The organism is Hymenobacter sp. BT559 (assembly GCF_017571525.1).
Classification (GTDB): domain Bacteria; phylum Bacteroidota; class Bacteroidia; order Cytophagales; family Hymenobacteraceae; genus Hymenobacter; species Hymenobacter ginsengisoli.
Genome location: NZ_JAGETY010000008.1, coordinates 230,687 through 276,234, shown reverse-complemented (window position 1 = coordinate 276,234; position 45,548 = coordinate 230,687). Strand labels below are relative to the sequence as shown.

36 protein-coding genes (1 of these 36 cut by a window edge) are annotated in these 45,548 nt (G+C 60.8%); 18 read left to right on the top strand and 18 right to left on the bottom strand.

Features of this window, described 5'->3' with window-relative positions; genetic code table 11:
- Positions 1–113 precede the first annotated feature (113 nt).
- The 4 genes from lolB1 to J4D99_RS13265 form a co-directional block, all read right to left on the bottom strand.
- Positions 114–905: a lipoprotein insertase outer membrane protein LolB1 gene (gene lolB1, locus J4D99_RS13280; protein ID WP_208132195.1), complete on the bottom strand. Its 792-nt coding sequence runs from the start codon at positions 903–905 to the stop codon at positions 114–116.
- Positions 906–1,067: 162 nt separating this feature from the next.
- A complete protein-coding gene (locus J4D99_RS13275; RefSeq protein ID WP_236018648.1) occupies positions 1,068–2,900 on the bottom strand; it encodes a tetratricopeptide repeat protein in 1,833 nt (610 codons plus the stop codon).
- Between the two features lie 114 nt (positions 2,901–3,014).
- Positions 3,015–4,025, bottom strand: a complete 1,011-nt coding sequence (locus J4D99_RS13270) for a sugar nucleotidyltransferase (protein WP_208132193.1) — start codon at positions 4,023–4,025, stop codon at positions 3,015–3,017.
- A gap of 130 nt (positions 4,026–4,155) precedes the next feature.
- On the bottom strand, positions 4,156–5,130 hold the full coding sequence (locus tag J4D99_RS13265; protein ID WP_208132192.1) for a threonine ammonia-lyase: 975 nt from the start codon (positions 5,128–5,130) through the stop codon (positions 4,156–4,158).
- Between the two features lie 118 nt (positions 5,131–5,248).
- On the opposite strand from J4D99_RS13265, the gene J4D99_RS13260 reads away from it, so the two are divergent.
- Complete coding sequence (locus tag J4D99_RS13260) at positions 5,249–5,632, top strand: hypothetical protein (RefSeq protein WP_208132191.1); 384 nt, start codon at positions 5,249–5,251, stop codon at positions 5,630–5,632.
- A gap of 151 nt (positions 5,633–5,783) precedes the next feature.
- Here the strand turns inward: J4D99_RS13260 and dut are convergent, their stop codons facing one another.
- From dut to J4D99_RS13245, 3 genes are all read right to left on the bottom strand, one after another.
- A complete protein-coding gene (gene dut, locus J4D99_RS13255; protein ID WP_208132211.1) occupies positions 5,784–6,218 on the bottom strand; it encodes a dUTP diphosphatase in 435 nt (144 codons plus the stop codon).
- A gap of 96 nt (positions 6,219–6,314) precedes the next feature.
- Entirely contained in the window at positions 6,315–8,063 is a 1,749-nt protein-coding gene (locus J4D99_RS13250) for a M3 family oligoendopeptidase (protein ID WP_208132190.1), read from the bottom strand.
- Positions 8,064–8,156: 93 nt separating this feature from the next.
- Positions 8,157–9,254 (bottom strand): ferredoxin--NADP reductase, encoded by a 1,098-nt coding sequence (locus J4D99_RS13245; protein WP_208132189.1) that lies wholly within the window; start codon positions 9,252–9,254, stop codon positions 8,157–8,159.
- A 111-nt stretch (positions 9,255–9,365) separates the two neighbouring features.
- Here J4D99_RS13245 and J4D99_RS13240 point away from each other — a divergent pair, with 111 nt between their 5' ends.
- Positions 9,366–10,046 carry a peptidoglycan DD-metalloendopeptidase family protein gene (locus tag J4D99_RS13240; RefSeq protein WP_236018647.1) on the top strand — a complete coding sequence of 227 codons (681 nt, stop codon included), beginning with the start codon at positions 9,366–9,368 and terminating at the stop codon, positions 10,044–10,046.
- Positions 10,047–10,053: 7 nt separating this feature from the next.
- On the opposite strand, the gene J4D99_RS13235 is transcribed toward J4D99_RS13240, so the two are convergent.
- Complete coding sequence (locus J4D99_RS13235) at positions 10,054–11,043, bottom strand: polyprenyl synthetase family protein (RefSeq protein ID WP_208132188.1); 990 nt, start codon at positions 11,041–11,043, stop codon at positions 10,054–10,056.
- 93 nt (positions 11,044–11,136) lie between these two features.
- Here J4D99_RS13235 and J4D99_RS13230 point away from each other — a divergent pair, with 93 nt between their 5' ends.
- Positions 11,137–11,991 (top strand): alpha/beta hydrolase family protein, encoded by an 855-nt coding sequence (locus tag J4D99_RS13230; protein ID WP_208132187.1) that lies wholly within the window; start codon positions 11,137–11,139, stop codon positions 11,989–11,991.
- On the top strand, positions 11,992–12,477 hold the full coding sequence (gene folK, locus J4D99_RS13225) for a 2-amino-4-hydroxy-6-hydroxymethyldihydropteridine diphosphokinase (protein WP_208132186.1): 486 nt from the start codon (positions 11,992–11,994) through the stop codon (positions 12,475–12,477).
- A 43-nt stretch (positions 12,478–12,520) separates the two neighbouring features.
- Here folK and fabD read toward each other — a convergent pair whose 3' ends face one another.
- Both fabD and J4D99_RS13215 read right to left on the bottom strand, forming a co-directional pair.
- On the bottom strand, positions 12,521–13,435 hold the full coding sequence (gene fabD, locus J4D99_RS13220) for an ACP S-malonyltransferase (protein WP_255555088.1): 915 nt from the start codon (positions 13,433–13,435) through the stop codon (positions 12,521–12,523).
- A gap of 159 nt (positions 13,436–13,594) precedes the next feature.
- Positions 13,595–16,423 (bottom strand): T9SS type B sorting domain-containing protein, encoded by a 2,829-nt coding sequence (locus tag J4D99_RS13215; RefSeq protein ID WP_208132185.1) that lies wholly within the window; start codon positions 16,421–16,423, stop codon positions 13,595–13,597.
- A gap of 285 nt (positions 16,424–16,708) precedes the next feature.
- On the opposite strand from J4D99_RS13215, the gene J4D99_RS13210 reads away from it, so the two are divergent.
- From J4D99_RS13210 to J4D99_RS13200, 3 genes are all read left to right on the top strand, one after another.
- The gene (locus tag J4D99_RS13210; protein ID WP_208132184.1) at positions 16,709–17,446 is read left to right on the top strand and encodes a succinate dehydrogenase cytochrome b subunit; all 738 of its coding nucleotides are present in this window, start codon (positions 16,709–16,711) and stop codon (positions 17,444–17,446) included.
- Positions 17,447–17,464: 18 nt separating this feature from the next.
- Entirely contained in the window at positions 17,465–19,399 is a 1,935-nt protein-coding gene (locus J4D99_RS13205; protein ID WP_208132183.1) for a fumarate reductase/succinate dehydrogenase flavoprotein subunit, read from the top strand.
- Positions 19,400–19,528: 129 nt separating this feature from the next.
- The gene (locus J4D99_RS13200; RefSeq protein WP_173118403.1) at positions 19,529–20,284 is read left to right on the top strand and encodes a succinate dehydrogenase/fumarate reductase iron-sulfur subunit; all 756 of its coding nucleotides are present in this window, start codon (positions 19,529–19,531) and stop codon (positions 20,282–20,284) included.
- 96 nt (positions 20,285–20,380) lie between these two features.
- Here the strand turns inward: J4D99_RS13200 and J4D99_RS13195 are convergent, their stop codons facing one another.
- The 4 genes from J4D99_RS13195 to J4D99_RS13180 all read right to left on the bottom strand — a co-directional run bounded on the left by J4D99_RS13195 (position 20,381) and on the right by J4D99_RS13180 (position 26,817).
- Positions 20,381–21,625, bottom strand: a complete 1,245-nt coding sequence (locus J4D99_RS13195; protein WP_208132182.1) for a serine hydrolase — start codon at positions 21,623–21,625, stop codon at positions 20,381–20,383.
- 125 nt (positions 21,626–21,750) lie between these two features.
- On the bottom strand, positions 21,751–22,983 hold the full coding sequence (locus J4D99_RS13190) for an NADP-dependent isocitrate dehydrogenase (protein WP_208132181.1): 1,233 nt from the start codon (positions 22,981–22,983) through the stop codon (positions 21,751–21,753).
- A 225-nt stretch (positions 22,984–23,208) separates the two neighbouring features.
- Complete coding sequence (locus tag J4D99_RS13185; RefSeq protein WP_208132180.1) at positions 23,209–24,150, bottom strand: cation diffusion facilitator family transporter; 942 nt, start codon at positions 24,148–24,150, stop codon at positions 23,209–23,211.
- A 177-nt stretch (positions 24,151–24,327) separates the two neighbouring features.
- Positions 24,328–26,817, bottom strand: a complete 2,490-nt coding sequence (locus J4D99_RS13180) for a glycoside hydrolase family 31 protein (protein ID WP_208132179.1) — start codon at positions 26,815–26,817, stop codon at positions 24,328–24,330.
- 242 nt (positions 26,818–27,059) lie between these two features.
- Here J4D99_RS13180 and J4D99_RS13175 point away from each other — a divergent pair, with 242 nt between their 5' ends.
- Complete coding sequence (locus tag J4D99_RS13175; protein ID WP_208132178.1) at positions 27,060–28,421, top strand: glycosyltransferase; 1,362 nt, start codon at positions 27,060–27,062, stop codon at positions 28,419–28,421.
- A gap of 11 nt (positions 28,422–28,432) precedes the next feature.
- Entirely contained in the window at positions 28,433–28,906 is a 474-nt protein-coding gene (locus tag J4D99_RS13170) for a YdeI/OmpD-associated family protein (protein ID WP_208132177.1), read from the top strand.
- Between the two features lie 10 nt (positions 28,907–28,916).
- Here J4D99_RS13170 and J4D99_RS13165 read toward each other — a convergent pair whose 3' ends face one another.
- Complete coding sequence (locus tag J4D99_RS13165; RefSeq protein WP_208132176.1) at positions 28,917–30,317, bottom strand: chloride channel protein; 1,401 nt, start codon at positions 30,315–30,317, stop codon at positions 28,917–28,919.
- Positions 30,318–30,452: 135 nt separating this feature from the next.
- Positions 30,453–32,516, bottom strand: a complete 2,064-nt coding sequence (locus J4D99_RS13160) for an alpha amylase C-terminal domain-containing protein (protein ID WP_208132175.1) — start codon at positions 32,514–32,516, stop codon at positions 30,453–30,455.
- Between the two features lie 72 nt (positions 32,517–32,588).
- Here J4D99_RS13160 and ggt point away from each other — a divergent pair, with 72 nt between their 5' ends.
- The 4 genes from ggt (at position 32,589) to infB (ending at position 39,847) form a co-directional block, all read left to right on the top strand.
- Entirely contained in the window at positions 32,589–34,343 is a 1,755-nt protein-coding gene (gene ggt / locus J4D99_RS13155) for a gamma-glutamyltransferase (RefSeq protein ID WP_208132174.1), read from the top strand.
- A 373-nt stretch (positions 34,344–34,716) separates the two neighbouring features.
- Positions 34,717–35,190 carry a ribosome maturation factor RimP gene (gene rimP, locus J4D99_RS13150; RefSeq protein ID WP_208132173.1) on the top strand — a complete coding sequence of 158 codons (474 nt, stop codon included), beginning with the start codon at positions 34,717–34,719 and terminating at the stop codon, positions 35,188–35,190.
- A 117-nt stretch (positions 35,191–35,307) separates the two neighbouring features.
- A complete protein-coding gene (gene nusA / locus J4D99_RS13145) occupies positions 35,308–36,645 on the top strand; it encodes a transcription termination factor NusA (protein WP_208132208.1) in 1,338 nt (445 codons plus the stop codon).
- 124 nt (positions 36,646–36,769) lie between these two features.
- The gene (gene infB / locus J4D99_RS13140; protein WP_208132172.1) at positions 36,770–39,847 is read left to right on the top strand and encodes a translation initiation factor IF-2; all 3,078 of its coding nucleotides are present in this window, start codon (positions 36,770–36,772) and stop codon (positions 39,845–39,847) included.
- Between the two features lie 177 nt (positions 39,848–40,024).
- On the opposite strand, the gene J4D99_RS13135 is transcribed toward infB, so the two are convergent.
- Positions 40,025–40,456 carry a hypothetical protein gene (locus J4D99_RS13135; protein WP_208132171.1) on the bottom strand — a complete coding sequence of 144 codons (432 nt, stop codon included), beginning with the start codon at positions 40,454–40,456 and terminating at the stop codon, positions 40,025–40,027.
- 87 nt (positions 40,457–40,543) lie between these two features.
- Entirely contained in the window at positions 40,544–40,969 is a 426-nt protein-coding gene (mscL, locus tag J4D99_RS13130) for a large conductance mechanosensitive channel protein MscL (RefSeq protein ID WP_208132170.1), read from the bottom strand.
- Between the two features lie 239 nt (positions 40,970–41,208).
- Between mscL and J4D99_RS13125 the strand changes: the two genes are divergently transcribed.
- The 5 genes from J4D99_RS13125 to gatA form a co-directional block, all read left to right on the top strand.
- On the top strand, positions 41,209–42,003 hold the full coding sequence (locus tag J4D99_RS13125) for an enoyl-CoA hydratase/isomerase family protein (RefSeq protein ID WP_208132169.1): 795 nt from the start codon (positions 41,209–41,211) through the stop codon (positions 42,001–42,003).
- 77 nt (positions 42,004–42,080) lie between these two features.
- Complete coding sequence (locus J4D99_RS13120; protein ID WP_208132168.1) at positions 42,081–43,586, top strand: lipopolysaccharide biosynthesis protein; 1,506 nt, start codon at positions 42,081–42,083, stop codon at positions 43,584–43,586.
- Positions 43,587–43,982: 396 nt separating this feature from the next.
- Positions 43,983–44,357 (top strand): twin-arginine translocase TatA/TatE family subunit, encoded by a 375-nt coding sequence (locus J4D99_RS22220; RefSeq protein ID WP_208132167.1) that lies wholly within the window; start codon positions 43,983–43,985, stop codon positions 44,355–44,357.
- Positions 44,358–44,398: 41 nt separating this feature from the next.
- Positions 44,399–44,893, top strand: a complete 495-nt coding sequence (locus tag J4D99_RS22215) for a twin-arginine translocase TatA/TatE family subunit (protein ID WP_208132166.1) — start codon at positions 44,399–44,401, stop codon at positions 44,891–44,893.
- A gap of 3 nt (positions 44,894–44,896) precedes the next feature.
- A protein-coding gene (gene gatA / locus J4D99_RS13105; RefSeq protein ID WP_208132165.1) for an Asp-tRNA(Asn)/Glu-tRNA(Gln) amidotransferase subunit GatA crosses the window boundary here: on the top strand, positions 44,897–45,548 show its beginning. Its footprint extends 785 nt past the window's final position; the window shows 652 of its 1,437 coding nt (coding positions 1–652); the start codon lies at positions 44,897–44,899; the stop codon falls past the right edge of the window.

Here is a 45,548-nt window from a genome sequence, read left to right as displayed (position 1 = left end):
CATCTCACCCACGCCGCTAGGGTGTCTTCGGTAGAGATGCTTCGGCAAGCGGACGCCAGATGAGCAGGACGTGCTTTTTCTGCGTGTATAGAGCCAGCGGGTTAACTAGCCCCCTACTTCTTAATCTTTGCTTGCTTAGAATAGCCCTTGGGAATACTAAACGGAAAATCGAGGTGGCCGCTACCTACTTCTACTTTCTGGTAGTTGAGGGTGGCCGAGGTGCTTTCGGTGCCACCCTGCTGTCCTAGCACGTTGGTGGTGAAGGCAAAGGGCAGGTCGGAGCCGCTAGGCTTCTGAAAATCGGCGTAGCCTACGGTAAGGCTGCGCTGGGCAGCGCTCTCGCTCACTTTCAATTGCTGGAGGCGACCGGTGGTGCTGCTCACCAGCTGCTCCAGGATGAGCGGCGCCACGGGGTAGGTCACGTTCTGGTTGTCGCCCTCCGTTTTCACTACCGGTATGGCGCCTTTGGGGGCGGCCTGGTAGTCGCCGAGCAGGATGTCCTGCATCTGCTTGTAGGTAACGGGCACGTTCAGCAGCTGGCTCAGGTAGGCGTAGTCGCCGGCAAAGTAGTTCTTCTGCAAGCGATTGACTACCCGCACCGAATCGGGCGTGAGCAGGGCGCGCACACCCTCAATGCCTAGCAGCGAGCCCGACAGCCAGATGGCCGAGTCGCGCTTGATGCGCAGCGCAAAGTTGGCCGACTGCTCATTGCCCTTAGCCTTAAAATGCACCTTGCCGTGGCCATTCAGGTACTGAAAATTGGTATTGGTAGCTTTCACACCAGCAGGCGTGGCCACTTTCACGGCTTCGGAAGTGCCCGCCGTGAGCGAACCCGACTTGGTAGAGACGGCGCGGTGGCAGCCCGCCAGGGCTAGTCCGGCGAGTAGGAATGCAGCTTTATTCATAATTCGCAATAACATGTTCTGAGGACATAAAACTCGTTTGTCATTGCGAGCGCAGCGCGGCAATCCTTCCTTGTCGTCCGCTTCATTAGGTTAGTACCCTAGCGAGAAGGAAAGATTGCCGCGCTGCGCTCGCAATGACAAACAAAATGCTTACGTCTTCTTTTAATTTTCAATCAGTTTCTGTTCTTTGATTTTGCGGTCGAGCAGCAGCGAGGTGCCGGGTCCGGCCTTGCGGGCACGCTGCCAGGCCGCCAGGGCCCCACTGTGCTCGCCCATCTGCCACAATACGTCGCCGTAGTGCTCCAGGATGCTGGCATCCTTGGTAGTGCGCAGCGCTTTCTCCAGATTTTGCTTGGCGCCGGCGTAGTCTTTTTGCTTGTACAGCACCCAAGCGTAGGTGTCGAGGTAGGTATCGTTGTCGGGAAACTTGGCCACCGTGCGGCCCGCCATTTCCTTGGCCTTATCGAGTTTTTCGCCCCGCAGGCTCAGGAAATAGCTGTAATTGTTGAGCACGCCATAGTTATTGGGGTCTACCGCTAGGGCGGCTTCGTAGGCTGCCTCCGACTTAGGATAATCTTTCAGCTCCTGATACGCATCACCGAGCTGCGCGTCGAACTGGCTCTGCTGCTCGGCGTTGCCGGCGGCTAGCCGGCGGCCGTGCTCCAGGGCCTGCACGGCCTGCTGGGGCTGCTTCTTCATCAGGTGGCCTGCACCGTTGTAAAACCACAGAGGAGCCTGATTAGGAAACAATTCGAGGGCGGCATCGCTGTGCACCAGTAGCGAATCGGTTTGGCTCAGCTCGGCGTCGAGCAGCACCACCTGCTGCCAGAGCTGGTATTTCGACTTGTCGTATTTCAGGGCCTGCAGGTAGCTATTGCGGGCTTCTTTTTTGTGGCCGCTCTGCATCTGCACGTCGCCGGCCACGCTGTGGGCTTTGGCGTCGCGCGGGTGGTTGCGCACCGTAGCAGAGGCCAGGTCGAGGGCTAGCGGGGCCACCTTCGGGTCGGGCAGCTGCTTCACGTAGTTTGCCAGGATACGCACCTCCTGGTCAACTTCCAGCGCGGGGCTGTCGAAGGCCAGCCGTAACTGCTTTTCTACCTCGGTGGGCTGGTTTTGCTGGCGATACACGTCGGCCAGTATCAGGCGGGCCTGGGGGTTGCCGGGGTCGAGGCGCAGGGCCTGCTCGGCCACCCGGATGGCGTCGGGCAGGCGGTTGTTGGCCGCGTACATCTCGGCCTGGGCCAGCACAAAGCGCGGCTCGGTGGGGTTGGCCGCAATCAGGTTTTCGCCTTCTTTAAGGGCTAGCGGCAGGTTGTTCTGGCGCAGGTATATCTGCTGCTTTTTGAAGGCAATCTCGTCGATGCTGCCAAACTGCGCCTGGGCTTTTTCCAAAGTCGCCAGGGCCTCGGGCAGCTTGTTTTGGGCCAGGTAGAGGTCGGCAAGCTGAAAGAGGTAGCTGCCCGAGTTAGGCACCTCTTTCACCAAGCTGGCGTAGGTGGCAGTGGCCGCCTCATACTGCTTCTGGCTGGCCTGGGCCTGAGCCAATATCAAGTAGTAATAGGGGTTTTTGGCGTCGAGCTTCACGGCGGCTTCGGCGTAGCCAGTGGCGTCGCGCAGGTTGCCGCTCAGCAGGTTAGCCTCGGCCAACTTGTAGTTAACGGCCGCGTTTTCAGGCATCAGCGTGTAGGCTTTCAGCAGCCGCTCCAAGGCCTTGGGGTAGTCTTCCAGAATGACGTATTTCACGCCATCGGTGTACAGCGCCTCGCTCAGCTCACGCTCCTTGGGCGAGAGCGGCGGGTGGGCCGCCGCCTTTTTGGCCTCTATTTCGAGTTGCTGCGCCAGCGCCTTCCGCTCCTTGCGGCTGAGCTTGGCGGGCTTGGTTTCGACGGCCTCGGGGGCCGTGCCACCAGGGCCGGGGCCAGTACCCAGCCCTTGGGCGCGGCTAGCCCCCGCCCACAAACTCAACACAACTGCACCAACCGTAAAGGGACGCATACGCATAAGAAGCAAACCGGAATCTTGTCCGGCGAATGTACGGGGCTTAACCAAGAACGGCGCAGCCCCCACCGGGAGCCACGCCGTTCACTAACGCACGAAGCGTCGAAAATATCACACTTGCAGGGCATTAAAATCGCCCACGCTCAGGTCGTTGGGGCGGCCGGTGAGGCTGGCGCTGTTGCCAATCATCGAATTGGCCACGTTGGCGTGGCGCACGGTGGCTGCACTCTGCACAATGGAGTTGGAGAGACGCGAGTCTTCAACCTTAGCCCCAGCGCTCAGCGACACGTGTGGGCCTACTACCGAGTTGGTAATCACGGCATCATCGCCAATATACACCGGCTCAATAATTACCGAGTTGGTGATTTTGGCCGAGTCCGATACGAGCTTTTCGCCGCGCTCCTTCAGGTATTCGAGGTAGCGCTGGTTGGTGAACACGGTGGCGTCTTTGTTGCCGCAGTCGAGCCACTCGGTTACCTGGCCAGGCACGAAGATGGTGCCCTTGTTCTTCATGTTTTCGAGGGCGTTGGTGAGCTGATACTCGCCTTTGTCCTTGATGTCGTTGTCGAGCAGGTATTGCAGCTCATCGCGCAGGTACTCGCCATCCTGGAAGTAGTAGATGCCGATAATGGCGAGGTCCGACACGAAGGTTTCGGGCTTCTCCACAAAGTCGGTAATCTGGCCTTGCTCATTGAGCTTCACTACGCCAAACGGGCGCGGGTCTTCTACTTTCTGCACCCAGATGGTGCCGGGCACCGAGCTGTCGAGCGTAAAATCGGCCTTGAACAAGGTATCGGCAAAGGCCACCACGAGCGGGCCGCTCAGCGAGGGCTTGGCGCACAAAATAGCGTGGGCGGTGCCTAGCGGCTCATCCTGATAATAAATGGTGCCCTTGGCGCCTACCGACTCGGCAATGGCAATCAGGCTTTTTTCGACGGTGCTGCCAAAGCGACCGATGATGAAGGCGACTTCCTCCACGGGCTCGCCGCACACGCGGGCAATATCTTCCACGAGGCGCTGCACAATGGGTTTGCCCGCAATGGGAATCAGGGGTTTAGGTACGGTGAGCGTGTGCGGACGCATCCGCTTGCCCATACCGGCCATCGGGACGATAATTTTCATCGGCGAAGTTGGGTGGAAGGTGTTTTCAGATTTGTTAAGGGCCTTACTGCATTTCGCCCGTTTCGGTTGGGCTAGTCCGGGCCACAAAGATGCGGCCGAACCCCGGCTCGCCTAATGTCGGGGTTATTTTTTAGCCTTGCAGCAGCTCGATAAGCGTGGCCGGGTCGGCATTGCCCCCAGTTAGCACCAGCACCGTGTGCTGGCTACGGGGCAGGCTGGCGCGGTGGCGCAGCAGCGCGGCCAGCGGGAGCGCGGCGGTGGGCTCTACTACCAGCCGGGCTTCGAGCAGCAGGCGACGGGCCGCAGCGCGCAGCTCGGCCTCGGTCACGGTCACGATGTCATCGGCGTACTGCTGAATGTGCGCAAACGTCAACTCACTCACGGCTAGGGTGCGCACGCCATCGGCCAGGGTACGATTGGTGTCGGCGGCGGCCCACTCTACCACCTTACCGGCCCGCAGCGAAGCCTGGGCATCGGCGGCCAACTCGGGCTCCACGCCGATAACTTTCACGCTAGGCTTCAACAGCTTGAGCGCGGCTGCTACCCCACCCAGCAAGCCGCCACCCCCTACCGGCGTCAGTACCAGCTCCACGCTAGGCAGGTCTTGAAAGATTTCGAGGCCTACGGTGCCCTGTCCGGCTATTACGTAGGCATCGTCGAAGGGCGGCACCAGCACGGGCGGCTCGGCGGCGCCGGCCAGCAGGCGCGCCGCTACAGCCTCGCGCTTTTCGTGGGCCGGGTCGTATAAAATAACTTCGGCCCCTAGCGCGCGGGTGGCTTCTATCTTCACCTGCGGCGCATTGGTGGGCATAATAATGGTGGCCTTGAGGCCTAGCTGCCGCGCCGCATAGGCCACGCCCTGGGCGTGGTTGCCACTGCTATAGGCCAGCACGCCACGCGCCCGCTCGCTATCCGTGAGGGCCATAATGCGGTTGCCGGCACCTCTAATTTTAAACGAGCCAATGGGTTGCAGGCTCTCAGGCTTGAGGTAAACCTGCTCGGTGCCGAGTTCGGGCAGGGCTAGCGGCAGCAGCGGCGTGTGCCGGGCCAGGCCTTGCAGCCGCTGCTGCGCCTGCTCTAGGTCGGCCAGGGTGGTGAGTTGCATACGAAGAAAGGTAGTCGGCTTAGGGGCGCAAAGGTGGGGCCGCGCCCGCCAACGCCCAAGCCCTGAATAACTGCCCGCCCAGCTTCTGCGTTAGGGGTGGTCGCCTTACTTTTGCAGTATGAACTTCATCTCCGAAATCGAATCCAGCATTCAAACGCTGTTTGCGGCTATCAACGCCGGCTTTGTTCAAGACACTAGCGTGGGTCAGCAGCATGTAGGCAACTGGCAGCAGGCGCTCAATGGCAGCGACAACCCCGCCGTGCGCCTCGTAGCCACCGAGCTAGAGGTGCTCAACGGTGCCATCCAGCGCAACGACGTGGCGGCCATGGGCGCTTCGTTTCAGAAGCTGGCTATTCTTACGTCGCAGTCGGCGCTGCCGCTACACGCCTTCGGCGGCGTGGGCGACAAGCTTCGCGAGCTGAGCCAGAAGCTGAACTCGGCTGGTGGCAACCTCCAAATTATTGCCCGCCAGCGCGCTGCCGGCACTGCTCCGGCTCACTAGGGCCCTGCTATAGCTCAGAAGAACGTCATACTAAGTGCAGCGAAGCATTTCGCTCGAATTGCTAGGGGTACTTTCCTAACGATTCGAGCGAGATGCTTCGCTGCACTTAGTATGACGTTCTAGTTTGCGGTATGCTTAGCGTTGCGCCGAGTTACTTCCCGGTGCTGCCGTAGCCGCCGGCGCCACGGGCAGTTTCACTCAACGTTTCGGCGGGCTGCCACACGATGGTTTCATGGCGAGCCACTACGAGCTGGGCAATACGCTCGCCGTCCTGCACCACAAACGGCACGTTTGACAGGTTGACCAGCAGCACTTTAATCTCACCCCGGTAATCGGCGTCAATGGTGCCGGGGCTGTTAACAATGCCAATGCCGTGCTTGTAGGCTAGCCCGCTGCGCGGGCGCACCTGGGCTTCGTAGCCCACCGGCAGGGCTATGCTGAGGCCCGTGGGCACCAGCACGCGTTCGAGGGGGCCTAGCGTGAGCGAGCCGTCGGGCAGGTCGGCGCGCAGGTCGAGGCCGGCGGCGTGCGCAGTTTGGTATTCAGGCAGCGCGTGCCTCGAAGAGTTGATAACAGGAATGGTCAGCATAATGGCCGCAAAGGTACTGGGCTCGGCCAGGGCCTGAGGCAAGAAAAAAGCCCGGCTGGCGGCCGGGCTTTTCCTTTTAGGTGGCTGAGCGCGCTACAGCGCCGCCATTTCTTCGCGCACAAAGTCGGCCAGCTGGCGCAGGTAGTCGGTACTGAAATCGAAGCGGATGCCGGCGGCGGCATATACCTCGCCGATGGGCACGGTGTAGCCCAGCGACAGCGCCCGCTGGTAGCCCGCTAGGGCCGCGGCGGGGTCTTGGCGGAAATTGCGCCACATGGCGATGGCTCCTAGTTGCGCCATGGCGTACTCGATGTAGTAGAACGGCACTTCGTAGAGGTGCAACTGCTTCTGCCACAGATAAGGCCGAAATTTTTCCAGCCCGTTCCAGCTCACGGTGCGCTGGTTGAAGTGTTGGAAAATCTCGGTCCAGCGCTGGTGGCGCTGGGCCTCAGTGTGCTCGGGGTTTTCGTATACCCAGTGCTGAAACTTGTCGATGGTGGCGACCCAGGGAAAGGTTTCGAGCACGCTTTCGAGGTGCGTTTTCTTGGCCCGACGCAGCTCGGCAGCATCCTGAAAGAATACGTCCCAGTGGTCCATACTCATGAGCTCCATGCTCATGCTGGCCAGCTCAGCTACCTCAGACGGCGGATGCTTATCGGCCGAAAGTGGCAGGCGGCGCGTAAGGAACGAGTGCACGGCGTGGCCGCCTTCGTGCAGCATCGTCACCACATCGCGGAGCGACGACGTGGCATTCATAAAAATGAAGGGCACGCCGGTTTCGTCGAGCGGGTAGTTGTAGCCGCCGGGGGCCTTGCCCTTGCGGCTTTCGAGGTCGAGGTGGCCCATTTGGCGCATGGTGCGCAGGCAGTCGCCTAGGAAGGGGTCTAGCCGCTGAAAAACCGTGATGGTCTTGTCGAGCAGCTCAGCGCCGGTGGCAAATGGGCGCAGCGGCGGCTGGCCGCTAGGGTCCACATCGAGGTCCCAGGGGCGCAGGGCCGTTAGTTTCAGCGCCTGGCGGCGGGCCTCGTCAAACTCGTTGATGAGCGGCACCACCGTGGCCCCGATGGCCGAATGGAAGTCGAAGCAGTCTTCGGCGGTGTAGTCGAAGCGCCCGAGGGCGGCAAACATATAGTCGCGGAAGTTGGGGAAGCCCGCGTTCAGCGCCATTTGGTGGCGCAGGCCCACCAGCTCGGTAAAGAGCTGGTCGAGCGGCTGGCTGTCTTGCAGGCGGCGCGCCTGAATGGCGCGCCAGGCCTGCTCACGCACCGGGCGGCTCAGGCTCTTGAGGCGGTCGGCGGCGCGGGGCAGGGTCAGCTCCTCGCCGTCGAGCGTCACGGTCATGGCGCCCACGGTGGCGGCGTATTGCTGCTGCTTGGTCGAAATCTCGGTTTTGAGCGGGATATTCTCTTCGCGATAAATCTCCGAAGCCCGACGCACCGAGCGCAGAAACACGCCGTAGCGGTCTTGGTCGAGTTCGGGCAGGTAGGGGCTGGCTAGCAGCTTCTCGTTGAGGGCGTGGTCGTAGGGCGCGGTGAGGGGCTCCACTTCCTGCACGAAGAACTGGAAGGCCTCGGCGCGGGCTTCGTCCTGGGTGTCGCAGGTCATGCGGATGTAGCGCCAGGCCAGGTCTTCGCTCAGCACCGACTCCAGCTCGGAGCGGTCGAGCAGCCAGCGCTCCAGCGCGGGCGCGTCGGCAATGTCGCGGTGCTGAAGCTCCTGAAAAAAGGGCTCCAGCGCGGCCCAGTCGGTCACGTGAAAATCTTCGGGCAGGTAGTGGCGGGGCGGGCGGGCGGTGTCAGTAGCCAGCGACGTGGCTAGGGTATCAAGCTCAGAAATCACCATAGAATACAAGTTACGTAAATAATTACCAGCAGTCCGAATAGTTTTTTAAGTAAGCTCGTAAACTCCGTTCACCCGCAATCGCATGGCTGATTATCAACCAATTTCAATTACCACATCGGCCGTCAATGGATGAGCTACGCAAGTGAGAATATAGCCCTTGGCCAGCTCGGCATCGGAAAGGCCCTCACGCTCATCAAGATGCACCTTGCCACTGAGGCACTTGCCTCGGCAAGCTGTGCACACGCCCGCCTGGCACGAATACGGCAGGTCAATATCCTGGTCGAGGGCCGCGTCGAGAATGGTTTGCTTGGCGGGCACTTCAAACACGTAGTCGCTACCCTCATACTGCACCGTCACGGTGCGGTTGACGACGGTGCCGTCGTTGTCGCCGGCTAGGGCATCGCCGTGAGCGTCCCCGGCTTCGGTAGCATCGGCTGCGGCCAGAAAGCTCTCGCGGCGAATACGGCTGCTTGGCACCATGAGCAGCTCCAGGGCCGCCTGGGTTTCGGCCATCAGGCCCTCGGGGCCGCAGATGTAGTACTCGGCCTGCGGCGCCGGAAATTGGTGGCGCTGCTCCAGAATACGCAAAATAGTAGTGCGGTTGAGGCGGCCGGTGTGCTGGTGCGGCGCCGCGGGGCCTAGCGGCTGGCTATACACGTGCTCAATTTGGAAGCGGCCGCGGCTACCGGCTTCGAGAGCGGCGAGCTGCTGCTTGAAAATAACGGTTTCCTCGTTGCGGTTGCCGTAGATGAGCAGCACGTGGCTCTGCGGCTCTTGGGCCAGAATAGCCTTGAGCATGCTCATGAGCGGCGTGATGCCCGAGCCAGCTCCGATGAGTACGAGCGAGCGAGCGGCCTTGGGGCTGGGCTGCACCACAAAGTTGCCGAGCGGCGGCAACACTTCGTACTGCTGGCCTACTTTCACATTATCAAGTAGATAATTGCTCACTAGGCCGCCCGTCACGCGCTTCACGGTCACGGACAGGCGCGGGGCCTCGGCGGGGGTGCTGCTGAGCGAGTAGGCACGGCGCTCGGGGCGGCTGCCGGCCGGGCCGCAGGGCACGAGCAGGGTCAGAAACTGGCCGGGCTTGCTGGGCACGGCCTGGCCATCGGGCCGCTGGAGGTGAATGGTGACGGTATCAGGGGTTTCCTGGGTGAGGGCAACGACGGTGAGCGTCAGGTACGACGACATTGGGCTGAGCTTGGATAAGAAAACAAAATTACGATAGCCGGGGCGGGTGAAGTTGCACGACGCGGCGCGGCTAGCTGGTATCGTCTACCAAGCAGGCGCTAGTTTCGCTCTATGATGCCTGACCTTGCTTCGCTGTTAGCCCGCCACCGTGGCCAATTTGCTTCTGTATTCAACTTTTCGGTGGCTAGCCCTCAGGTAGCCCACCTCGACTTCACGGCCGCCAACCCACGCCTCGCCCACCCGGAGCGCCTGCGCGACACCAACCTGTTTGACGTGCTGGTGGGCGAGATGCTGGCCGAGCAGCAGGCCACCATCGGCATCGGCGGCTACCTCGAAAACCGCGCTATCTACCGCCGCAGCCCCCATTTTGACGACGCCATCGAGCCGCGCTCGCTGCACCTGGGCGTCGATGTATGGGTGCCGGCTGGCACGGCCGTGGCGGCCCCCCTAGCCGGCGTAGTGCATAGCCTGGCCGACAATAATAATTTCGGCGACTACGGCCCCACCATCATTCTACAGCATGAGCTGGAAGGCATATCGTTTTTCAGCCTCTACGGCCACCTCACGCGCACTGACCTGGCGGGGCTGGCTCCCGGGCAGGCCGTAGCCGCCGGGCAAGTTATCGCCCACGTGGGCCCGCACCCCGAAAACGGCGACTGGCCGCCGCACCTGCACTTTCAGCTCATGGCCGATATGCAGGGCCGCTGGGGCGATTTTCCGGGCGTAGCGCCCCCTAGCGAGCGCGCTTACTGGGCCAGCCTCTGCCCCGACCCCATGCTGGTGCTGCAGTAGCAGCGCGCTATTTCTCCCGCTCTATGGTGTAGTTAATCAGTGCTTCTAGCGAAGTACGCGCTTCGGAAGCCGGGAAGGTGTGCAGAATGGCCAAGGCCTCGTCGCGGTAGCGCTTCATGGTGCGAATAGCATAGTCGAGGCCGCCCGACTGCTTCACGAAGTCGATGACTTGCTGCACGCGGTCGCGGTGGCCGGCGTTGTTTTTCACGTTGTAGATAACGCGGCGCTTATCGAGCCAGCTGGCCTGCTGCAAGGCGTAGATGAGCGGCAGCGTCATCTTTTTTTCCTTGATGTCGATGCCTACGGGCTTGCCAATTTCGGCCGTGCCGTAGTCAAATAAGTCATCTTTTATCTGGAACGCCATGCCGACTTTCTCGCCAAAAAGCCGGGCTTTTTCGATGGTGGCTTTATCGGCCCCGGCCGATGCCGCGCCCACGGCCGTGCACGAGGCAATGAGTGAGGCCGTTTTCTGCCGAATAATGTCGAAGTACACGTCCTCCGTAATGTCGAGGCGGCGGGCTTTCTCAATTTGCAGCAGCTCGCCCTCGCTTAACTCTTTCACCGCGTTGCTCACAATTTTGAGCAGGTCGAAATCGTCGTTTTCGAGCGAAAGCAGAAGGCCCCGGCTGAGCAGGTAATCGCCCACCAGCACCGCTATCTTGTTCTTCCACAGTGCATTAATGGAAAAGAAGCCACGACGGTAGTTGCTCTCGTCTACCACGTCGTCGTGCACGAGGGTGGCCGTGTGCAGCAGCTCGATGAGCGCCGCGCCCCGAAACACCGCCTCGGGCAGCGGCCCGCTAGGGTCGGCGCTGCTAGCGCGGGCCGTCAAGAACACGAACATGGGGCGCACCTGCTTGCCTTTGCGGCGCACGATGTAGCCCATAATCTTGTCGAGCAGCAGCACCCGCGTTTGCATCGACTGCCGAAATTTCACTTCAAACTCGGCCATCTCGGCCGCAATCGGCGCCTGAATTTGGTCGAGCGGATTTGCCATGCGGGCGCAATGATACGGCCAGTAGCGCGGACTTTGTAGTCCGCGCATCGAACACTCAAACGCGAACTACAAAGTCCGCGCTACCTTAGCCACATGCTCTGTACTGTCGAGTTCACGCTGACTGGCCGCGCCCACGGCCGCCCCTTTGCCGCCGACGCCACCTGGCTGCCCACCAACCAACCCCAGCCGGTGGTCGTCTTCGTGCACGGGTTCAAGGGGTTCAAGGATTGGGGTCACTTCGGGCTGCTAGCCCGGTTTTTTGCAGAAAAGGGCTTTGTATTCGTCAAGCTCAATCTCTCGCACAACGGTGTAGTGGTGGGCGGCACCGGCGATTTGGAAGACCTCGAAGCCTTCGGTCAAAATAATTTTAGCCTGGAGCTCGACGACCTCGGCCAGCTGCTCGATGCCCTGCACACGCCCGGCGCCACGCCCTTGCCCGCCGAAGCGCTCGACCTGCGCCGGCTCTACCTGATAGGCCACAGCCGGGGCGGCGCCCTGGTGCTGCTCAAGGCCGCCGAAGACCCGCGCGTGGCAGCAGTAGCCGCCTGGGCCGCCGTGGCCGACCTGCACCCGCGCTGGCCCGCCGAGGTGCTGGCCCAGTGGCAGCGAGACGGCGTGCTGCACGTGCCCAACCTGCGCACCGGCCAGCAGCTACCCATGTACTATCAAATTGCGGAGGACTTTTACGCCCACCGCGCCCGCCTCGACCTACCGGCCCTGATGCCGGGCCTGCGCCAGCCGGTACTGCTCATTCACGGCGACCAGGACGAAACCGTGCCCCTAGCGGCCGTGCACCAGCTGCACGCCGGCCAGCCCAAAGCTGAGGTACTCGTGGTGCCCGGTGCGGGCCACATGTTTGGCGGGGCTCACCCCTGGGCCGGTCCCGAATTGCCCGCGCAGGCGCAGCTCATCGCCGAGCGCACGGCCGCCTTCTTTGCCAGCCATTAAATGGCCATTACCCTAGCCTACCTGCTGCTGGGCAGTAACCTCGGCGACAGGGCCGCACGCCTGGCCCAAGCGCGCCACGACCTGGCCGCTACGGCGGGCCGCCTCGTGGCTACATCGGGCCTCTACGAAACCGCTGCTTGGGGCTTAGAGGACCAGCCGGCGTTTCTCAACCAGGTGCTCGCCCTCGAAACCGAGCTGGACGCTCCTACCCTACTAGCTGCCTGCCTGGCAGCCGAGCAGCAGCAGGGCCGTGAGCGCCTTGTGCGCTGGGCAGCCCGCACCCTCGACGTGGATATTCTACTCTTCGGCCAAGAAGTAATTGCCACCCCTACCCTAGTGGTGCCGCATCCGGCGGTGCCAGCCCGGCGCTTTGCCCTAACGCCCCTAGCCGAACTGGCACCGCAGCTTGCGCACCCGCAGCTGCACCGCACCATTTCGGAGCTGCTGGCTGCCTGCCCCGACCTACTGCCGGTGCATAGGTTATAGCAGCGCCTGTTTTAAGAAAGCACGTCCTGCCCAGCTACACGGGCTAGGCTACCGAGCCGGCCGTAGCCGTAGGCTCGATTTTGTTCACCAAGCCTTGCAGCACCTTGCCCGGGCCGCATTCTACGAAGTGCGTGGCGCCGTCGCGGAACATGGCCTGCACACTCTGCGTCCAGCGCACAGGAGCGGTGAGCTGGGCTAGCAAATTGGCTTTGATTTCGGCGGGGTCGGTGTGCGGGGCAGCATCTACGTTCTGATACACGGGGCAGCGGGCGGGGCTGAACGTGGTGCGCTCGATGGCCTCGGCTAAGGCAGCCTGCGCCGACTGCATGAGCGGCGAGTGGAAGGCGCCGCCCACCGGCAGCGGCAGCGCGCGCTTGGCACCAGTGGCCTTCAGCACCTCGCACGCCTTGGTGATGCCAGCCGTTGAGCCGGAAATAACGAGCTGGCCGGGGCAGTTATAATTGGCGGCTACTACCACATCGCCTCCGGCGGCCACCTGCTGGCAGCCTTGCTCCACGGCCTCATCGGCTAGGCCCAGAATGGCGGCCATTGTGCCGGGCTGCTCTTCGCAGGCGGCCTGCATGGCCTGGGCGCGACGTGCCACCAGCGGCAAGGCATCGGCGAAAGTGAGCACGCCAGCCGCCACCAAGGCCGAAAATTCGCCCAGCGAATGACCGGCCACCATAGCGGGCTGCAAGTCGGGCTGAGCTACGAACTGCGCTACTGAGTGCACAAACACGGCCGGCTGCGTCACGTCGGTGCGGCGCAGGTCTTCATCGGTGCCCTCAAACATGAGCTTGGTGAGGTTGAAGCCCAGAATGTCGTTGGCCTGGGTGAGCAGGGCGCGGGCGGCTTCACTCTGCTCAAACAGCTCGCGGGCCATGCCCGGAAACTGGGAGCCCTGGCCCGGGAATACTACGGCCACTGCAGCGGCATCGGTGGGGTGGGAAGGTGTCAAAGCAGGTAGGTTTAAAGTTCTTGGTTGGTGATTGTTGAAAAGTGCCGGGACTGGCAGACCGAATAAGACCGCCTGGCTGTTCAGCACAACTCGACAAAATAAACCTAAAAAAGCCGCCCCGGTCGGGGCGGCTTTCTCAATAGCAGGTCCAGGGAGGGCCTAGCGAATTAGCTCGACCCAGCCTTTGTAGGTACGCTTGGTCTGCGCGGCGTCGGCAAACTCTACCTCGGCCAGGTAGTAATAGATGCCGCCCGAAGCCAGACCGCTGGTCGAGCTTTCGCCGGCTACGCCGCCGCCCGTCCAGTTGATATAGGGGTCCTTATCGCTCTCGTACACCTTGCGGCCCCAGCGGTTGAAAATCTGGATGTGGGTACGCGTAATGGGGCTGCTCACCTTGGGCCGGAACACGTCGTTGGCATTGTCGCCGTTGGGCGTGAAGATGTTGGGCAGGATGAAGAACACGCAGTCGGTCTGGCAAGCCGAGTTGCTGAGGCCACTGCGCTGGCCCGAGGCGGCCACGGCCTGCACCTTATAGCAGTAGGTGGGCCGGGGCCGGTTGCGGTCAACGTAGCTCAGCTGCGTGGTCGAGTCAATCAGCGTGTAAGTACCCCCGTCAGTATCGGCCCGGAACACGCGGTAGTACACGGCGTTGGCCTGGCAACCGGCGGGCGTGTTGCCCACCGTCCAGCGCAGGTTGTTCTGGTACACCTGGTTCACGGGCAGGTACGAGGGCAGCGCCGCCAGGCTGTCGCAATTGATGACTTGCAAAGTGAGTACCGGTGTGCAGGGCACCGCTAGCAGCGTAGCACAGATTTGCTGGCTGTTGTTGAGCAGGTTGCTCAGGAAGCTGTAGTTGGCATACTGGCCAGTGGTCTGCACATAATAGCAGTATTCCTGGCCGGGCGTCAGGTTGCGGTCTACGTAGGTGCCGCTGCTGGCACCCGGCGTCACGGTGGCTACCTGGTTGTAGGTGGTGCTGCCGGGGTCTTTGCGGTAGATGCGGCTCGGCTGCTTGCTGTTGTCCCAGGGCACATTGTAGGCCCAGTTCACGGTCATCGTTTTGTTGATGCCATCGGGGATGAGGCTGGTACGCACGCTGGTAGCCGTGGGCGCCGTCTCCTGCACCGGCGTGGTGCTCGTGGGCACCGTGTTGAAGAATGTGAGCGAGTAGGTGTACTGGTTGGCCGTGGTGTTCAGGCCCCGGTCTACATAAGTGGTATCGGCCAGGTTGTTGATAGTAGCCACCAGCGTAGCCGGACCGCTACCGATGCTGCGGCTCAGCTCGTAGCGCGGCGATACAAACGCGCCAGCGTCAGCCTTCGGCTGGGTCCACTTCACCGTAATCTGGCCAGTGCTCGCATCCGTGGTGTTTACGTCCACGTTGGTGAGCATGGCCGAGCGGCCGTTGAAAGTGAGGCAGGCTTCGTTTGAAACGATACTGGCCCCACCCGCCGGCCGCGGAAACTTCGCATAGATGCGGTAGCTATAGGACTTGCCCCGCACCAAGCCTTGGTTGTCGGCATAGGTAGTAGCCGTAGGTGGCACCGAGCCTACCTGCACGTAGCCCGCGCCGGCTGGCACACCCGTATCGCAGGGGCCGGGGGTATAGCTGTAGCACCCTTCACGTCGGAAAATCAGTATCTCGCTGGCATTCTGACAGGTATACTTATCCCAGGTCAATACGCTCACTAGGCCCCCTGGCGTGCCCGAGGGCGTCGCCTTCAGGTTTTGGGGCGGCGGCCCTACCACGGTGATACGCACCGGCTTGATATCGACAAGGGCCGGCGTAGCTGTGTTGGGGGGCGTATCCTGGGCTTTGAACACTACGATGTAGGGCTGGTCGGCCACATTGCTGCAATCGGGCGTCCAGCGAAAGGTGCCGGTAACGGACGTGCCCGTGTTATTCTGGCGGAAGGTAGCCGGGGGCAGAATGCCGCTGTAAGCAAACAGCTGCACATTGGTAGCCGGGGCATTGGGCCCCGAGCCATCTATGGCCGATACCTGGAGGATAACCGGCGTGCCCGCTACCACGCACAAATCGGGCGGCACGGTGAGCGTGGGCGGCAGGTTATTAGTAGCCGTCACGATAATCTGCATGTCGCGGATGACCGTCCCAATCTTGCGGAAGCCGAAGGGCGTGCGCCGAAACTCATCCACCGTGAAGGCAATGTTGTAGATACCGGCCCTAGCCGGCGCGTTCCAGGTTATTTGCCCGGTGTATACATCTTGAGAAATAAAGGACTTAGCCCCCGGCACCCCGACCGGCACCCCGGCGTAAGCCACCTGCACTGCATTTGGAGCAATGCTAGGGTCGTCAGGGTACACGTAGTTTTGGACAACTGAGGGAACTGGCAGGTTGGTATTGTTGGCAGTAGTAGTGCCCCCGTTTACCTGCTGGCAGGTGCGCAGATGATAGGCCAGCGAATCGCCATCAGCGTCGTAGCCTGCCGGATTGTGCAAAAACACTTGGCCTACAGCAGCCTTATCCACAGCAGGTGCCCGCAATATTGGAGAGTTGTCGCGGCCATAGGCTGGGTTGATGGTAATAGTCGTACTAACGTAGAATGTCTGCGAAGCAGAATTCGCCATGTTCAGAATGCCCGCATTTCTGTTCTCACCCACAAAGCTGATGGGATAATTGCCAGGCCCTGGATACGTGTGGTCAACGCTATAAGTGAAAACATCCGTATCACCATTAATGCGAGGAGGGTTTGCATTCTTCGGAATACCATCCTGCCGAGTACCATCCCCAAAGTAGATAGTCACATTCGGCTGGTCGACCCCCGTAATGTCGCGGTAGAGCGTGAATTTAATGAAGAACCGGTTTGGGTTGCCAGTGGCCGTATCCACCTTCACCTGGATGTCGCCTGCCCGGATGTGGGAGGCAAGCGCCGCTTGTGGGCGCAGCCAGCCTAGCCCGAGCAGTAGTGCGGCCAGCAGCCAGGCACCCCACTTCCCATTCTTCCCAAAAGATAAAAGAGCCTGCATAATCTACCTGTGTTGAAAGACTGCTTACTACCGCAAAAATTGGACGTTGCACCTACTGGCTTGCACTACCCAACCTTTCTAGCAGGTGGTTAGTTATCCTAAAGTACGCAGCAAATCGGCTAACGGTATTTTAGGTAGATTGATTCACCTTGGCCGCTCCCGCAGCCAGCCCCTGGGTTTAACCTTTCTAAATAACGCCTATGTTACACCTGCACCTTGGGCTGAGGCCGCCCCCGGCCCTACCTTTGGGCGTTCCAAACGGTCATTTTCTCGACTGAAATCTCTATGAACTGGTTTACAAAAACCTTTACCAGCAGCATCGGGCGCAAGATTATCATGTCCCTTACGGGTCTGTTTCTCTGCACGTTCCTGGTGGTGCACCTCATCGGCAACCTCCAGCTTTTCAAACACGACGACGGGGTAGCGTTCAACACGTACTCCCACTTCATGGGCACTAACCCGGTTATCCGCACCATCGAGTGGGGCCTGGTGCTGGGCTTTGGCTTCCACATCTATGAGGCCCTGATGCTGACGATGCGTAATAAAGGAGCCCGCTCGCACGGCTACGCTCAGTGGCAAGCCAAGCAAAACTCGGAGTGGACCTCGCGCAACATGGGTATTCTGGGTTCTATTATTCTGGTGTTCTTGATTGTGCACCTCTATAATTTCTTCTGGCGTGCCCGCTTCGGCACCCTCGATGCCGACATCAACCACAACGATGATTTGTACAAAGTCGTGGTCACCTCGTTTCACCAGTGGTGGTACGTGGTGCTCTACGTGGCTGCGCAGGCTAGCCTGGGCTACCACCTGTGGCACGGCTTCCGCTCGGGTTTTCAAACCCTGGGCCTGAACCACCGCAAATACATGCCGCTGATTAAGAACTTTGGCTACGCTTTCGCGGTCATAGTGTCGGCTGGCTTCGCTTCGATGCCGCTCTACTTCCTGTTCTTCACCAACGAGAACGGGGCTCTTCTTACCAGCGCGCCTGCCGTGCTGCACCAGCTTGCGCTGGCGTTCAACTAATTTCAGTTTCTACCCCTTATGAACCTGACTTCCAAAGCGCCCGAAGGCCCCCTGGCCGAAAAATGGGACAAGCATAAGTTCAACGTCAAGCTCGTCAACCCTGCTAACAAGCGGAAGTATGACGTGATTGTGGTGGGCACGGGCCTGGCTGGTGCTTCGGCCGCCGCCTCGCTGGCCGAGCTGGGCTACAACGTAAAAGCCTTTACTTACCACGACTCGCCGCGCCGGGCGCACTCCATAGCGGCCCAGGGCGGCGTTAACGCAGCCAAAAACTATCAGAACGACGGCGACTCGGTATTCCGTCTGTTCTACGATACCATCAAGGGTGGCGACTACCGCGCCCGCGAAGCCAACGTGTACCGGCTAGCCCAGGTATCGGTGAATATCATAGACCAGTGCGTGGCACAGGGCGTGCCCTTCGCCCGCGAGTATGGCGGACTGCTGGCCAACCGCTCCTTTGGCGGTGCGCAGGTGAGTCGCACGTTTTACGCCCGTGGCCAAACCGGGCAGCAGCTGCTGCTAGGGGCTTACTCGGCCCTGAGCCGGCAGGTAGCCTACGGCAAGGTGAAGCTTTACACCCGCTCGGAGCTGCTCGATATAGTGGTGGTGGATGGCCAGGCCCGCGGCATCGTGACGCGCAACCTCATCACCGGCGAAACCCAGACCCACGCGGCCCACGCCGTGGTGCTGGCTACCGGCGGCTATGGTAATGTGTTTTACCTGAGCACTAATGCCAAGTATTGCAACGTGACGGCCGCCTGGCGGGCGCACAAGAAGGGTGCCTACTTCGCCAACCCGTGCTTCACGCAGATTCACCCGACCTGTATTCCGGTATCGGGCGACTACCAGTCGAAGCTGACGCTGATGTCGGAGTCGCTGCGCAACGATGGCCGCGTGTGGGTGCCCAAGACGGTAGAGATGGCCGAGCGCGTGCGCAAAGGCGAAATCAAGCCGCAGGACATCCAGGAAGATGACCGCGACTACTTCCTCGAGCGCAAGTACCCGGCTTTCGGTAACCTCGTGCCGCGCGATGTGGCCTCGCGCAACGCCAAGATGATGTGCGACGAAGGCCGTGGCGTAGGCTCGTCGGGCCTGGCCGTGTACCTTGACTTCGCCGACGTTATCAAGCGCACCAGCGCCGAGGCGGTGAGCCAGAAGTATGGTAACCTCTTCGAGATGTACGAGAAGATTACCGACGAAAACCCCTACCAGATGCCCATGCGCATCTACCCGGCGGTGCACTACACGATGGGCGGCCTGTGGGTTGACTACAACCTGCAAACCACCATTCCGGGCCTTTATGCCGCTGGCGAGTGCAACTTCTCGGACCACGGCGCCAACCGCTTGGGGGCTTCGGCCCTGATGCAGGGTCTAGCCGACGGCTACTTCGTAATCCCCTATACCATTGGCGATTACCTGGCCCAAACGGCGCCTAAGCCCGTAACGACCGACCATCCGGCCTTCGCCGAAGCCAAGGCGGGCGTGCAAGCCCGCGTGGAGCAAATGCTCGCCATCAAGGGCAATAAAACGCCCGACGAGTTCCACAAGGAGCTAGGCCATATCATGTGGGAGTATTGCGGCATGGCCCGCAACGCTGAGGGCCTGAAGCACGCCAAAGCCGAAATTCAGCGCATTCGTAAGGAGTTCTGGCAGAACGTGAAAGTGGTGGGCAGCGGCGAGGAAATGAACCAGGCGCTGGAGAAAGCCGGCCGCGTAGCCGATTTCCTGGAGCTGGGCGAGCTCATGGTAGACGACGCCCTCAACCGCAACGAAAGCTGTGGTGGCCACTTCCGCGAGGAGTACCAGACGCCTGAGGGTGAAGCCCTGCGCGACGACGACCACTACGCCTACGTGGCGGCTTGGGAGTACACGGCCGACAATCAGCCCGAAGTGCTGCACAAGGAGGAGCTGGTGTTCGAAAATGTGAAGCTCACGCAGCGCAGCTACAAATAATTTATATTGAGCTGTTAGCTATTAGCTGTCAGTTGCTAGCCTTCGCGCTGGTAATTGACAGCTATAGGCTAGCAACTGACAGCTAATAGCTAACAAAAGATGGCCGGCTCTAATCCCAACGCTAAACCCATGAACCTGACGCTGAAAGTTTGGCGTCAGCCGAACCGCCAGACCGAAGGCCAAATGGTTGACTATCAGGTGAAGGATATTTCACCTGATATGTCGTTTCTGGAAATGCTCGACGTGCTCAACGAGGACCTGCTCCACCAGGGGCAAGACCCGGTGGCCTTTGACCACGACTGCCGCGAGGGCATTTGTGGCTCATGCGACTTGTTTATCAACGGCCGCTCGCACGGACCGGAGAAGGGCACCACTACGTGCCAGCTGCACATGCGTAAGTTCTCGGATGGCGACACCATTACCATCGAGCCGTGGCGTGCTAATGCCTTCCCGGTAAACAAGGACTTGAGCGTAGACCGCTCTGCCTTCGACCGTATCATTCAGGCTGGTGGCTACGTGAGCGTGAATACCGGCGGCGCCCCCGACGGCAACGAGATTCCAATTCCGAAGGACATTGCCGACCGCGCCTTCGAGGCCGCTACCTGCATCGGCTGCGGCGCTTGCGTGGCAGCCTGCAAAAATGCCTCGGCCATGCTCTTCGTATCGGCCAAGGTATCGCAGCTAGCACTGCTGCCCCAGGGCCAGGTGGAGCGCCAGACCCGCGTGGAGAATATGGTAGCCCAGATGGACATCGAAGGCTTCGGTGCTTGCTCCAACATTGGGTCGTGCGCGGCCGAATGCCCGGTGGGCATCTCGCTCGAAAACATCGCCATCCTGAACCGCGAGTTCTTGACGGCCAAAGCTGCCTCCAACAACCTGGCGTAAGCCGAAAGCGCTACTTCCTAAAAGCCCCCTAGCTTACCTGGCTAGGGGGCTTTTTTAGGTAATAAGCAAGCTAAAGCTTCGACCTTGCGCTGCGTATTAGTACTTCGTTGCGCGCCGCAGCTCGGCTTCATACACTCGCCGCCCCAGCTCGCGCAAGAAAGGCAGGCCTATGCTCTCGTAATCGTACTGGTCGTCGTTGAGCACACCGTCGGCGTTCACATACAGTACGGCGGCCAGCAAAAACTCGACGCCGTGGGCCGCATCGACCACGTAGGCGTTGTCAACAAGGAAGCCATAGGCTTGGCCGATTTTGTTATATATCCGCACGCCGGGCGGCAGGCGCACCTCGCCCCCACCCCCTAGCAAAAACTTGGCATACGTGCTAGGGTACGCCAGCGAGTCGTAGTGCGGCGAAAGGCTCTGGGGCGGCAATTGGCTCAAGGCTTCGCACAGGCGGGCATAGCTGGCGGGTGTGAGGCGCGGACGTTGCCCGCTAGGTACCGTTTCGGGCAGCACTACGGCTTGCAGCAGGCGCTGCAAATCGGGCAGGCTGAATACGTTCTTTTGGCTAAGGTCGAGCGGCTGGGCTAGGAGCTGCCCCGCCCCGTCGAGGTGCGCGTTACCAACAAACATGCTGCCCGGCTGCACCCTGGCCGGAGGCATAGGCGCCGCCCAGTAAGCGGCGGGCTGGGCTAGCAGCAGCTGCGTCTCGGCCGTGTCGGCGAAGAAGCGGACGGGGTTGGTATGGCGCCAGCCGGGTTCGCCATCGCCTACACTGAGGCGATGCACCAGGCGGGCACGCCGCAGTCCCAGCCGATGCAGGCCCCCATTTAATTCCTGCGGGCCCACAAACTCGTAGAGCCGGTTGAAAGCATCGTTGTCGCTCACCAAAAGCATCTTGCGCAGGTAGTGGCCCAGACTGGGCCGCCCGTTGGCAGCGCTAGGGTCGCGCACGGCGCACGTCTGGCCGATAAAGGCCGAGTCGGTACGCATCGGAGAGTCGGCGCTGAGGCCGGATGTGGTGGCCTGTAGGCGCTCCAGCTTTTCGAGAGCAAGCGTGGCGGCGGCCAGCTTCACGGTGCTGGCGGGATAGAAATACTCGCGCGGGCGCACCCGGTAGCGCACCGGCCGGGCCAGGTGCGCTAGGCCCTGCGCATCGCGCCGAATACGCACCAGGCTGATTTGCAAGTGGTAATACTCGGGCCGTGCCAGCACCCGCCCCAGACCCACCGTATCGGCCGGAGCCAATAGGCTACGAGGCAGCCGGGGCTGAGCTGAGGCTAGCTGGGTAGTAATCAATAAGCCACTCAACGCAACCAACTGTAGTAAGCCGTGTTTCATGAAAGCAAAATAGTGGTGACTAACCACCGGGACCACACAGCTTAAATAACCTAGTTGCCCCCTAGCCACAAAAAAGCCCCGACAGCCAGGCTGCCGGGGCTTTTTTGCTAAAAAGAGCGCCGAGCTTATTGGCCGAGCTTCTTTTTCAGATTTTCGTCGAGCGCTTCCAGGAACTCCTCGGTGTAGAGGAAGTCGCGGCCGTGCTGAACTTTGTTGCCGTGGATGCAGACGGCCAGGTCCTTGGTCATCTTGCCGCTTTCTACAGTTTCGATGCACACGGCTTCAAGGGCTTTGCAGAAGTCAATCAGCTCCTGGTTGCCGTCGAGGATGCCGCGGAACTCCAGGCCGCGCGTCCAGGCGAAGATGCTGGCGATGGGGTTGGTGCTGGTGGGCTTGCCCTGCTGGTGGTCGCGGTAGTGGCGCGTTACGGTGCCGTGGGCAGCTTCGGCCTCCATCGTTTTGCCGTCGGGCGTCACGAGCGTCGAGGTCATGAGGCCGAGCGAGCCGAAGCCCTGGGCCACGGTGTCGCTCTGCACGTCGCCGTCGTAGTTTTTGCAGGCCCACACAAAGTTGCCGTTCCACTTCAGGGCCGAGGCCACCATGTCGTCGATGAGGCGGTGCTCGTAGGTGATGCCGGCGGCCTTGAACTTGTCCTGGTAGTCCTGTTCGTAAATCTCCTGGAAGATGTCCTTGAAGCGGCCATCGTACTTCTTCAGGATGGTGTTTTTGGTGCTCAGGTACAGCGGCCAGCCCTTCATCAGGGCCTGGTTGAAGCAGGCGTGGGCAAAGCCCCGGATGCTTTCGTCGGTGTTGTACATGGCTAGGGCCACGCCGTCGTTCTTGAAGTTAAACACCTCAAACGACTGCACTTCGCCGCCGTCTTCGGGCGTGAAGGTGATGGTGAGCTTGCCTTTGCCTTTGGTAACGAAGTCGGTGGCGCGGTATTGGTCGCCGAAGGCGTGGCGGCCGATGCAGATGGGCGCAGTCCAGTTGGGCACCAGGCGCGGCACATTGCTGGTCACGATAGGCTCGCGGAACACGGTGCCATCGAGGATGTTGCGGATAGTGCCGTTGGGCGACTTCCACATCTGCTTGAGGTTGAACTCCTTCACGCGGTCCTCGTCGGGCGTGATGGTGGCGCACTTGATGCCTACGCCGTACTGCCGGATGGCATTGGCCGCGTCGATGGTCACCTGGTCGTTGGTTTCGTCGCGGTACTCGATGCCGAGGTCGTAGTACTTGATATCAACGTCGATGTAGGGCGTAATGAGCTTGTCCTTGATAAACTTCCAGATGATGCGCGTCATTTCGTCGCCATCCAGCTCCACTACGGGGTTTGCTACTTTGATTTTGGCCATTTCAGCGGTGGGATTGTGTGAGGTTCGGTTTTTGCACTAGCCGAGGCCGTGCGGGGTAAAAACTTGGAGATGGCTAACACGCCGCGCTGCCGCGTTGTTGTTAGAAGCGTCAATATTAAGCACGGTTTATTGCCCGGCGGCAGGCTATCCCCGTCGCAAACGTTTGCGATAAAAATGAGGCTGCATAATTTATGCGGTGGAGTTTTCCGCCTCCATTTTGGGGGGCTAAAAAGACTTCGGGTCGCCTTCGCCAAGGGCGGCGGGCTGAATGAAAACGTGCCGCACATCGGGGTGCTTGGCCCTGATGGCAGCGCAGAGCTGCCCGATGGTGGCCGTGAGCCGGCCGGCCGGCAGCTCGGGCGCAAACTCGACCGGCACCACTACCAGTATCTCGTGCGGACTGAGGTAGGACGAAAGTGGTGCCAGCGCACGCACGGTAGCTGGCTCGGCCTCCACCAGGGCGGTGATGCTGGCCAGCAGCTTCTCATCGGCGGGCTCGCCCAGCAGCAAGCTCTTGGTTTCGCGCAGCAGTAGGCCGGCCACCAGCAGCAGCAGCAGGCCAATGAGCAGCGAGGCCACCCCGTCGAGCTCGGGCCGGTTGAGCCAATGGCTGAGAAAAACGCCCAGAAACGCAATAAACAGCCCTAGCAAATCGGAGGCATCCTCGAAGAGCACCACAAAAACCGACGGGTCTTTGCTAGCCCGGAAAGCCGACCAAAACGGCTGCTTGCCGCGCTGAGCATTGAAGGTGCGCCGCGCCACCAGAAACGAGCTGCCATCGAGCGCAAAGGCCACGGCCAGCACCACGTAGTTCCAGGTGGGGCTGCTGAGCGGCGCGGGGTGGCGCAGGTGCTCGTAGCCCTCATACAGCGATAGCCCCCCGCCAATGGCAAAGATGAACACCGCCACCATAAAGGCCCAGAAATACAGCTCTCGCCCGTAGCCAAACGGCCGGTGGGGGCTAGCTGGCTGCTGGCTGCTGCGCAGCCCTAGCAGCAGCAGCCACTCATTAGCCGTGTCGACCAGCGAGTGAATGCCCTCGGAAAGCATGGCCGACGAGCCCGTGAACCACGCCGCCACAAACTTGATGACGGCAATTCCCAGGTTGGCCGCCAGGGCCGCCACAATGGCGGTTTTGGACTGAGGATGGTCGGGGGCATCGGGCATAGGTAGTTGAGAAGGGCGCTTCTGAAAGCAGGGCGGTGCGTAGCCACAAGCCGCAGCCTCCTGCGGGCCTTTTTGCTTACGTGCTTCCGGCTACCAGGCTACTTAAGCTGGCTAAATCTTCCTAAAAAAGCGCCCTGGCTTTTGCCAAGGCGCTTTTTTTGCTAGTCAAGGACTTTACTATTTTGCAGGCACCTCGGCGGCGGGTGGGGCTAGCGAGATTATTACCTCCCTAAAGCTTACCTCTACCACAATGGCTGGGGCGGCTGCGGTGATTTCGGTGGCTGCGTACTCCCCTAGCGACAACGCTTGGGCATCGGCCGTAGCGGTGGCGATGGCGGTGGGCAGACCGTGCAGTACCACGCGATAAGTCGAGTACGGTGTCTGGTATTCGCCCTCGCTGGCCTGGGCTAGCGTGAGCGACTGGGCATCGCCCGTCACGCGGAAGCGGCGGGTAGTTTGCTGACCTTCGTGGTAAGCGTAGCCCTCGCCGCCATCGTCGTAGAGCACGCTGTCGGCGGTGCCGTTTTTGTAGTACACGTGCAGGGTCAGCTGCTCCACCACTTTCTCACCTACATACTGCATCACGGGCTGCATGGGCACTACGGCGCCGGCTTTCACGAAGAGCGGGATGCGGGTGAGGTCGGCGCTGGCCCACACTTCCTGGCCGCCGTCTTTCAGCTCATCGGTCCAGTAGTAGTACCACTCCCCTTTCGGCAGGTACATCCAGCGGCCATCGGCGCCGGCTTGCGTGATGGGGCACACCAGCAGGTTGTCGCCGAGGCTGAACTCCGCCATGCGCAGGTACGTCTCGGGGTCGTTCTGGTCGAGGAACGTGAGCGGGCGCAGCATGGGCGTGCCCTGCGTGGTGTACTGCCAGAAGGTGGTGTACACATAGGGCAGCAGCTGGTAGCGCAGCTCGATGAAGTGGCGCGCCAAGCTGGTATAAGGCTCGCCAAAGCTCCAGGGCTCCTGGTCGCCGTGGTCGCCCGAGCTGTGGGTGCGGAAGAACGGGTGGAAGGCCCCTAGCGCAATCCAGCGGGCATAGAGCTCGCCATCGGGCGTGTCGATAAAGCCGCCGATATCGGAGCCGATGAAGCTGAAGCCGCTGATGCTGAGGCGCTGGCACTGAATGTTGGCTAGCCAGAGGTGGTCCCAGCTGGCGATGTTGTCGCCGGTCCAGCCCGAGGAATACCGCTGGCCGCCCGCGTAGGTGCTGCGCGTGATGGTAAACGGCCGGTTGGGGTAGCTAAACTGCTTTACGCCAGCGGCAGTGGCCCTAGCCATCTGCATACCGTAGATGTTGTGGGCCTTCTTGTGCGAGCACGGGTTGCCGTCGTAGTCGAAGCGCACATCGTCCGGGAAAGTACCTTTCTCGAACACGGCGGGCTCGTTCATGTCGTTCCACACGCCGCGCACACCAGTGTCCTTTATCAGACCCTCGAACAGGCTGGCCCACCACTCGCGCACCTGCGGCCGGGTGTAGTCGGGGAAGTTGCACTGCCCCGGCCACACCGAGCCGCGCATGAGCGGGCCATCGGCGCGGCGGCAGAAAAAGTCATTCTTCAAGCCCTCCTGGTACACCGGGTAGCTAGGGTCGATTTTGATGCCGGGGTCTATGATAACCACCGTTTTAAAGCCATCTTGGGCCAGCTCATCCACCATGCGCTTGGGCTCGGGGAAGTGCTGCGGGCTCCAGGTAAAGCAGCGGTAGCCATCCATGTAGTCGATGTCGAGGTAAATGGCATCACACGGAATGCGGCGGTCGCGCAGACCCTTCGTGATTTCCTTCACGTTGCTCTCCGGAAAGTAGCTCCACTTGCACTGGTGGTAGCCCAGCGTCCAGAGCGGTGGCAGCTCGGGCGGGCAGGTCAGGCGCGTGTATTCCTCGGTTACTTCGAGCAAGGTGGGGCCGTAGAGGAAATAGTAGTTCATCTCGCCCCCCTCAGCCCAGAAACTGGTAACGTCGGCGCGCTCGGCCGCGAAGTCGAAGAAGGCCTTGAAGGTATTGTCGAAGAAAATGCCGTGCGCAATGCGCTGCTGCAGCACCTGAAAGAACGGAATGTTCTTATACAGCGGGTCCGAGCCCTTCACGTAGCCGTAGGTATCAGAGCCCCAGTTGAGGAAGCGCTGGCCGCGCAGGTTCATGTTGGCGGGCTTGTCGCCGAGGCCGTAGTAGCACACGCCGCTGGGCACGGCGTGGCTCATCTTCACGATGTCGTTGCCGGTATCGTCGTCGTGGTGCCAGTGAAAGCCCTTTTCGTCGGCGCTCAGGATGTTGCCCGAGCGGTCGAGCACCCGCGTACGCAGCGAGTCTTTCCACACAATGCAGATGAGGCGGCCGGTGGTGAGGCGGTAGTGGTCGCTTTTCTCCTTGAATTCCAGAAAGCTCGGCACGCCGGGGCGCATGGTGCGCTCGGCGGCGGGGTCGGGCACGGCGTAGCTGAAATCGGGCTCGCTAGGCGAGCCCGGCGTGAGGTAGCGAAAGCGCAGAATCTTGTCGCTGAGCGCGTGCAGCAGCAGACGGGTGCCGTTTTCGGTGGTGAAGGTGAAGAGGTGGTCGTCGGTTTGCTCGACGCGCTGCACGGCGCCGGGCAGGTGCTCCTGGCGGGCTTGCAGCGCCAGGTCGTTGAGCATGTAGTTATTTTCCTGAACGGAATTGCTAGGCATATAAAAGGAGCGAAAAGACAAAGAAGGCCGGCCCAAAAGCCACAGCTGCAATCAGCAACTGCGGAGCTTTAAGCTTGCAAGTTATCGGTTGGCACCGGCATGCACTCGGGGCGAAGTGCCAGAAACGCAGGGCTGCCAGCGCGCGTTGCGATTATTTTTTTAAGCTCCGCGGTTAACTTGGCCTCGGTAGCCACGTTATTCGCAGTGCCAATACCTGCCTGATGTCACTGCCCGCTGCCGATTTGCCTGCCCCCCTTGCCGTGCTTGTACTGGCTTGGGATGAGGCGGCGCCGGCCGTGCGGGCGCTGGTAGCAGCCACGCAAGTTCCCGCCCCTGCCGTCGATTCCATCTTGGTGATGGTGCCCCAGGCCGACGCCCCCAACCACCTCAGCGCCGAAGAATACCTGCCGCTAGCCCTGCCAGAACCCGCTGCGCAGGCTCCGGAGGCAGTACATCCCAGCGAGTTGGCTCCAGCCTTAGTAGAAACTCCGCCCCCTGCCCCGGCGGCTACCGCGCTACTTCGCGCCGAGGCACTGGAAGAAGATGCCGAGCCGGCTGCCGACGAGCTGCTACTACCCAGCCCGGCCGTAGCGCTAGCCCCCGCTGCTGCGCCAGACCTGGGCTGGGCCACGGTGCGCGTGCTGCGCCTGGGCAGCCACAGCCTGCCGCAGCTGGCCCGGCTGGCGGGCCGGCCCCTGCCCGCCCCTATCTGGCTAGGGGCAGCACTTCCTGCCGCTCCTTATGTAGGCGCCACGCCGCATATTGCTTCCGCAGCTGAGCCCCTAGCGGCGCCAGGGTCTTCGTTGGCCACTCAGTGGCCCGCAGCGCCACTGAGCAGCATAGCTAGCGAACAATTTCTACCCACAATAACTGCGCTTGCGGCCCCCGAAATAGCCGCCGGGCAGTTGCCTGCTGCCACCACCTCGGCCGAGCCAATGCTCCAGGCTGCCGCCCTGGAAACCGACCTGCCGCCCAGCACTGCCGACGAGCCGGAAGTGGTTGAGCTGGTCAGCCCTGACCTCGCGCCGCCGGAAGAGGCTCCGCTCCTGCCCGAGCAGGCTAGCTGGCCCGAGGCACTAGCTGCACTGCGCCAGCCTGTTGCGCCCTCAGCGCCAGCACCGACAGCCCCTAGCGAGCCCGCACCCGACGGCGCGGCCACCGCTAGCCCTGCGCATGCTGCCTTGCTGCCGGCTGCCCAGCACTATCCCGCGCCCGACTTAAACTTTCAAATTATTCAGTATGCCCGCTTTGCGGTGCCGGTGGCACTGGCCGAGCCTACTTACGAAGTTATTTATGCGCCGGCCTGGCCTACCTGGTTAGCCGCGCAGGAGCTGCGCCAGCGCACCGGCCGGCTGCTGGTGCTGCACGTGGCCGCCCTAGCCGCGCCGGCCGATGAGTCGGCCGAAACGGCCACAGGCTGGGTAGCTGAGTTGCAACGCCAGGCCCTACGCCGCGCCGACCTGGTACTGACCGAAACTACCACCCTGGCCGAGCGCCTGCACCACGAACTGGGGCTAGCGGCCGGCGCCGTACGGGTGGTGCCCGCCACCGCTACCGAGGCAATTGCGCAGGCCCTGCACGAAGCCCGCCCGCGCCCGGCGTAATTTTGCGGGTGATGACGGACTTTGAACAAGAATTTGACGCGGCCCTCGAAGCCGACCCGCGCACCGGCGACGTATTTGTGGTAGCCCCGTTTTCGGTGGCCGAGGTATATGGCACCAAGGACGAGCTGCCTGTGCAGACAGCCATCGACGGCTTTCCCTACCAAGGCGAGCTAGCCCCTATTGGCGATGGCTACCATGCCCTGGTGGTGCCGCGCGAGGTGCGCCGGGCCGTGGGCAAAACCGTGGGCGACGTGCTGCACGTGGCCCTGCGCCACGACCTGAGCGAGCGCGTCGTAAATATGCCCGAGGACTTGGCCGCGGCCCTGGCCGAAAACGAAGCCGCGCTGGTTTTCTTCAAAAAGCTCGAAAAGCCCGAGCAGCGCGCCTACGTGCGCTACCTCAAGGGCGCCAAAAACCCCACCGCCCGCGCCAAGCGCCTCACCGAAACGGTATATCGGCTCAGCATTGGGCGCAAGCGCGAGTAGCGCCAGGGGCTCATTCTTCGTGAGCTGGCGCAGGGGCAGCCGTGGGCTGCGCATTAAAATTCAGCGCTTCCCGGATGAAGCCCTGCTTGAGGTGCTCGTAGAGCGAGTGGCGGTCGAGCAGGGTGGCTGCACTTTGGGCCAGCAGGCCGCTAATCAGCAGCTGAAAAATGGCTGAGTGGCGGTCCGTCATTTCCAGCACCAAGATGGCAGCCGTGAACGGCGAGCGCACCACGCCCGTGAGAAAACTTACCATGCTGACCAGAATGAGCAGGTTGCGGTCGGCCACCGCCACGCCAGTCAGGCGGGCCACCCCATCGCCCAGAATAGCTCCGGCGCTGAGCGAGGTAGCAAACACGCCGCCCGCGCCACCACTGCTGTAGCTGAGTGCCATACCTACAAACCGCACCGGAAATAAGTACCAGGGCGTCAGGCCGTTATTTTGGAAAAGCAGGCGATTAATAATGGGCTTGCCGGTGCCTACACTTTCCGTCCCAAACGCAAAAGCTACGGCCGCCATCAGCAGGCCGCAGCCTAGCACCCAGCCGGCCTGGGCCCCTAGCGATGTGAAGCGCTTGCGGTAATTGCCTAGCCAGAGCAGGGTTTTGGCAAAGGCTGCCCCCGCGATGCCGCACACCACGGCCACCAGGAAAACAACCAGCTGCACCCGGCCCGTAGCGGCTATCACCTTGGGGTAGCCCAGGTAGAGGTAGGGACCCAGAAAGGTTTGGGCGGTGAGGCCGGCAATGATAACGGCCGTAAACACGGCCATGCGGAAGCGCGCCATGTGCATCTGGGTCAGCTCTTCTACCACAAACACGATGCCACCTAGCGGCGTGTTGAAAGCCGCGGCTAGCCCGGCGGCGCCACCCGTTACCAGCGCAATCTGGCGCGAAAGCTGCGGCCAGCCGACCGGCTGCAAGCGGTTGATGGCCCTAAAAATAGCCGCCGATACCTGAATGGTGGGTCCCTCGCGCCCGATAACCCCGCCGCCCAATAGTAGCACCACGCTGCTGAGCACTTTGGTTACGGCCACGCGCAGGCTCAGCAGGTAGTTGGTGTGCTGATGATGGGCGGGGTTGGAGAGCTCAATGCCCGCCATTACCTGCGGAATACCGCTGCCCCGGGCCGCCGGGGCTAGCTCGCGCACCAGCAGCCACGACGCGCCAAATGCCACCGGCGTGAGCACAAACGCCAGCCAGGGCGTCTGCCGCAACCAGGTGAAGCTCAGCTCTTCGGCCCAGCCAAACATTTTTTCGTACCCAACTGCCACCAGTCCGGTCAGGATGGACGCCATCCAAAACGGGAAGCTTTGCAGAATAAGGCGCCGCACCCGGTCGGTATACAGAGGGCGAATAAGGTACCGGTCGAACCAGGAAAGCACCCGTTCGTAGCGGGTAGATGAATCGGACATAAGGGAACAGACATCTAAAGCACGCGGCCTTATAACGCCCCCGGCGGCTATTGGATGGCCCCGAAGTAAAAAATAAAACGCAGCCCTGGCGCAACAAGCCAAGCCCGCGCCTTTCGGCTAGCCTGGCGCGGCAGCCTATGCGCGGGCCAGTACCAGCGCGGTGCGGCTGGGCACGTAGAGCCGCAGGCGCGGCGCCTCGGCCGTGCCCCCACCCCCTAGCGTGTCGTAAATCACGTGCTCATCGAGCCGGTCGAAGCCGCCAAACTCGGGCCGGTCGGAGCTGAGCAGCAAGCGGTAGCGGCCCACGGCGGGCACTGGCAGGCCATAATCGAAAAAGCTCTCGCTTACGTGAAAGCTGAATACGAACACCAGCCCGGCCCGCTCGAAGGCGATGACTTTGTTGCTGTGGTCAAGGTTGAGCAGGCTAGCGGGGCCTTTGACAAGCAGCTGGCGCTCGCGGGCCAGCCGAAGCATAGCCTGGTCGAAGGCCAGCAGCTGGCTGAAGCGCAGGTCTTTATTGTCGGCCAGGCTCCACTGGCGGCGGGCGTAATGGTAGCTCCAGTCGTTGCCGGCCCGTGGGAAGTCTACCCACTCGGGGTGGCCAAACTCGTTGCCCATAAAGTTGAGGTAGGCCTCGCCGCCCGCACTCAGCGTGATGAGCCGGATGAGCTTGTGCAACGCCGTGGCCCTGGCCGCGCGCGGGTCGCTATCGAGCACACCCATGTTGGTATAGATGGCCGCATCGTAGAGCCAGTGGCTGAGCGTTTTATCGCCCACCAAAGCTTGGTCGTGGCTTTCGGCGTAGGCCACCGTTTTTTCGCCCTGGCGGCGGTTCACGAGTTGGTGCCACAGCTCGCCGAGGTCCCAGTCTTCGTCGCGCTTATGCTTGAGGGTTTTAATCCAGAAATCGGGCAGGCCCATGCCCAGACGGTAGTCGAAGCCCACACCGCCGTCGGCAAGGGGCCGGCACAGGCCGGGCAGGCCGCTCATGTCTTCGGCAATAAGCAGGGCCGATTTCTTCAACTCGCGCACCAGCGTAGTGGCTAGCATCAGGTACAGAATGGCGTCATCGTCGGCGTCGGGCCCAAAGTAGCTGTCGTAGCCCCCGAACGCGTGGCCTTCGCCGTGGTGATGGTAAAGCATCGACGTGACGCCATCGAACCGGAAGCCATCGAAGTGAAACTCTTCGAGCCAGTAGCGCAGGTTGCTGAGCAAAAACTGCTGCACCTCGGGCCGGCCGTAGTCGAAAAGCTTGGAATCCCAGCCGGGGTGGTTGCCGCGCTCACCCTTGTGAAAGTAGAGGTTGCCCGAGCCGTCGAAGTCGGCTAGCCCCTCGGCCTCGTTCTTCACGGCGTGCGAGTGCACCAGGTCGAGCAGCACCACGATGCCCCGCCGGTGCGCCTCATTCACCAGATACTTTAGGTCTTCGGGCGTGCCAAAGCGCGAGCTGGGCGCGAAGAAATTGGCCACGTGGTAGCCAAACGAGCCATAGTACGGGTGCTCCAGAATGGCCATCAGCTGCACCGTATTGTAGCCCTCCACCTGAATGCGCGGCAGAATATGGTCGGCAAACTCGCGGTAGGTGCCCACGCGGCCCTCTTCCTGAGCCATGCCCACGTGCGCCTCGTAGATAAGCGGCTGGCCCTTGGTGGCATTCTGAATGCGGAAGGTAGAGTCGGCCCACTTAAACGGTGTTTCGGGCACCCACAGCTGGGCCGAAAAGTCATTGGTTTCGGGGTCTTGCACGGCGCGGCGCAGGTAGGCGGGCAGGCGGTCCTTGCCCTGGCCGTGCGCTACCACGTGCAGCTTGTAGCGCGAGCCGGCGGCCAGGCGGCGGCCAGCTTCGTCGTCGGCAATAAAGCCTTCCCACACGCCGCTAGCCTCGTCTTTTTGCAGCGGGTCGGCCTGGCGGTTCCAGAAGTTGAAGTCGCCGACCAGGCTCACCGCCTCGGCGCTGGGGGCCCACTCGCGCACCACGTAGCCGCGGCGGCGGGCATCGTAGTGCAGCCCAAGCCGCTGATGAGCCGTGGCAAACTTGCTCAGCGAGCCATATTCCTGCTTGATACTGGCTAGCCGCTCGGCCAGTCGCTGCTGGCGGGCCAGCAACACGGGTTCGTAGGGTTGCAGCCAGGAATCTTCCTGGGTGAGCGGCAGCGCGGCGACGGGTGCGGCGGGAGAATCCTGGATTTCGGCGGACATAAGCAAGGAAAAATTGGCTTTTCAAAGGTAGGCAACTACCCGGTTGGGCGGCCTTTGTGCCTACTTTGCGGCATGCATACGTTTTCTCGCCTTTCGTCGGCTGCTCTGCTGGCCGCTACGCTCGCCGGCCCGGCGCTAGGGCAAAAAGCCGCACCGCACCGCATCGCTAGCTCTACCGTGGCCGACCAGCTGCCGCCGGCCGCCGCGCCTGTGGTGGCTCGCCACGCGCTGGTAGTATCGGCCCACCCCGAGGCCTCAAAAGTGGGCCGCGACATTATGCAGCAGGGTGGCAATGCGTATGATGCGGCTGTGGCAGTGCAGTTTGCGCTGGCTGTGGTGCTGCCGGTGGCTGGCAACGTGGGCGGCGGTGGCTTTATCGTGTATCGCGACCACGCGGGCCCCGCGGGCACCCTCGACTTCCGCGAAACGGCCCCGGTGGGGGCTAGCCGCGATATGTATCTCGACGCGCAGGGCAATGTGGTGCCCGGCCGCAGCACCTACGGCCCGCTTTCGACGGGCACGCCCGGCACCGTAGCAGGCATGGTGGCGCTGCATCAAAAGATGGGCAAGCTGCCCTGGGCCAAGCTCGTGGCGCCGGCCGTGCGCCTGGCCAGCCACGGCGTGGCCCTTACCGAGAAAGAAGCAGCCGGCCTCAACCGCACGCAAGCCGACTTTACGAAGTATAACCCCGGCTCACCGCCCGCTTTTGTGCGGGCTGCCGCGTGGCAGAAAGGCGATACCCTAAAGCAGCCCGAGCTAGCCGCCGTGCTGCTACGCATTCAGAACCAAGGCCGTGCCGGCTTCTACCAGGGCCGCACCGCCGAATTGCTACTGGCCGAAATGAAAAAGGGCGGCGGCCTCATCACCCAGCAAGACCTCGACGGCTACCAACCCAAGTGGCGCGCCGCCTTGCGCGGCACCTACCGCGGCTACGATGTCATCACGATGCCACCCCCGAGCAGCGGCGGCGTGGCCTTGCTCCAGATTTTGCAAATGCTGGAGCCTAGCAACTTAGGCAAGCTGGGCTACCACACGCCCGCCGCTGTGGCCCTCATCACCGAGGCCGAGCGCCGGGCCTATGCCGACCGCGCCACCTACCTCGGCGACCCCGATTTTGGAAAGGTACCCGTGGCGCAACTACTCGAAAAAAATTATAATAAACAGCGCTTCAGCACCCTGCGCGCCGATGGGCTAGCCACCCCTAGCGCGCAAATCACGGCTGGCCCCGGCCTGCCACGCTACGAGAGCGACCAAACCACGCACTACGATGTAGTCGATGCCCAGGGCAACGCCGTGAGCTGCACCACTACCCTCAACGGCGCCTACGGCAGCAAGGTAGTGGTAGCCGGCGCTGGCTTTCTGCTTAATAATGAGATGGATGATTTTAGCTCGAAAGCCGGCGTACCCAACATGTACGGCCTGGTAGGTGGGACCGCCAATGCCATTGCGCCCGGCAAGCGCATGCTCAGCAGCATGACGCCCACTATCCTGACCAAAAACGGCAATCTGGCCCTTGTCACGGGTTCACCAGGTGGCAGTACCATCATTACCACAGTGTTGCAATCAATTCTGAATGTAGTCGACTACGGCGCCAACGCCGAGGAGGCCGTGGCCGCACCGCGCATGCACCACCAGTGGCTGCCCGACCAGCTCGATGTAGAAGCCGGCGCCCTCACGCCCGCCGCCGAAAAGATCTTACAGGAGCGCGGCTTTAACCCTAAGCCCCGCACGCCCTGGGGCCGCCTCGATGCCATTCGGGTGCTGCCCGACGGCCGCCTCGAAGGCGGCGCCGACCCTAGGGGCGACGACGCAGCCGTGGGGTATTGATGGCTGATTGTTCTTCCGCTTGATGAGAAATCGCCTTATAGGCTACCTAGCCGCTTTTCTGATTATAGCTAGCGCCCTAGAAGGGTGCGCCGTTGTTAATACGATGGTATGCCTGAAGTACGAAACCGGCCAGAAGGCTGCCAAGAATAACTGCATCAGCGACGTAACGGGCAATGACTTATGCGATGAGCTAAAGTGGCATAAAGAACTCGCAGTTGGATGCCTTTCGGCTTGGTTGGCTTTGCCCTTCTAGAGAAAAGGCCTGGCGCATAGAATCACGAAAAAGTTTGTATCTTTGCACCAGAAATTGGTATTCAATCTGAAAAGAGGGGACGCGCAGTCCCCTCTTTTTTTGCCCTATCCCCCGCCTGTCATGGCTCAATTTGACCGCCACCGCATTCAGCAACTGCTCGCCGACGCCCTCGGCGACAGCGGGTTGTATGTAGTTGACCTCACCGTGTCGGACTCGGTGATGCCTAAAATCACCGCCACCCTCGATGGCCCCAACGGCCTCGGCATTCAGGAGTGCGCCCAGGTGACGCGCCGCCTCAACCGCGGCCTCGAAGAGGCCTACGGGGAGGATGCCGCGTATTCGCTCGAAGTGACCTCGCCCGGCGCTGACCAGCCTCTTACCGACCCGCGCCAGTATCAGCGCCACGTGGGTCGCAGCCTGGCTTTGAAGCTGGCCGACGGTGCCGAAAAGACTGGCCCGCTGACCGCCGTCACCCCCGAAGGCATTGAACTGGAGGAGGTTGTAAAAGTAAAAACCAAGAAAACTACGCTGCCCGCCGTCTTTATTCCTTTCGGGGACATTAAGGAAGCGAAAGTTGTTATCTCCTTTAAGTAAGCCTTACTGGCTAGCCCTGCCCCGCAGCTAGGTTAGCCGGCCCGGTTAAAACCCTTTTTTCTCATGGCTAAAAAAGCAACCCCTAGCCCCCAGGAAGTCGCCGCTGCGCAAGCTGACCTGAACGCCCGGATGCTCATCGAGAACTTCCAGGAGTTCGCCAAAAGCCGCAACATCGACCGGCCCACGATGATGTCGATTCTCGACGACGTATTCCGGACGATGATTCGCAAAAAGTTTGAGGATGACTCGAACTTCGACGTGATTATCAACCCCGACAACGGCGACCTCGAAATCTGGCGCAACCGCGAAATCGTGGACGATGACTCCGAGGATATCTGGGACCTCGACAAGATTCCGCTGGCCGAAGCCCAAAAGATTGAGCCCGACTTCGAGATTGGCGAATCGGTGGCCGAGCGCATCAAGATTGATGACTTTGGCCGCCGCGCCGTGCTGCTAGCCCGCCAAACGCTGATTCAGCGCGTGAAGGACATGGAGCGCGACAACCTGTACCAGAAATACAAGGACCTGGTGGGCGAAATCATCACCGGCGAAGTGTATCAGGTATGGAGCCGCGAGGCCCTCATTCTGGACAAGGACGAGAATGAGCTCGTGCTGCCCAAGAGCGAGCAGATACCCAAGGACCGCTACCGCAAGGGCGACACCGTGCGCGCTGTGGTGCACCGCGTCGATGTAGTAAACGGCACGCCCAAGGTTATCCTGAGTCGCGCCGCGCCGGCCTTCCTCGAGCGCTTGTTTGAGCAGGAAGTACCCGAGATTTACGACGGTCTTATCAGCATCAAAAACGTGGTGCGTGAGCCCGGCGAGCGTGCCAAAGTGGCCGTAGAAAGCTACGACGAGCGCATCGACCCGGTGGGCGCCTGCGTGGGTATGAAAGGCAGCCGCATCCACCCGGTGGTGCGCGAGCTGATGAACGAGAACATCGACATCATCAACTACACCGACAACCTGGAGCTATTTATCTCGCGGGCCCTGTCGCCGGCCAAGGTTGGCTCGATGAAAATCAGTGAACAAACCGGCCGGGTTTCCGTGTTCATGAAGCCCGACCAGGTGAGCCTGGCTATCGGCCGGGGCGGTGCCAACATTAAGCTGGCAAGCCGCCTGGTAGGTATGGAAATCGACGTATTCCGCGAGGCTACCGACTACGAAGAAGATATCGCACTCGACGAGTTTACCGACGAAATCGAGCCCTGGGTTATCGCCGAGCTCAAGAAAATCGGCCTCGACACTGGCCGTGCGGTGCTGGCGGTGAAGAAGGATGACATTGTGCGCCGCACCGAACTGGAGGAAGAAACGGTAGACGATGTATACCGCGTAATCCGCCAGGAATTTGCCGACGACGACGACCTGCCGACTGAGGCTGGTGCTGCGGCACCCAGCCCGGCAACTACACCAGCTGCCAACGACGACACCGACAGCGCTCCGGCCGCCCAATGAGGGCCGGGGCCAACCGCCAGCGGGTAAGTTATTAAATCGAGCCAGTAGGCTTGGTTTATAGCCTGCTGGCCAGATTTAATCTTTACCTTTGCACTCTGAACGTATTCGTTCGCGACTTATTAGAATGGCGGAAGCAACCCCGAAACGGCTACTACAGGCAGCCAAAGACCTGAACATTGGCATCGACCGGGCCGTCGAGGCCCTTTCCCGCAAAGGGATTGCGGTAGAGAATAAGCCTACTACCAAGCTCACGGGTGAGCAGGTAAGCTTATTGGAAAAAGAATTTGCGGCTTCGGCCCAAGACAAGCAGGAGGCACAGCGCCACACCCAGGCGCGCCGGCAGAGCGAGCTGAATGCCCAGGCTCAGGCCGCCGTGGCTAAGCCTGCGCCGACGCCAGCCCCTGCTCCCAAGCCTGCGCCGGCCACAACGCCTGTAGCGGCTCCGGTAGCGGCGGCACCAGTTGCTCCGGCACCAGTAGCTGCTACGGCACCCGCCGCACAGCCAGCGGCAGCCCCGGTAGAAGCCCCTAAAACGCCTGGCCTCAAGGTACTAGGCAAGATTGAGCTGGACAGCAAAGGTCGTGTTATTCCGGCTCGTCCGGCAGCGCCCGCTGCGCCGGCCGCCGAAGCAAAGCCAGCCCCGGTAGCCCCGGCGGCTGCCCCGGCTCCGGTAGCTGAGGCTAAACCAGCCCCGGCCGCTACGCCCGTAGCGCCGGCCCCGGCTCGTCCTGCTACGCCTACTTATACGGCCGCGCCGGTGGCTGCTGCCCCGGTAACGGCTGTGCCTGCCCCTCCAACGCCGCCTGTCGCGACAGAAGCAGTTGCTGCCCCAGCCCCTGCGCCGGCCGCCCCGGCAGCTACTACACCTGCCGCCCCCGAGGCCCCAGCCCCTGCGGCGGAAGAAGGTACCATCACGGCCAAGGCCGACCAGCTGAAAGGCCTGACGGTATTAGGCAAGATTCAACTCCCGGTTGATTCGAGTCGCCGTGGGCCTGGAGGCCGTGGGCCGCGCCCCGTGGCCTCGTCCGACGTGCGCAAGAGCGGCGTTGGCAATGCTAACCAGAAAAAGCGCCAGCGCCTACCGGCGCCCGGTCAGCCGGGCGGTGGAGCAAACACTGGCACTACTACCGGACAAGGTGGGGGCTACCAAGGCAACCGCCCCGCCGGTGGTCAGGGACAAGGTGGCAATCGCCCCAGCGGCCCCGGTCAGGGCAACCGCCCGGGTCAAGGCAACCGCCCCGGCCAAGGCAACAACCGTCCTGCTACGCCTCAAGTACCGCTCACGCCCGAGCAGAACGACAAGCAGATTCAGGAGCAAATCAAGGCTACGCTCGCTAAGCTCAGCGGCGGCAAAACCAATGCCGCAGCCAACCGCGCCAAGTATCGCCGCGACAAGCGGGGCATGGCCGCTGAAGAGCGCGAAGCGTTGCGTGCCCAGAACGAGCTTGACGCCAAAACACTGAAGCTAACCGAGTTCATTTCGGCCAACGACCTCGCGTCGCTGATGGATGTGAACGTGAACGAGGTAATCAAGGTGTGCCTGGGTATGGGCATGTTCGTGTCAATCAACCAGCGCCTCGACGCCGAAGCCATCACAGTTATCGCCGACGAGTTTGGCTACGATGTCGAGTTCTTGTCGGCTGAAGAAGACGAGGAAGCCATCGACCTCACCGACGCTCCCGAGGACTTGCAGCCCCGCGCGCCCATCGTGACTATCATGGGTCACGTCGACCACGGTAAAACGTCGCTGCTCGACTACATCCGCGAAGCGAATGTGGCCAAAGGTGAGGCTGGCGGTATTACCCAGCACATCGGTGCCTATGAGGTAAAAACTAAATCGGGCTCGCCGATTACGTTTCTTGATACGCCTGGCCACGAAGCCTTTACGGCTATGCGTGCCCGCGGTGCGAAAGTGACAGACATTGCCATTATTGTAATCGCGGCCGACGACTCGGTGATGCCCCAGACCAAGGAGGCCATCAACCACGCCCAGGCGGCTGGTGTACCGATTATCATCGCGCTCAACAAGGTCGATAAACCCACGGCCAACCCGGAGAAAATCCGCGAAGAGCTTTCGCAGATGAATATTCTGGTGGAAGAGTGGGGCGGCAAGTACCAAAGCCAGGAAGTATCGGCCAAGTCGGGTCTCGGCGTGGACGACCTGTTGGAGAAAGTATTGCTCGAAGCCGAGCTGCTCGAACTCACAGCCAACCCCGACCGCAACGCAGTAGGCACGGTTATCGAAGCTGAGCTGGACAAAGGCCGCGGCTACGTAACCACCGTGCTCGTGCAAACCGGTACGCTTAATGTCGGCGATATCGTGCTGGCTGGCCCGCACTACGGCCGCGTAAAGGCCATGACCGACTACCGCGGCAAGAAGAAAAAGGTGGCCGGGCCCGCTACACCGGTGCAGGTGCTAGGCCTCACGGGAGCCCCGCAGGCCGGCGACCGCATCCAAGTAATGGAAACGGAGCGCGAAGCCCGCGAACTGGCCACCCAGCGCCAGCAGCTGGCCCGCGAGCAGAGCATCCGCACCAAGAAACACATCACCCTCGACGAGATTGGTCGCCGTCTGGCTATCGGCTCGTTTAAGGAGCTCAACATCTTGGTGAAAGGTGACGTGGACGGCTCGGTAGAAGCACTCTCCGACTCGCTGCTGAAGCTGAGTACACCCGAAGTGAAGGTGAACATCCTAAGCAAAGGCGTAGGTGCTATCTCGGAAAGCGACGTGCTGCTAGCTTCGGCCTCCGATGCCATCATCATCGGTTTCCAGGTGCGGCCTTCGCAAAGCGCCCGCAAACTGGCTGAGCAAGAGCAGATTGACGTACGCCTGTACTCTATCATCTACAATGCCATCAACGAAGTGAAGGACGCCATGGAGGGCATGCTAGCCCCCACCCTGCACGAAGTAGTGGTAGCCAACGCCGAAGTACGCCAGGTATTCAACATCACCAAAGTGGGCACCATCGGTGGTTGCATGGTGACGGATGGTACCTTCACCCGCAAAACCAAGGTGCGCGTGGTGCGCAATGGCATCGTGCAGTATACCGGCGACATTCAAGACCTCAAGCGCTTCAAAGACGATGTGTCGGAGGTGCGCCAGGGTTACGAGTGCGGTATTTCGGTGAAGAACTTCAACGACCTGCAAGAGGGCGACAATATTGAGGGCTTCGAAGAGCAGGAAATCAAGCGCAAGCTGTAATTCCAGCCTACGAATTCGGCCGGATTACGCGGATTCTGTGGACGAACGAAAAAGGCTGCCTGCTAGGGCAGCCTTTTTTGTTTACTGAGGAGCGAGCCCATAAAAATGGCTCCCAACTTATGCTGGGAACCATCTACCAAAATCACGTAAGCCGAAAAATCACCCGGAATCCGTGGCTTAGAATAACAAGAACTTCTTTTTACGGCCGTGTTCGTGCACGAGGGGCTTGCCCTTCGTGCGTCCACCCATTATTACGCGGCGCGACACGCCGCGCTCCTGCTCCTGGCCGGGCAGCGCCCGAAACTTGCGCAGGGTGAAAGAGCTGCCAGCTTTATCCATCTGGCGGTAGGGGCCACCACGCTCGGCGCCAAGGCTCGTATTACCAGTGCGCGCCTCTAAGAGCTGCAGTTGCTGGTCACGGGCCGCATCTTCGGGGCTCATTTGCTGCTGGCGGCGAGTGCGGGCATTGTCGGGCGCGCTAGGGGCAGCAGGCTGCTTTGAGCTGCCAAGCATCGGAAAATTGGGGGCCGTGGTCTGCGCCTGGGCAGCAGGAGCAGCAAGCAGCGACGCCGCAAAGGCTACCGGAGCAAGAAAGGTCAGTTTTTTCACAGGTCGAAGCTACGAATAAGCGAAGAGCAGTACCCCAGAAATGCCGGTGCAGCAGCAGAAGTTCCGGCTAGTTTAGCCAAGCGCTTTTTAGGAGCGCGCGCGCAAGGAATCGCGGATTTCGGCAAGCAGCTCTTGCTCGCGGGTAATAGTGGGAGCCACCGGCGCAACTACCACAACTGGTTTTTTGAAGCGGTTGGCCAACTTCACTACCCAAAAAATGACGAATGCGATGATAAGAAAGTAAATAATAGCATTGAGAAAGTTGCCGTAGGCCACGGCCGCGGCGCCCGCCTTTTTGGCTTCCTCAAGCGTTTTGTAGTGCTGCCCGTTGAGCGTAAAGAATAAGTCTTTGAAATCAACGCCATTGGTTAGCACCCCTAGCACAGGCATAATGATATCGTCGGTCAGGGACGAGACAATCTTGCCAAAGGCCCCACCGATGATGACACCTACTGCCAAGTCGAGCACATTGCCTTTTGAAATAAACTCTTTGAATTCGGAAACAAAGCTCATAAGGAGAAAAGAGAAAATGATAGAGGGAGAAGGAGGCACTTTGCTCAGACAATAACATTGTCTACTAGCCGATGTGGCTGACCGACACAAAGTTTAGCGCAATATGCACGCGATTAACCGATAGTTCGCCCAGCCAAGGTATTTACGCGGCCAATGGACTACTTCCGCCGCTGAAAGTGGGGCTAGCCCAGCGCCGTACCTTTGCAGCGCTAGCTTTTCGCCCACCTTTTCACTTGCTCATGGCTGCCTCATTCGAAAATCTACTTTATGACCTGGACACTGCCAGCGGTATCCTCACGCTTACCGTCAACCGGCCTACCAAGCTCAACGCGCTCAACGCTGCCACGATAGCCGAGCTAGGCCAGGCTATTGACCATGCGCGGGCCGACGAGGCCGTACGCGGGATATTGCTCACGGGTAGCGGCGAGAAGGCTTTCGTAGCCGGGGCCGACATCTCGGAGCTGGCCCAGCTAAGTGGACCGGGGGCGCAGGAGGCCTCTGCCAAGGGGCAGGACGTGTTTCGGCGTTTCGAAACCAGCCCTAAGCCCGTAGTGGCGGCCGTAAATGGCTTTGCGCTAGGCGGTGGCTGCGAGCTAGCCATGGCCTGCCATATTCGGGTGGCTTCGGAAAACGCCCGCTTCGGCCAGCCCGAGGTAAACCTGGGCCTGCTGCCGGGCTATGGTGGTACCCAGCGCCTGGTGCAGCTAGTAGGCAAAGGCAAGGCGTTGGAGCTGCTGCTCACCGCCGACCAGGTAAAGGCCGACGAGGCGCTACGCCTGGGCCTGGCCAACCACGTAGTGCCCCAGGCCGAGCTGCTGGCCTTTTGCAAAAGCATGCTGCTGAAGATACTAAGCAAGGCGCCGGTAGCGATAGGCCTGACTATCGACTGCGTCAACACCTATTTTGACCACGGCGGCGAGGCGGGTTACGCGGCTGAGGCTAGCGCCTTCGGCCAAGCGTTTGGTACGGCTGATTTTAAAGAAGGCACTGCTGCTTTTCTGGAAAAGCGCCCGGCAGTATTTACTGGCAATTAATTTTTAGGGAGGCCGGCGGCCGGGCTGAAGCGCTACCCAGGTAGCTTCGTAAGCCAGACGCCGGCCTTTATGTGCGCATGGGGATTGCAAAGAAACTGGCCTCTCAAACGGCCATTTACGGCGTTAGCAGTATCGTAGGGCGGGTGCTCAGCTACCTGCTGGTACCTATTTATACGGCCCATTTCGCAGCGGCCGAGTATGGTATTGTAACGGGGCTTTACGCCTACGTGTCGTTTCTAAACGTGGTATTCACCTATGGGCTCGAAACAACGTTTTTTCGCTTTGCCAACCGTCCTGGCGAAGACCGGCGCGAGCTCTACAACCGCACCCTAAGCCTACTTTTGCTCAGCAGCGTGGTCCTCACCGTGTTGCTGGCGCTGCTGGCCCGGCCACTGCTCGGGCTGCTACACCTGCCACCGGGCCACGACGAATATGCCATTTGGGTAGCGCTGATACTGGGCCTCGATGCGGTAGCCGCGCTGCCATTTGCCCGACTGCGGCTCGAAAACAAAGCCCGCAAATTTGCAGCTATTCGTCTCACCAACATCCTGTTGTACGTGGGGCTAAATCTGTTTTTCATTGTGCTGTGCCCGGCCGTAGCGCACAGCGCGCCGGGTAGCCTGCTAGCCGGCCTGCGGCCGCTGGTGGCAACGGTATACAACCCCAGCCTGGGCGTGGGCTACGTGTTCTTAAGCAATCTGGCGGCCTCGGCACTCACGCTATTGCTGCTCGGGCGCGAGTTGTTGGATTTCCGCTTCCGCTGGCCGCGGCTCGATTTTTTGCAGCCGCTGCTAGCCTATGCCCTGCCGCTTATGCTCATGGGCCTGGCCGGCATGGTCAATGAAACGCTTGACCGCATTTTGCTGCCAGCCTGGCTGCCGGCTCATTTTTATCCGGGCCTGAGCCAGCTGGCTGCAGTGGGTGTGTACGGGGCTTGCTACAAGCTCAGCATCTTCATGTCGCTTATTATTCAGGCGTTTCGCTACGCTGCCGAGCCGTTCTTCTTTTCCCAGAGTACAGAGAAAAACTCACCGGCGACATTTGCGCTGGTACTCAAGTGGTTTACGTTGTGCTGCGCCTTCATTTTCGTAGCTATCAGCCTGAATTTAAACTGGATAGGACCACTTTTCCTAAAAAGGCCCGAGTACCTGACCGGGTTGAGCGTAGTGCCCATCCTGCTGTTAGCCAACCTGTTTCTGGGGGTTTATTATAACCTCTCCGTTTGGTTTAAGCTAACCGACAAGACCTACTTTGGCACCTACATCGGGGCCGCCGGGGCAGTACTTACCATCGCACTCAATTTCTTGCTGATTCCGGTGCTAGGGTATGTAGGTAGTGCCTGGGCCACCCTAGCCTGCTACTTTATGATGGCCGCGCTGTGCTGGTGGCTGGGCGAGCGCCACTTCCCGGTGCCCTATCCAGTAAAGCGACTGTTGCTCTGGTTACTAGGGGCCGTGGGGCTGGTGGGGCTGGGCCAAGCGGTGGGCCACACGAGGCTGGGCTACGTGCTAGGATTTGCACTCCCGGCAGTCTTTGCGGGGCTGGTTTACTTAGTGGAGGCGCGACGCGGCTTCCGGGCTTAACAGGACAAAAAAAAGCATCGAACAGTGTCCGATGCCTTTCTGAGCTATGAAAACAAACTTAGCCAACTTCCTCTGCCTCGGCTGACTGCATAAACAGCACAGCTCCGGTAAGGCTGCTAACCGATACAAAGGTGCAATATTTATCGGTGAAGTACTAATTGTTTTCGATGAATCTGTCATTTAAACGTCTTAACGGCTTTAAAACCTTGCCGATTTGCACTTAAGATGGATAAAATGCCGGAATTTTATATGTTGAGCTTTCAAGCAGGCTAGCCGCTTGAACTCCTAGCTGGCGGCTAAGTTGCGCTCGTCGCCGGTACCTTTGCCAGTCCAAAGCCTCCGTTTTTACGTATCTTCGTTTTCACCACTTGCCACGGTCACCCCGTCGTTCTCCTCATGCTACTATCCACGCTTTTTCTGTTTCTGAGCAACCCCAGAACCATTATCTTCATAATCTTTATTCTGGTACTGTTCTTTGGGGCTAAGCGCATTCCGGAGCTGTTTCGGGGTGTAGGCCAGGGCGTGCGCGAGTTTAAGGATGCCAGCAACCCCGAGCCGCAACAGCCGGTTAACCCGAACTATAACCAGCAGCCCGGCTACCAACAGGGCGGCTACCCGCAGCAAGGTGGCTACGCACAGCAGCCTGGCTACAACCAGCAGCCGCAGCAGTATAACCAAAACGGCTACCCGCAGCAGCCCCAACAGTATGGGCCGCCCGCCCAAGGCCAAGTGCCCCCCGCTCCTTATAATCCTACTACCCCCGCTAGCTAAGCAGCAAGCGGCGCTATCCTTCGCTTTTATTTCTTCTTCTGATGAACTCTCCTTTGCTTTTTCTCGGCGATATCGGCGGCTCTGAGCTGATTCTGATTATGGTCGTCATTCTTATTTTCTTTGGCGCCAATAAGATTCCGGAACTGGCGCGGGGCCTGGGCAAGGGCATCCGCGAGTTTAAGGACGCTAGCAGCGAAATCCGTAACGAGTTTGAGCGTGCTGGTCAGCAGGCCCCAAACCAGGGATATAATAACCAAGGTTACAACAACCAGGGTTATAACCCTAACCAACCCTATAACCCAAATCAGCCGAACTACGGCCAGCAGCCCGCCCCCTACCAGCCGTCGGCGGTGCCGCCGACTACGCCAATGTCGGGCGACTATGTGCCCCCGGTAGCTGACTATACTGCGCCGGGTGCCGTAGATTTGCCGACGGCAGACCAGCCGACCTACCACCAGAGCACGCCCATTCCGCCCACGGCCGATGGCGTGCCCGGTACACGGCCCCGCCTCGACCAGTCATCAACCGGAGCTTAAGATTTGAAACCTCTGTTTTCTTCCCTTTCGGAAATTCAGCGCGAGCTGGCGGCGGGCACCACGTCCTGCCGCCAGCTCGTTGAGTATTACCTCGATACTATCAGCCAGCGCAACGCGGAGCTGAATGTTTTCCTGGAAGTGTGGGCCGACGAAGCCCGCCAACAAGCCGCCGCCATCGATGAAAAGCTAGCCCAGGGCACGGCCGGCAAGCTCGCCGGCATGGTTATCGGCCTCAAAGACGTACTCGCCTACCAGGGCCACTCGCTGCAAAGCAGCTCCCGCATTCTCGACGGGTTTAAGTCGCTCTTCACGGGCACAGCCGTGCAGCGCCTACTGGCGGAGGATGCCATTTTCATTGGCCGCCAAAACTGCGACGAGTTTGCCATGGGCGGCTCAAACGAGAACTCGGCTTTCGGAGTGGTGCGCAATGCGCAGGACCCTAGCCGGGTGCCCGGCGGCAGCAGCGGCGGCTCGGCCGTGGCCGTGCAGGCCGATATGTGTCTGGCTTCCATCGGCTCCGATACGGGCGGCTCGGTGCGCCAGCCAGCGGCTTTTTGCGGCGTTATTGGGCTTAAGCCAACGTATTCGCGCATCTCGCGCTACGGCCTGGTGGCCTTCGCCTCGTCGTTTGACCAAATCGGCCCGATTACCCACT

Bases quoted from the DNA above. Each gene is read 5' to 3' on its own strand.
- lolB1 (WP_208132195.1), bottom strand. From the start codon at position 905: ATGAATAAAGCTGCATTCCTACTCGCCGGACTAGCCCTGGCGGGCTGC.
- J4D99_RS13275 (WP_236018648.1), bottom strand. From the start codon at position 2,900: ATGCGTCCCTTTACGGTTGGTGCAGTTGTGTTGAGTTTGTGGGCGGGG.
- J4D99_RS13270 (WP_208132193.1), bottom strand. From the start codon at position 4,025: ATGAAAATTATCGTCCCGATGGCCGGTATGGGCAAGCGGATGCGTCCG.
- J4D99_RS13265 (WP_208132192.1), bottom strand. From the start codon at position 5,130: ATGCAACTCACCACCCTGGCCGACCTAGAGCAGGCGCAGCAGCGGCTG.
- J4D99_RS13260 (WP_208132191.1), top strand. From the start codon at position 5,249: ATGAACTTCATCTCCGAAATCGAATCCAGCATTCAAACGCTGTTTGCG.
- J4D99_RS13250 (WP_208132190.1), bottom strand. From the start codon at position 8,063: ATGGTGATTTCTGAGCTTGATACCCTAGCCACGTCGCTGGCTACTGAC.
- J4D99_RS13245 (WP_208132189.1), bottom strand. From the start codon at position 9,254: ATGTCGTCGTACCTGACGCTCACCGTCGTTGCCCTCACCCAGGAAACC.
- J4D99_RS13240 (WP_236018647.1), top strand. From the start codon at position 9,366: ATGATGCCTGACCTTGCTTCGCTGTTAGCCCGCCACCGTGGCCAATTT.
- J4D99_RS13235 (WP_208132188.1), bottom strand. From the start codon at position 11,043: ATGGCAAATCCGCTCGACCAAATTCAGGCGCCGATTGCGGCCGAGATG.
- J4D99_RS13230 (WP_208132187.1), top strand. From the start codon at position 11,137: ATGCTCTGTACTGTCGAGTTCACGCTGACTGGCCGCGCCCACGGCCGC.
- folK (WP_208132186.1), top strand. From the start codon at position 11,992: ATGGCCATTACCCTAGCCTACCTGCTGCTGGGCAGTAACCTCGGCGAC.
- J4D99_RS13215 (WP_208132185.1), bottom strand. From the start codon at position 16,423: ATGCAGGCTCTTTTATCTTTTGGGAAGAATGGGAAGTGGGGTGCCTGG.
- J4D99_RS13210 (WP_208132184.1), top strand. From the start codon at position 16,709: ATGAACTGGTTTACAAAAACCTTTACCAGCAGCATCGGGCGCAAGATT.
- J4D99_RS13205 (WP_208132183.1), top strand. From the start codon at position 17,465: ATGAACCTGACTTCCAAAGCGCCCGAAGGCCCCCTGGCCGAAAAATGG.
- J4D99_RS13200 (WP_173118403.1), top strand. From the start codon at position 19,529: ATGAACCTGACGCTGAAAGTTTGGCGTCAGCCGAACCGCCAGACCGAA.
- J4D99_RS13195 (WP_208132182.1), bottom strand. From the start codon at position 21,625: ATGAAACACGGCTTACTACAGTTGGTTGCGTTGAGTGGCTTATTGATT.
- J4D99_RS13190 (WP_208132181.1), bottom strand. From the start codon at position 22,983: ATGGCCAAAATCAAAGTAGCAAACCCCGTAGTGGAGCTGGATGGCGAC.
- J4D99_RS13185 (WP_208132180.1), bottom strand. From the start codon at position 24,150: ATGCCCGATGCCCCCGACCATCCTCAGTCCAAAACCGCCATTGTGGCG.
- J4D99_RS13180 (WP_208132179.1), bottom strand. From the start codon at position 26,817: ATGCCTAGCAATTCCGTTCAGGAAAATAACTACATGCTCAACGACCTG.
- J4D99_RS13170 (WP_208132177.1), top strand. From the start codon at position 28,433: ATGACGGACTTTGAACAAGAATTTGACGCGGCCCTCGAAGCCGACCCG.
- J4D99_RS13165 (WP_208132176.1), bottom strand. From the start codon at position 30,317: ATGTCCGATTCATCTACCCGCTACGAACGGGTGCTTTCCTGGTTCGAC.
- J4D99_RS13160 (WP_208132175.1), bottom strand. From the start codon at position 32,516: ATGTCCGCCGAAATCCAGGATTCTCCCGCCGCACCCGTCGCCGCGCTG.
- ggt (WP_208132174.1), top strand. From the start codon at position 32,589: ATGCATACGTTTTCTCGCCTTTCGTCGGCTGCTCTGCTGGCCGCTACG.
- rimP (WP_208132173.1), top strand. From the start codon at position 34,717: ATGGCTCAATTTGACCGCCACCGCATTCAGCAACTGCTCGCCGACGCC.
- infB (WP_208132172.1), top strand. From the start codon at position 36,770: ATGGCGGAAGCAACCCCGAAACGGCTACTACAGGCAGCCAAAGACCTG.
- mscL (WP_208132170.1), bottom strand. From the start codon at position 40,969: ATGAGCTTTGTTTCCGAATTCAAAGAGTTTATTTCAAAAGGCAATGTG.
- J4D99_RS13125 (WP_208132169.1), top strand. From the start codon at position 41,209: ATGGCTGCCTCATTCGAAAATCTACTTTATGACCTGGACACTGCCAGC.
- J4D99_RS13120 (WP_208132168.1), top strand. From the start codon at position 42,081: ATGGGGATTGCAAAGAAACTGGCCTCTCAAACGGCCATTTACGGCGTT.
- J4D99_RS22220 (WP_208132167.1), top strand. From the start codon at position 43,983: ATGCTACTATCCACGCTTTTTCTGTTTCTGAGCAACCCCAGAACCATT.
- J4D99_RS22215 (WP_208132166.1), top strand. From the start codon at position 44,399: ATGAACTCTCCTTTGCTTTTTCTCGGCGATATCGGCGGCTCTGAGCTG.